This is a genomic window from Collinsella tanakaei YIT 12063 (assembly GCF_000225705.1).
Classification (GTDB): domain Bacteria; phylum Actinomycetota; class Coriobacteriia; order Coriobacteriales; family Coriobacteriaceae; genus Collinsella; species Collinsella tanakaei.
Window position 1 is genome coordinate 1 of sequence record NZ_JH126471.1, and the last position, 53268, is coordinate 53268.

General features: G+C 63.7%; 51 protein-coding genes and 2 rRNA genes. 39 read left to right on the forward strand and 14 right to left on the reverse strand.

All coding sequences use genetic code 11. The features are described 5' to 3' along the window. The 13 genes from HMPREF9452_RS07845 to HMPREF9452_RS07905 form a co-directional block, all read left to right on the forward strand. Nucleotides 1-123 (forward strand): 23S ribosomal RNA (locus HMPREF9452_RS07845); the annotation flags it as partial. Nucleotides 124-282: 159 nt separating this feature from the next. Further along, nucleotides 283-398 (forward strand): 5S ribosomal RNA (gene rrf, locus HMPREF9452_RS07850). Nucleotides 399-623: 225 nt separating this feature from the next. Beyond that, entirely contained in the window at nt 624-989 is a 366-nt protein-coding gene (locus HMPREF9452_RS07855; RefSeq protein ID WP_009141603.1) for a desulfoferrodoxin family protein, read from the forward strand. A gap of 110 nt (nt 990-1099) precedes the next feature. Continuing rightward, entirely contained in the window at nt 1100-3091 is a 1992-nt protein-coding gene (locus HMPREF9452_RS07860; protein WP_050797650.1) for an NAD(+) synthetase, read from the forward strand. A gap of 59 nt (nt 3092-3150) precedes the next feature. Next, nucleotides 3151-3675: a crossover junction endodeoxyribonuclease RuvC gene (ruvC, locus tag HMPREF9452_RS07865; protein ID WP_009141605.1), complete on the forward strand. Its 525-nt coding sequence runs from the start codon at nt 3151-3153 to the stop codon at nt 3673-3675. After that, nucleotides 3672-4289, forward strand: a complete 618-nt coding sequence (gene ruvA / locus HMPREF9452_RS07870; RefSeq protein ID WP_009141606.1) for a Holliday junction branch migration protein RuvA — start codon at nt 3672-3674, stop codon at nt 4287-4289. The genes ruvC and ruvA overlap by 4 nt, the downstream gene beginning before the upstream one ends. Continuing rightward, nucleotides 4289-5383, forward strand: coding sequence for a Holliday junction branch migration DNA helicase RuvB (gene ruvB, locus HMPREF9452_RS07875; RefSeq protein WP_040362749.1), 1095 nt, complete (start codon nt 4289-4291; stop codon nt 5381-5383). The genes ruvA and ruvB overlap by 1 nt, the downstream gene beginning before the upstream one ends. A 51-nt stretch (nt 5384-5434) precedes the next feature. After that, nucleotides 5435-7102, forward strand: a complete 1668-nt coding sequence (locus tag HMPREF9452_RS07880; RefSeq protein WP_009141608.1) for a formate--tetrahydrofolate ligase — start codon at nt 5435-5437, stop codon at nt 7100-7102. Nucleotides 7103-7261: 159 nt separating this feature from the next. Further along, on the forward strand, nt 7262-8113 hold the full coding sequence (gene folD, locus HMPREF9452_RS07885) for a bifunctional methylenetetrahydrofolate dehydrogenase/methenyltetrahydrofolate cyclohydrolase FolD (RefSeq protein WP_009141609.1): 852 nt from the start codon (nt 7262-7264) through the stop codon (nt 8111-8113). Between the two features lie 236 nt (nt 8114-8349). Further along, complete coding sequence (locus HMPREF9452_RS07890; RefSeq protein ID WP_040362770.1) at nt 8350-8577, forward strand: cold-shock protein; 228 nt, start codon at nt 8350-8352, stop codon at nt 8575-8577. Between the two features lie 150 nt (nt 8578-8727). After that, nucleotides 8728-10377, forward strand: coding sequence for a C69 family dipeptidase (locus HMPREF9452_RS07895; protein WP_009141611.1), 1650 nt, complete (start codon nt 8728-8730; stop codon nt 10375-10377). Nucleotides 10378-10506: 129 nt separating this feature from the next. Then, a complete protein-coding gene (locus tag HMPREF9452_RS07900) occupies nt 10507-10950 on the forward strand; it encodes a hypothetical protein (protein ID WP_009141612.1) in 444 nt (147 codons plus the stop codon). Nucleotides 10951-10956: 6 nt separating this feature from the next. Then, nucleotides 10957-12732 (forward strand): ABC1 kinase family protein, encoded by a 1776-nt coding sequence (locus HMPREF9452_RS07905; RefSeq protein WP_009141613.1) that lies wholly within the window; start codon nt 10957-10959, stop codon nt 12730-12732. Here HMPREF9452_RS07905 and HMPREF9452_RS07910 read toward each other — a convergent pair. The 5 genes from HMPREF9452_RS07910 to HMPREF9452_RS07930 all read right to left on the reverse strand — a co-directional run bounded on the left by HMPREF9452_RS07910 (nt 12722) and on the right by HMPREF9452_RS07930 (nt 18115). Further along, on the reverse strand, nt 12722-13912 hold the full coding sequence (locus tag HMPREF9452_RS07910) for an ABC transporter ATP-binding protein (RefSeq protein ID WP_009141614.1): 1191 nt from the start codon (nt 13910-13912) through the stop codon (nt 12722-12724). The two genes, HMPREF9452_RS07905 and HMPREF9452_RS07910, sit on opposite strands and share 11 nt — an antisense overlap. Before the next feature lies 1 nt (nt 13913). Next, a complete protein-coding gene (locus HMPREF9452_RS07915) occupies nt 13914-14948 on the reverse strand; it encodes a FecCD family ABC transporter permease (protein WP_009141615.1) in 1035 nt (344 codons plus the stop codon). After that, the gene (locus HMPREF9452_RS11420) at nt 14948-16504 is read right to left on the reverse strand and encodes an ABC transporter substrate-binding protein (RefSeq protein WP_009141616.1); all 1557 of its coding nucleotides are present in this window, start codon (nt 16502-16504) and stop codon (nt 14948-14950) included. The genes HMPREF9452_RS07915 and HMPREF9452_RS11420 overlap by 1 nt, the downstream gene beginning before the upstream one ends. Before the next feature lie 94 nt (nt 16505-16598). Then, nucleotides 16599-17141 carry a hypothetical protein gene (locus HMPREF9452_RS07925; RefSeq protein ID WP_009141617.1) on the reverse strand — a complete coding sequence of 181 codons (543 nt, stop codon included), beginning with the start codon at nt 17139-17141 and terminating at the stop codon, nt 16599-16601. Between the two features lie 53 nt (nt 17142-17194). After that, nucleotides 17195-18115, reverse strand: coding sequence for a sirohydrochlorin cobaltochelatase (locus HMPREF9452_RS07930; protein ID WP_009141618.1), 921 nt, complete (start codon nt 18113-18115; stop codon nt 17195-17197). 464 nt (nt 18116-18579) lie between these two features. Between HMPREF9452_RS07930 and cobM the strand changes: the two genes are divergently transcribed. The 17 genes from cobM (at nt 18580) to cobK (ending at nt 34277) form a co-directional block, all read left to right on the forward strand. Next, a complete protein-coding gene (gene cobM / locus HMPREF9452_RS07935; protein ID WP_009141619.1) occupies nt 18580-19344 on the forward strand; it encodes a precorrin-4 C(11)-methyltransferase in 765 nt (254 codons plus the stop codon). A 2-nt stretch (nt 19345-19346) separates the two neighbouring features. After that, nucleotides 19347-20489 (forward strand): cobalt-precorrin-5B (C(1))-methyltransferase CbiD, encoded by a 1143-nt coding sequence (cbiD, locus tag HMPREF9452_RS07940; RefSeq protein WP_009141620.1) that lies wholly within the window; start codon nt 19347-19349, stop codon nt 20487-20489. Then, nucleotides 20482-21183, forward strand: coding sequence for a precorrin-2 C(20)-methyltransferase (gene cobI, locus HMPREF9452_RS07945; protein ID WP_009141621.1), 702 nt, complete (start codon nt 20482-20484; stop codon nt 21181-21183). The genes cbiD and cobI overlap by 8 nt, the downstream gene beginning before the upstream one ends. Further along, nucleotides 21180-22229, forward strand: a complete 1050-nt coding sequence (locus HMPREF9452_RS07950) for a cobalt-precorrin 5A hydrolase (RefSeq protein WP_009141622.1) — start codon at nt 21180-21182, stop codon at nt 22227-22229. Before cobI ends, HMPREF9452_RS07950 begins: the two co-directional genes overlap by 4 nt. A gap of 12 nt (nt 22230-22241) precedes the next feature. Further along, on the forward strand, nt 22242-22976 hold the full coding sequence (cobJ, locus tag HMPREF9452_RS07955; RefSeq protein ID WP_040362752.1) for a precorrin-3B C(17)-methyltransferase: 735 nt from the start codon (nt 22242-22244) through the stop codon (nt 22974-22976). Further along, a complete protein-coding gene (gene cbiT, locus HMPREF9452_RS07960; protein ID WP_009141624.1) occupies nt 22973-24286 on the forward strand; it encodes a precorrin-6Y C5,15-methyltransferase (decarboxylating) subunit CbiT in 1314 nt (437 codons plus the stop codon). The genes cobJ and cbiT overlap by 4 nt, the downstream gene beginning before the upstream one ends. Next, nucleotides 24283-25680: a cobyrinate a,c-diamide synthase gene (locus HMPREF9452_RS07965; protein ID WP_009141625.1), complete on the forward strand. Its 1398-nt coding sequence runs from the start codon at nt 24283-24285 to the stop codon at nt 25678-25680. The genes cbiT and HMPREF9452_RS07965 overlap by 4 nt, the downstream gene beginning before the upstream one ends. Beyond that, on the forward strand, nt 25677-26843 hold the full coding sequence (locus tag HMPREF9452_RS07970; RefSeq protein ID WP_009141626.1) for a nicotinate-nucleotide--dimethylbenzimidazole phosphoribosyltransferase: 1167 nt from the start codon (nt 25677-25679) through the stop codon (nt 26841-26843). Before HMPREF9452_RS07965 ends, HMPREF9452_RS07970 begins: the two co-directional genes overlap by 4 nt. Nucleotides 26844-26846: 3 nt before the next feature. Continuing rightward, nucleotides 26847-27407 carry a bifunctional adenosylcobinamide kinase/adenosylcobinamide-phosphate guanylyltransferase gene (locus tag HMPREF9452_RS07975; RefSeq protein WP_009141627.1) on the forward strand — a complete coding sequence of 187 codons (561 nt, stop codon included), beginning with the start codon at nt 26847-26849 and terminating at the stop codon, nt 27405-27407. Continuing rightward, nucleotides 27404-28189, forward strand: a complete 786-nt coding sequence (locus tag HMPREF9452_RS07980; protein WP_009141628.1) for an adenosylcobinamide-GDP ribazoletransferase — start codon at nt 27404-27406, stop codon at nt 28187-28189. The genes HMPREF9452_RS07975 and HMPREF9452_RS07980 overlap by 4 nt, the downstream gene beginning before the upstream one ends. After that, nucleotides 28186-28539, forward strand: a complete 354-nt coding sequence (locus HMPREF9452_RS07985; protein ID WP_009141629.1) for a bifunctional adenosylcobinamide kinase/adenosylcobinamide-phosphate guanylyltransferase — start codon at nt 28186-28188, stop codon at nt 28537-28539. The genes HMPREF9452_RS07980 and HMPREF9452_RS07985 overlap by 4 nt, the downstream gene beginning before the upstream one ends. After that, nucleotides 28536-29141: a histidine phosphatase family protein gene (locus tag HMPREF9452_RS07990; RefSeq protein WP_009141630.1), complete on the forward strand. Its 606-nt coding sequence runs from the start codon at nt 28536-28538 to the stop codon at nt 29139-29141. The genes HMPREF9452_RS07985 and HMPREF9452_RS07990 overlap by 4 nt, the downstream gene beginning before the upstream one ends. Then, the gene (cbiB, locus tag HMPREF9452_RS07995) at nt 29126-30094 is read left to right on the forward strand and encodes an adenosylcobinamide-phosphate synthase CbiB (RefSeq protein WP_009141631.1); all 969 of its coding nucleotides are present in this window, start codon (nt 29126-29128) and stop codon (nt 30092-30094) included. Before HMPREF9452_RS07990 ends, cbiB begins: the two co-directional genes overlap by 16 nt. A 44-nt stretch (nt 30095-30138) precedes the next feature. Continuing rightward, on the forward strand, nt 30139-31257 hold the full coding sequence (locus HMPREF9452_RS08000; RefSeq protein WP_009141632.1) for a pyridoxal phosphate-dependent aminotransferase: 1119 nt from the start codon (nt 30139-30141) through the stop codon (nt 31255-31257). After that, the gene (locus HMPREF9452_RS08005) at nt 31247-32725 is read left to right on the forward strand and encodes a cobyric acid synthase (protein ID WP_009141633.1); all 1479 of its coding nucleotides are present in this window, start codon (nt 31247-31249) and stop codon (nt 32723-32725) included. Before HMPREF9452_RS08000 ends, HMPREF9452_RS08005 begins: the two co-directional genes overlap by 11 nt. A gap of 97 nt (nt 32726-32822) precedes the next feature. After that, nucleotides 32823-33464, forward strand: coding sequence for a precorrin-8X methylmutase (locus HMPREF9452_RS08010; RefSeq protein ID WP_232205042.1), 642 nt, complete (start codon nt 32823-32825; stop codon nt 33462-33464). A 15-nt stretch (nt 33465-33479) separates the two neighbouring features. Further along, nucleotides 33480-34277, forward strand: coding sequence for a precorrin-6A reductase (gene cobK, locus HMPREF9452_RS08015; RefSeq protein ID WP_009141635.1), 798 nt, complete (start codon nt 33480-33482; stop codon nt 34275-34277). Here cobK and HMPREF9452_RS08020 read toward each other — a convergent pair. From HMPREF9452_RS08020 to HMPREF9452_RS08035, 4 genes are read right to left on the reverse strand one after another with little or no spacing between them, the layout of a single operon-like run. Continuing rightward, the gene (locus tag HMPREF9452_RS08020; protein ID WP_009141636.1) at nt 34246-34854 is read right to left on the reverse strand and encodes a histidine phosphatase family protein; all 609 of its coding nucleotides are present in this window, start codon (nt 34852-34854) and stop codon (nt 34246-34248) included. The two genes, cobK and HMPREF9452_RS08020, sit on opposite strands and share 32 nt — an antisense overlap. A 9-nt stretch (nt 34855-34863) precedes the next feature. Continuing rightward, entirely contained in the window at nt 34864-35706 is an 843-nt protein-coding gene (locus tag HMPREF9452_RS08025; RefSeq protein WP_009141637.1) for a methyltransferase domain-containing protein, read from the reverse strand. Between the two features lie 2 nt (nt 35707-35708). Beyond that, on the reverse strand, nt 35709-36248 hold the full coding sequence (locus HMPREF9452_RS08030) for a GNAT family N-acetyltransferase (protein ID WP_009141638.1): 540 nt from the start codon (nt 36246-36248) through the stop codon (nt 35709-35711). A gap of 58 nt (nt 36249-36306) precedes the next feature. After that, nucleotides 36307-38463 (reverse strand): methionine--tRNA ligase, encoded by a 2157-nt coding sequence (locus tag HMPREF9452_RS08035; RefSeq protein ID WP_040362754.1) that lies wholly within the window; start codon nt 38461-38463, stop codon nt 36307-36309. A 119-nt stretch (nt 38464-38582) separates the two neighbouring features. On the opposite strand from HMPREF9452_RS08035, the gene HMPREF9452_RS08040 reads away from it, so the two are divergent. From HMPREF9452_RS08040 to queA, 3 genes are all read left to right on the forward strand, one after another. Beyond that, nucleotides 38583-39260 (forward strand): DUF3267 domain-containing protein, encoded by a 678-nt coding sequence (locus HMPREF9452_RS08040; protein ID WP_009141640.1) that lies wholly within the window; start codon nt 38583-38585, stop codon nt 39258-39260. 2 nt (nt 39261-39262) lie between these two features. Then, nucleotides 39263-39850 carry an epoxyqueuosine reductase QueH gene (locus tag HMPREF9452_RS08045; RefSeq protein WP_009141641.1) on the forward strand — a complete coding sequence of 196 codons (588 nt, stop codon included), beginning with the start codon at nt 39263-39265 and terminating at the stop codon, nt 39848-39850. 160 nt (nt 39851-40010) lie between these two features. Further along, nucleotides 40011-41189: a tRNA preQ1(34) S-adenosylmethionine ribosyltransferase-isomerase QueA gene (queA, locus tag HMPREF9452_RS08050; RefSeq protein ID WP_009141642.1), complete on the forward strand. Its 1179-nt coding sequence runs from the start codon at nt 40011-40013 to the stop codon at nt 41187-41189. 152 nt (nt 41190-41341) lie between these two features. Here queA and HMPREF9452_RS08055 read toward each other — a convergent pair whose 3' ends face one another. Beyond that, nucleotides 41342-42667, reverse strand: a complete 1326-nt coding sequence (locus HMPREF9452_RS08055) for a coproporphyrinogen III oxidase family protein (protein ID WP_009141643.1) — start codon at nt 42665-42667, stop codon at nt 41342-41344. A 114-nt stretch (nt 42668-42781) separates the two neighbouring features. Continuing rightward, nucleotides 42782-44545: a coiled-coil domain-containing protein gene (locus HMPREF9452_RS08060; RefSeq protein WP_009141644.1), complete on the reverse strand. Its 1764-nt coding sequence runs from the start codon at nt 44543-44545 to the stop codon at nt 42782-42784. Nucleotides 44546-44743: 198 nt separating this feature from the next. On the opposite strand from HMPREF9452_RS08060, the gene tgt reads away from it, so the two are divergent. Further along, a complete protein-coding gene (gene tgt, locus HMPREF9452_RS08065) occupies nt 44744-45883 on the forward strand; it encodes a tRNA guanosine(34) transglycosylase Tgt (protein WP_009141645.1) in 1140 nt (379 codons plus the stop codon). Nucleotides 45884-46000: 117 nt separating this feature from the next. Here tgt and HMPREF9452_RS08070 read toward each other — a convergent pair whose 3' ends face one another. Further along, on the reverse strand, nt 46001-46993 hold the full coding sequence (locus tag HMPREF9452_RS08070) for a calcium/sodium antiporter (protein WP_009141646.1): 993 nt from the start codon (nt 46991-46993) through the stop codon (nt 46001-46003). A 265-nt stretch (nt 46994-47258) separates the two neighbouring features. Continuing rightward, on the reverse strand, nt 47259-48083 hold the full coding sequence (locus HMPREF9452_RS11425; RefSeq protein WP_009141647.1) for a tetratricopeptide repeat protein: 825 nt from the start codon (nt 48081-48083) through the stop codon (nt 47259-47261). Between the two features lie 170 nt (nt 48084-48253). Here HMPREF9452_RS11425 and HMPREF9452_RS08080 point away from each other — a divergent pair, with 170 nt between their 5' ends. The 3 genes from HMPREF9452_RS08080 to HMPREF9452_RS08090 all read left to right on the forward strand — a co-directional run bounded on the left by HMPREF9452_RS08080 (nt 48254) and on the right by HMPREF9452_RS08090 (nt 51130). Then, a complete protein-coding gene (locus HMPREF9452_RS08080; protein ID WP_009141649.1) occupies nt 48254-49294 on the forward strand; it encodes a macro domain-containing protein in 1041 nt (346 codons plus the stop codon). A 120-nt stretch (nt 49295-49414) separates the two neighbouring features. Next, complete coding sequence (locus HMPREF9452_RS08085) at nt 49415-50206, forward strand: ADP-ribosylglycohydrolase family protein (RefSeq protein WP_009141650.1); 792 nt, start codon at nt 49415-49417, stop codon at nt 50204-50206. Nucleotides 50207-50323: 117 nt separating this feature from the next. After that, nucleotides 50324-51130, forward strand: coding sequence for an AIM24 family protein (locus tag HMPREF9452_RS08090; protein ID WP_009141651.1), 807 nt, complete (start codon nt 50324-50326; stop codon nt 51128-51130). Nucleotides 51131-51175: 45 nt separating this feature from the next. On the opposite strand, the gene HMPREF9452_RS08095 is transcribed toward HMPREF9452_RS08090, so the two are convergent. Continuing rightward, nucleotides 51176-51586: a peptide deformylase gene (locus HMPREF9452_RS08095; RefSeq protein ID WP_009141652.1), complete on the reverse strand. Its 411-nt coding sequence runs from the start codon at nt 51584-51586 to the stop codon at nt 51176-51178. Between the two features lie 190 nt (nt 51587-51776). Here HMPREF9452_RS08095 and HMPREF9452_RS08100 point away from each other — a divergent pair, with 190 nt between their 5' ends. After that, complete coding sequence (locus HMPREF9452_RS08100; RefSeq protein ID WP_147568261.1) at nt 51777-52562, forward strand: LOG family protein; 786 nt, start codon at nt 51777-51779, stop codon at nt 52560-52562. 325 nt (nt 52563-52887) lie between these two features. After that, nucleotides 52888-53220, forward strand: a complete 333-nt coding sequence (locus HMPREF9452_RS08105; protein ID WP_232205044.1) for a hypothetical protein — start codon at nt 52888-52890, stop codon at nt 53218-53220. The last annotated feature ends 48 nt before the right edge of the window (nt 53221-53268 follow it).

Below are 53268 nucleotides of genomic sequence, written 5' to 3' on the forward strand. Positions count from 1 at the left end.
CGTTCCCGAGATCAGTTCTCCTTCTGGTAAGGGCCCAGGTAGAACACCTGGTCGATAGGCCGCAGGTGCAAGGTCGGCGACGGCCTCAGCCGAGCGGCACTAATCGCCCGAGCTCTTACCCGCATCATCTCGACGTGGGCGCCCATGGGTGCCGCGCGATGCTTCCGGTCGGTTCGGATGCCGGGTCCCAAGGTCCATCTCCTCGCTGTGCGGCCCCCAGGGCACGAGGGTCCCCCCCGGGACGAGTACACCACCTCGCGGTGGGCGGAGCGCCGCCCACCGGTCAGCGGCCATGGCGGGCGGGGCACGCCCGGACCCATTCCGAACCCGGAAGCTAAGCCGCCGAGCGCCGATGGTACTGCGGGGGAAGCCCGTGGGAGAGCAGGGCGCCGCTGACCGGTGGACGGCACTTCAATATAGGTGCAGAGCGGGGCCCTCCGGGGCCCCGCTTCTTTTTGCCTTCCCAGGTGTGACTATCTTCTTCTTTTACTGTTTCAAAAGTCTTGATGCAGCGGCTCATTAGCGACCATTGTGTTGGGATGCGGTGATTGATGATTGGCTACTTCTTAACTGGGCATAATGATTTCGTTGGTTATTAGCCCTAATTAGTTAAGGAGATTCCAATGGCTAAATTTTTTAAGGCTGACGATACTTCTAATTTCGTGATTGCACTTACTGATAACGCTGCTGTTCCTACTGGTTATTCTCTTGTAGAGGCAAATTCGATTGATGCTGCGGTTGAGAAGCATGTTCCTTCTATCGACCTGCAGCGCGATGGTCATATTATTCATGTGACTGTTGGCGAAGTTGAGCACCCGATGACTGATGAGCACTATATTGAATGGGTTGCGCTTGAGGCTGATGATCGTCTGGAGGTTCACTATCTTAAGCCGGGTCAGACGCCCACTACCTTCTTTGCCGGTGGTGTTAAGTCGGGCACGGTTTATGCTTACTGCAATCTTCACGGTTTGTGGAAAGCGGCGTTTTAATCGCTTGTGCTTAATAGCCGCCCGAAAGGGCGGCTATTTTTGTATCGAGCGCTTTCACGTTTTAAAATGGTGCTCAATTTCCACTGTGTACCTATCTTGAGGTGACAACTTTGAAAATCGCAATTGCTCAATTTGATGCTCGGCTAGGCGATATTGAGTCTATCTGCTCCAGAATCAAGGAGCAATCGCGTCTCGCTATCACTCATGATGTTAAGCTTCTCTGCGTTCCCGCTCCGTTGTTTTGCGGCGTTGCTCCTGGTTTGCTTATTGATAATCGCAATTTTGAGCACGATGTTATGCGGAGCTTGTTGGAACTCGCCTCTTGCTTTTCAGGGGATGAATTAACCATTCTCGTCCCTTTGGTTGTATCTATTGACGGGGCACCTCTTTTCGACGTGATAATGTTGAAAGAGGGCCGCGTAATTCCCAGCAGGCTCTTTTCTATGCATCAGCGTGAAGGTTCTGCTCTCGACATCTGGGCTCCTCCGATTTTTGAAGTTGGCGGATTACGGGTTGCTGTTTCCTTCGACGCTCAAAGAGATCTTCCTTTACTGCCTCAGGGCTGCGATGTCCTTGTCTATTTCCAGGCTAGTTCGTTTAACCAAGACGATTGCTCTACTGCGGGAGTTTCGGGGCTTATTGAGGGTTCGCTCTGCAAGGCGGTGCGGGATCGTGGCATATGGCTTGCAGCGGTGTGCCCCGTTGGTTCTTTTGATGAATCCGTTTATACCGGCGGCTCCTATTTCTTAGATGAATCCGCTCGGCTCATTAGCGCGGCTCCTTCATTTGAAGAGTCACTTCTTATCCAAGACGTTGTGCGAGGTACTCTGCTACCCGAGGTCGCCATTTCTGATGATTTTAGATTTAATAAGGAAGAGTGGCTTTGGAATGCTTTGCAAATCTATTTGCGCGACTCGCTTTCTCCTTACGGTTCTCGTCGAGTTGTAGTCGAGTTGGATGGGAGCCTCGCTTCCAGCCTGCTCGCTGTGCTTGCAGTCGATTCAATTGGATCTCGTAACGTGATTGGCCTTCTTGTCGAAAGAGATGATGCGATTGCTCCCGAGCAGGTTGAGAAGGAATCTTTGCGACGTCGCCTGGTTAGAGATTTGTCGGCTAGTCTTCATATTCGGTTGGTAACGCGTTCGGCGGGCTTTCTTACCGAGAGCTTTGATAGGGATCGGTCTTGTCCAAATGCCGCTCGTAGCGAGAGCCTTGCGGTCTCGGTTATTCTTGAGGATCTGGCGGATGAGTATGGTGCGGTTATTTTGAGTCCTTTGACCAAGACCGACTATTCGCTGCCGGGCAAGCGCGTTGATAGATATCGATTTGCTTCGTTAGCGCCTTTTGGTGACGTGTTTCTTACGGATCTTGAATTTGTTGCTCGATATAGAAATAGGGTGTCCGAAGTCTTGCCTTCTTCGCTCGTTTCACTCTCTGAAGTTGAAGCTGCCATGTCTCGGGTTCTATACGACGCGATACGCGGGCGAGTTGAGGATAGGGATAGGGCTGCGCATGCTGCGGAGATTTTCTACAAGCTTGATGCTTCTCAAGTCGATGACGTTTTAAGGGCTGCTGTCGACCAAGGCAGGGTGTTTGAAGAAATTGGTCTTGCTCGTTCGGACGAGGACGCCGTTGCCTTGTTGCTGCTGATGATGAGAGCGGGGGAGGGCGATAGAAGGCGGATGGCTCCCTATCCGATAGTGTCGTCCAGGTCATTTAGCGAGCGAGCATGGCCTTCGCAGCTTGCTTGGTCCGATATGGGGCGCGATGGTCAGGAATCTCTATCGGCCGATGGCTTTGCCCTCGATGAAATTCATAGGTTCGAGAAGAAGGGCGAGCAATTCGGGCGTAGGATGCGCGAGGAGATCGCTGGGCTTATCGGAGGGATGCTTGGCATCAGCCCGGAGCAACTTCGTTCGATGATGGAAGGCGGCCAAGAAAGGCAGCGAGCAAACGCGGATGACCTTGATACAGCGGTTCAAGGCATGCCGGGGTCAATTGGGAGCCACGCATCGAAAGGTTCCGAACAAGCGCATCTGGAGGGGATTCCGACTCCCCGGGGGATGAACCCGTCTGATTTCCCGTTCTTCTCGATAAATTAGGACGATTGTTTGCGAACCCATGATATAGTAGAACAAACGTTCGAATTGGAAGGTAGCGAATGATTGTTCTAGGAATAGATCCGGGGCTCGCTAATACGGGGTGGGGGATTATCGAGGAGCGATCAGGCCAAGTGAGGTGCCGGGCCTACGGGTGCATCAAGACGTCCGCGGGTAGCGACTTGGCCGTTCGCTTGCGTCATATCGCCGATGACGTGAATGCCGTCGTCGAGCGCTACCATCCTGAAGAAGCTGCCATCGAGGGCGTATACTTTGGCGCAAATGTGCGGTCGGCTATACCGACTGCGCATGCGCGCGGGGCTGCCTTGGTCGCCTGCTCATTATGCGGAGTCGAAGTTGGAGAATACACTCCTATGCAGATTAAGCAGGCAGTGGTTGGTACGGGCGCTGCGGATAAGGCGCAAGTTGCCTATATGGTTCGAACGCTGCTCCACTTGGACCATGATCCAAGGCCGGACCATGCGGCGGATGCCCTGGCGTGCGCGATCTGCCACACACATCTTCGACGCACCGCTCAGTTGAGCAAAGGCTCCTACATGATTGAGAGAGGGAACGGTTACTCATGATTTCGCAACTACGAGGAACATTGCTTGAGGCAACCGCGGCCGCCGTTGTGCTCGATGTGTCTGGAGTGGGATTTGAGCTGGGGGTGTCGGGCGCTACGGCGGCGATGCTGCCTCAAATTGGTAAAGAGTGCAGACTGTATACCAGAATGCAAGTGCGAGAGGATGCGATGACGCTCTTTGGGTTTGCCACCAAAGAGGAAAGGACCATGTTTGATCGCCTGGTTTCCATTACAGGCGTTGGGCCTCGTCTTGCTTTAGCGGTTTTGAGTAAATACAGCGTGTCGCAACTGTACTCAATTGTTATGGCGGAGGACGAGAAGGGCATGTCGAGCGTGTCCGGGGTGGGAAAAAAGACGGCACAGCGCCTCATTCTCGAACTTAAAAGCGTCTTTGCGAAGGACAAGGGATTCGTACCCTCCGACACGCCCGCGTCCCTTCCGCTTGGCGCTGTTGCAGCGCCTTCGGACACCTCGCTCGATGACGCGCGCGCCGCCCTTCTGTCCATGGGCTTCAGTCCGCAAGAAGCCGAGCTCGCGCTTGAGGGTTTTGATGGCTCTATGAGAGTAGAAGATTTGCTTGCGGGCGCCCTTAAGCGATTGGGGATGGATGCATGATGTGGGAAGCTGATGAGTCCCAGGATCTTTGGGCGGATACGCAAGCGGTTCACAACGCTTCGGGGCGACCGAGCGGCGGGTCGATGCGAGAGGCCGGTAGATTTGTTACGGGCGACCTGACGTCCGACGACCTTGATGTCGAGCGAACTCTTCGTCCGCAGATGCTTGATGACTATTGCGGTCAAGACCATATCAAAGAAAGCTTGAGAATACTGATAGCCGCGGCTCAAAGTCGTGGCGAGAGCCTCGATCATGTTATCTTTTCGGGTCCTCCTGGTCTGGGCAAAACCACCCTTGCCGCCGTGGTCGCCAATGAGTTGGGTGCGCAGATCAAAACAACCTCGGGTCCGGCTATTGAAAGGACTGGAGATTTGGCGGCGATTCTGACAAATCTCCAGCCCGGTGACGTCTTGTTTATAGATGAGATCCACCGACTCAACCGTTCGGTCGAAGAAGTGTTGTATCCGGCAATGGAGGACTTCGCTCTCGATATTGTCATTGGCAAGGGTCCCGCAGCGCGCTCTATTCGACTTGATATCCCGCGTTTCACACTGGTCGGCGCGACCACGCGCTCAGGCATGTTGACCGGTCCTTTGCGTGATAGGTTCGGCATCTCTTTTCGCTTGGACTACTACTCCATCGACGATTTGGCTCAGATTGTTTCTCGATCGGCTTCGATCCTCGGGGTTCTCATCGATTTGCCCTCGGCTAAGGAGATTGCTTCCAGATCGCGCGGTACTCCTCGACTCGCCAATCGCCTGCTTAAGCGCGTAAGAGATTACGCCCAGGTTAGGGGAACGGGCGCAATCACACTTGATATTACACGCGAAGCGCTTGAATTCTTTGAGATTGACGAGCTTGGGCTGGATTGGATGGATATTCGTATCCTTGAGACCCTGTGTAAGACCTTTAGGGGCAGGGCGGTTGGTTTGACAACGCTTGCGAGCGCGATAGGAGAGGACCCGTCAACGTTGGAAGATGTGTACGAGCCCTATCTTTTGCAGCGCGGCCTTATCGTAAGGACGCCTCAAGGTCGCGTGGCCACCCTGGCCGCGTTTGAGCACCTACATGTGGAACCACCCTCCCATATCTAGCAATTCGGGGTATCCTGTAAGAATCCGTTTTCATTAGCAGAAGGGAACGACATGTTGACCGACATCGAGATCGCACATTCCGTCAAGCCCCTCCCCATCAGCGAGGTGGCAGCTTCCGCTGGGGTGGACCAATCTCATTTGATCCCCTACGGCTTCGATAAGGCGAAGGTCGATTATTCCCTTCTAAACGAGGAGAGCGACCATAAGGCAAAGCTCGTTCTGGTCACTGCGATCAATCCCACTCCCGCGGGCGAGGGCAAGACCACCACGACTATCGGTCTGGCAGATGCGCTCCGTCGTCGTGGCGTGAAGAGCGCCGTGGCCCTTCGCGAGCCCTCGCTTGGCCCCGTGTTTGGCGTTAAGGGCGGCGCCGCTGGCGGCGGCTGGGCCCAGGTTGTCCCAATGGAGGACATCAACCTGCACTTCACCGGTGATTTCCATGCAATCGGCGCGGCCAATAATTTGCTTGCGGCAATGTTGGACAACCACATCCAGCAGGGCAACGAGCTAGGTATCGATGTTAAGCGCATCACATGGAAGCGTGCGGTCGATATGAACGATCGCCAGCTGCGTCACGTGATCGATGGCATCGGCGGTAAGGCTCAGGGCGTTCCGCGCGAGGACGGATTCGATATCACGGTCGCCTCAGAGGTCATGGCGATCCTTTGCCTCTCAACGTCCATCTCTGATCTTAAAGCTCGTTTGGGCGAGATCGTGGTTGGCTATACGTATGCGGGCGAGCCCGTTCGCGCTTCGCAGCTTAAGGCCGCGGGCGCGATGGCCGCTCTGCTTAAGGACGCCTTGAAGCCCAATCTCGTCCAAACACTGGAGCATACCCCGGCGTTTGTGCATGGCGGCCCGTTCGCCAACATCGCACATGGATGCAACTCTGTCATGGCGACGCGTATGGCCATGCGCTTTGGCGACATCGCGATTACCGAGGCGGGTTTTGGCGCGGACCTTGGAGCCGAGAAATTCCTGGATATCAAGTGCCGTATGACGGGTATTCAGCCTGATGCCGTAGTGGTCGTTGCGACCGCGCGCGCCCTCAAGTACAACGGCGGAGTCGCTAAGGCGGATCTAAACAATGAGAACCTTGAAGCGCTCAAGGCGGGCCTGCCCAACCTGCTGCGCCACGTCGACAACATCCAGTCGGTGTTCGGCCTGCCCTGCGTGGTCGCTATCAACCGCTTCCCTTCCGATACGGAGGCGGAGCTTGACCTGATCGCGTCTGAGTGCGAGAAGCTCGGCGTTAACGTAAAGCTCTCCGAGGTGTGGGCAAAGGGCGGCGAGGGCGCACTTGAGTTGGCGGACGAGGTGATGCGCTTGGTTGAAGAGCCGAGCGAACTTCGTTTTGCCTATGAAGATGATGCGGATATCGCCGACGCCCTCGAGTCGATTGCAACTAAGGTGTATCGTGCGGACGGTGTCGATTTCACGCCGGCGGCAAAGCGTCAGCTTGCAGAGCTTCGAGCCAACGGGTTCGGCAATCTTCCCGTCTGCGTTGCCAAGACGCAGTATTCGTTCTCCGACAATGCCTCGATGCTCGGCGCGCCCGAGAACTTCCGTATCACCGTGCGCGAGCTGAAGGTTTCTGCTGGCGCGCACTTTGTTGTCGCGCTTACCGGCAGCGTCCTTACCATGCCCGGCCTTCCCAAGGTTCCGGCGGCGGAGGGCATTGATGTTGACGACGACGGCGTGATCACGGGCTTGTTCTAAGACGCCGTTGCCGGTCAACCTTCGTGCTGAGCACGGAGTTGAAGAGCGACTATAGCGGAGCGTTCGGGTAACCCGGACGGCCTCCAAAGCGAGACGGGCGTGAGGCGACTCCGCCCGTCTTTATACGTATACGATACGCTGCTGTAAGGAGCATAAATCATGGCCACCGTTATTGATGGAAAGGGGCTTGCCGCCAAGATGCGTGCGGAGGCCGCCAAGGATGTTGCGGCGCTTAAGCGCGCAGGGGTGAATCCCGGCCTTGCCGTGGTTCTCGTCGGCGACGATCAAGCCTCTGCGACCTATGTGCGCTCGAAGCTTCGCGATTGCGAGGAGTGCGGTATCGCATCCTTTGACTACAAACTCCCTGCGGACGCATCGCAAGATGAGATTTTGCAGCTTGTTCGAAACCTCAATGACGACCCTAAGATCACGGGCATCTTGGTTCAGATGCCCCTGCCGTCGCACTTGGATGCGGAGGAGATTATCGAGGCCATATCGCCCTTGAAAGATGTTGACGGATTTCATCCAACGAGTTTGGGCAGGCTGGTAAGGGGGCTGCCCGGCCTTCGTCCCTGCACGCCCGCCGGTATCATGGTTATGCTGGACGAGTACAACATAGAGTTGGCGGGCAAGAACGCGGTGATTGTTGGGCGTTCTTCAATTGTTGGAAAACCCATGGCGCATATGCTGCTCGAGCGCGACGCGACGATTTCCGTTGCACATTCGCGTACGCGGAACCTGGACGAAATCTGCCGTTCTGCCGATATCCTGGTAGTGGCTTGCGGCATCGCCAGGCTTGTCAAGGGCGACTGGGTGCGTCCCGGCGCAACCGTTATCGACGTGGGCATGGATAGGGATGAGGACGGTAGGTTGTGCGGCGACGTTGACTACGACGACGTCTTTAACGTGGCGGGCGCCATCACCCCTGTCCCGGGAGGCGTGGGGCCCATGACCAGGGCCATGCTTATGAGCAACGTGGTGACCGCCGCGCGCATGCAGGCCGAGGCATAGCCACGTTGTTTCGACCCTGTTTCCATTACTCGTTTTTGATGAGGAGCCAGCGACTTTTCTGCAGGTCGAACGCGTAAGTCAATTATCAGACTATGATTGTCGACAATGTGGCAGAACGCTTTGTCGCAATGGAGTATGATATGAGCCAGCACACGGCGATTAGTCGTGTGCTTGTTTTTTCAAGCGCCTTTGCGCGCCGTCGGCTCGTCGAGGGGCAGATAGAAAGGGTTAGCAGCATGGCAACCGGTACACTTAAGAAATCGTTCTTCCGCGAGAAGGGCTACGGCTTCATCACTCCCGATGACGCTCCGGCGGATTCCAAGTCCGATATCTTCGTTCACTTTAGCGCCATCCAGATGGACGGCTTCAAGTCCCTTGATGAGGGCGATCGAGTCGAGTTCGAGGTCGGCCCCGGCAAGAAGCCCGGCGAGACCCAGGCAATCAACGTTCGCAAGATTAGCTAGTCTTAGCGTCGAGCAACGTATATAGCGCGGATGTGACAGGGGTGCCCAATCAACGTCGGGCGCCCCTGTTTCTGTTTCCTCATGTCCCCCTAAGGCGCTACACTTGGCTCGGGGCCATGCTGGCCCCATTCGATAGATTTAGGAGGAATCATGGCGTGCACCACAATCCTTGTAGGAAAAGATGCGAGCTATGACGGTTCTACAATCGTCGCTCGCAATGAGGACTCTCCGGGTGGGCAGTTTGAGCCCAAGCGCATGCAGGTGGTCCTGCCCAAAGACCAACCTTGCGTCTATACCAGCGTGGAATCGCACCTCACCATCGAGCTTCCCGAGGAACCCATGCGCTACACATCGGTTCCAGATGCCATAGAGGGCCACGGCGTTTGGGCGGCGGCGGGATTCAACGAGCTCAACGTTGGCATGAGCGCCACCGAGACCATCACCAGCAACGAGCGCGTTCTGGGCGCCGACCCTTTGGTCGTGTATACCCCCGCCAGCGGTGTCGAGGGTGAAGAGGGCTACGTCCCCGCCTGTCCGGGCGGTTTGGGTGAGGAGGACTTTGTTACCCTGGTCCTGCCATACATCAGGTCGGCTCGCGAGGGGGTCGAGCGTCTGGGCGCCCTGCTCGAGAAATACGGCACCTATGAGATGAACGGCATCGCGTTTTCCGACGTTGATGAGATTTGGTGGCTCGAGACCGTTGGAGGCCACCACTGGATCGCAAAGCGCGTGCCCGACGACATGTACGTCACCATGCCCAACCAGCTGGGTATCGACTGGTTCGACCTTGGCGACGCGGAGGGCGAGCAGCTTGAGCATATGGCGAGCCCTGATCTGCGCGCATGGATGGCCGATAACCACCTCGACCTCACGCTCCGCGGCGAGTACGCGTTCTTCTCTGAGGACGAGTACGAGTTGATCGAGGACGGGGACGATGACTACATCGAGGATTTGGACGAGGACCTGGATGATGATGGGTCTGACGGGGACGATCTGGAGGATGTTTTTGTTCTGGACGCCGGCCGCTTCGAGGATATCTTCAACCCTCGTGAGGCGTTTGGATCCCGTTCCGATAGCGACCATGTCTACAATACGCCGCGCGCATGGTACATGCAGCGCTTCTTGAACCCACATGACGTGTGGGAGGGCCCCTTTGCGGACTACACGCCCGAGTCCGATGACATCCCGTGGGCGCGCGTTCCCGAGCGCAAGGTGACCATCGAGGACGTGAAGTACGTCCTTTCCGCCCATTACCAAGGGACCCCTTACGATCCGTATGGAAAGCACGGCACTCCCGAGACGCGCTCGCTGTACCGGCCCATTGGCATCAACAGAAACGGCCAGCTTGCGGTTCTACAGGTGCGCCCGTATGTGGACGAGGATCATCGCGCTATCCAGTGGATGGCGTTTGGCTCGAATCCGTTCAACGCCCTCGTTCCTTTCTATGCGAACGTCGACACCCTGCCGGAGTATCTGTGCAATACCGCGTCGACGGTCACAACGGATAGTTTCTACTGGTCGAATCGCCTGATTGCGGCGCTTGCGGACGCGAGGTTCCGCGATAACGCGGCCCATATCGAGCGCTATCAGGAAAAGGTGGGCGCTCGCGGACATCAGATGCTTCGCGAGACGGACCGCGCGGTTGCGGACGCATCGGGAGAGGAGCTTGTGCGCGCGCTGGAGCAGGCGAACGATCGGATGGCGCGCTTTCTGCGCGAGCAGACGGACGCGCTGCTGGGTAAAGTGCTTCACACGACGAGCCTGTCGATGAGAAACGGCTTTGCCATGTCTGACAATTAACGCAAACGGCACGCGGTTCCCATGGGGCGCCGCGTGCATTTTTGTTTGCATCGAAGCGGCGAGGGGTACAAGACTCAGCATGGTACGCCCCGGTCGCACCGCGGCTGGGCGAGGGTCAAGGAGGATATCATGGCAACTGCATTCGAAGAGCTTGTCAACGGTATGGTCAACATCGGTTTCGGCGTTGCCGCAACCGCCGCAGAGAAGGGCCGCGAGGTCCTCGAGGATTTAAACGCCAAGGGCGAGGAGGTTCGTCATGACCCCTCGACTCCGGATTTCGCCCGTTCCATGTCTGACGTTTTCGAGAGCGCGGGCGGTATGTTCACCGATGCAACGGAGCGTTTGGGCGCCAAGGGCGAGACGGCGGCGGAGCGCGTTTTGGATGAGCTGATCCTCGCCCGCGTCCGCTGCCTTAACGAGTTCGAGCGCTCGGCGTTCGTGGCACACGTGCAAGATCTGGTTCGTGCGGTCGAGAGCGAAACCGTTCATATTCCGGTTGAGTCCGTAGATAAGGATGCCGAAGGTGATGCCGGCGCTGAAACCGAGACCGTCGAGCAGGGGGAAGGCGAGTAGGAACCGTTGACCGAGAGAGAGACTACATACGAGGCGCCGCAGGGCGAAGGCCGCGACCGGCAGCCTGCCGGCCAGGCATCTCCTGCGGAGCGGTCCGTCGGCGACTCGGTCTTTCATCGTCATGAGCGTGCGGTGGACGAGGTTCCCGACCAGCCGGCCGTCATCGCTCCGGGCGAGAAGTACCAGTTGTCGTCCGCCGGCAGGCGCTGGCGAATCGGCGAGATATTCAAGCTTCTACGCAAATATGAGGTGTGGAACGACATTACGCCGGTCCGCTTGCGCTGTCTGCTTGAAGAGCTGGGCCCCATATTTGTCAAGATGGGGCAGATTCTGGCGAATCGCTCCGAGATATTGCCCCAGCGCTTTTGCGATGAGTTGCGCAAGCTTCGCACCGATGTGGACCCGGTGCCCTATACAATCGTTCGCGATTGCCTGCATGCCGAATATCGCCGGCCCCTGTCCGAGGTTTTCTCTTGGATTGACGAGGAGCCTTTGGGAAGCGCTTCTCTGGCGCAGGTGCACCGCGCGCGGCTGGTGACGGGTGAAGACGTCGCCGTCAAGGTCCAGCGCCCCGGCGCGCAGCAGGTTATGGCGCAAGACATCGACATCATGCGCTCCATTGTGCGGCTCGCATCTCATTTTGTTCAAACGGACCAATTCGTCGACTTGCATGATGTGGTCGAGGAACTTTGGGAGTCGTTCCGCGAAGAGACCAATTTCATCATGGAGGCCCGCAACCTCGATGACTTTTACGAGTTTCACTTGGGAACCAAGGGCATCTCCTGTCCTCGTCCCTATATGAAGCTATGCACCGAGCACGTTGTGGTCATGGATTACGTGGATGGCGTCTCCATTAGCGACCCGGACGCTTTGATCGATGCCGGCTATAGCCTTAAACAGCTGGGCTCTCGTATTGTGGAGGACTATTCGACGCAGGTTTTGGACGACGGCTTCTTCCATGCCGACCCCCACGCCGGCAATATTATCGTGAAGGACGGCGTGGTGTACTTCATCGACCTCGGCATGGTCGGTCGCATGTCCAATCACGATCGTCTGATTGTGAAGGACATTATCTACTCGGTCGCCGAGGGCGATGTTCCCAAGCTCAAGGACTCGCTGCTGCGTTTTGCGGTGTCCCGCGGGGATTCGGGGGCGCTTGATCACGCCGCGTTTCTGAGCGATCTCGATTACATCGTCGCCGATTTCGCCGGTCTTGATTTGAAGGATCTGGATATCGGTGAGTTCCTAACATCCCTGGTTAATCTAGCGCGCAAGAACGACGTCGAGCTGCCCAGCGTGGTGACCATGTTCGCCAGGGGCATGGTGACGCTAGAGGGGCTTCTTAGCGAGTACATGCCGCATGTGAACATGATCCAGATCATTCGCAGCCACATTGCGAACGAGAAGAGCACCTATAAACGGCTCGAAGATGGCGCCCGCGAGCTTTCCGTAGAGAGCCTGCGCGCCGCAAGGGGAACGCTTGAGGCGGCTGAGCACATAGGCCTGGCGACGCGCATGCTGACTCGCGGCCAGCTTAAGGTCAACACCCAGATTATGGGTTCCGAAGAGGTGCTTCGCCATGTTGGCGGCATTGTTGACCGCATGTCTATGTCCATTGTCATCGCCGGATTGTTTATCGGCTCCTCGGTGGTGTACTACGCCAAAATCGAGCCGGTTATCTTTGGCATTCCGGTTATCGGCTTTCTGGGATATGCGAGCGCTTTGATCCTTGCGCTGGGGCTGGGGCGAGAGATCTGGCGCAACGGCCACGCTAGAAAGTAGGGGCGTGCCCATAGAGCTCCGGGCCGTTGAAAAGCTCCGTCGCGGATGCGTATACGGGCAGGTTGCAAGCTTTCGCGTGCTCTAGCAGATCTCGGTTGCGCCTGTTGACGGCCCCCGTATCTTCGAGGCTCCATATAAGCGCGCGGCAGCCCTCGAGCGCCGCCTTCGCATCCATGATGGCGCGCTCTTCAATGGGCTCGAATGCCGGCGTGTCGATAACTTGCACTGCAAGGGCCCTTGCGAGCGACCAATCTATATCTCCGCGATGCAGGACCCCTGCGGCAAACGGTACGTCGCGGCGCTGGAGCTCTCGCATGTCCTCGACTCCGGAGCCCCCGCCCGCGACGATGAACACCCGAGCGCTGCCGCGGGGGCGCTCCATTTCAAAGCTGCCAAATGCCGGATTGAACGATGAAGGGTCGATGCCGTAGAGGTTCGCCATATGCTCTTGGGTGAAGGCTTCGCGCGCGGAGCCTTGAAAGGCGATGCCTTCACGGGCGACGGCGATGACGTGGTCCGCGGCTTTTTGGGCGAGAGCGAGCTCGTGCAGCGATGCGATGACGCAGATGCCGCGCGCGCGTGCGAGCCTGCGCAGCATCTGCAGCATTTCCAGCTGCGACGAGACGTCGAGATAAGATGTCGGCTCGTCCAAAATGAGAACGCGGGGCTCTTGGCAGATGGCGCGCGCGATCAACGCGCGCTGCCGCTGCCCGTCGCTAAGGGTTGCGAAATCCCGTTCGGAAATATCTTCAATATGGCAGAGCGCAAGCGCCTCTTGGACCGCATCGCGGTCGGCGTGCGTGAGGGAGCCAAAGCGCCCGGTGTGGGGGAAGCGCCCCGCCTCCACCACATCACGGCATGTGAGCAATTCCGGAGAGGGACGAGAGGTGTCATGGACGGCGAGCGTGCGGGCGAGGTCGCGTTCGCGTAGGGAGGCGAGCTCTGCCCCCTCGACGATGACGGTGCCCGCAAGGGGGCGCAGGCGCCCGCAGAGAGATTTGAGTATGGTTGATTTGCCGGATCCGTTGGGGCCTATAAGTGCGGTGAGGGTGCCTGCGGCAAGGTCGATCTCGACGCCCCGCACGATGGGGGCGGCGTAGCCTGCGGACAGGTTGCGGGCGGCAAGGGGGGTCGCCGGTTCTTGACGGCGACGGGTGGAGCCGTTGATTTGCGCATTCATGCTACAGCCCCCGTTTCTTAATCATGAGCCAGATGACGAGCGGGGCGCCCAGTACGGCGGTGACGGCGCTCACGCTGAGCTCGACTGGGGAGAAGAGCATGCGCGCGATAAGGTCGCAAGCGCTGCAGAGCAGGGCGCCCATAAGGAAGGAGGCGGGGACCACGGCGATGGGCTTCGAGGTGCCGAGCGCCTGCTTGGCGAGATGGGGGGCGGCGATGCCCACAAAGGAAATGGGGCCCGCGAAGGCGACTGTGCAGGCGGACATGATGCTGGAAAGCATGACGATTGCGCTGCGAAACGCGCGAATGTTCACGCCGACGCTATGCGCGTAATCCTCGCCCAGCTGATAGGCTCCAAGAGGTTTGGAGAGGACGAAGGTGGCGACGGCGGTGATCGCGACCGTGGGGGCGATCGCGACGATATCCGTCCACGACGTGCCCGAAAAGCTGCCGAGCGACCAGTTGTGCAGGTTGACGATGCTTTGATCGTCCGCGAACGCGATGAGGAAATTGGTCGCTGCCGAGCAGATGTAGCCGATCATGACGCCGGCAACGATGAGCGTGCCCCGCGAGCGGACGCGCCTGGAGACCGCGAGCACCAGCGCCATGGCGAGAAGCGATCCCGTCACGGCCGCCGCCACGGACATCCAGGTTGTCATGACGGAGCCGGCGCCCATGACCACGATCATGAGCAGCGCGACGCAGAGCTTTGCGCCCGATGAGATGCCCAGCACGAACGGATCGGCGATGGGGTTGTCGAAGAACACCTGGAGAAGCAGTCCGGAAAGCGCGAGGGAACCGCCCAGCAGGGTGGAGGCGATCGCGCGGGGCAGGCGAATCTCCCATATGATCTGGCTTGCGGCGTCCGGGGACGGGCCGGCGGCGAGGATGTGGATGATTTGGATGGGCGGGTAGTCGGTCGAGCCGATGGCGACGCTCGTGGCGATCGCGGCGGTAAGGGCGACGCCGAGCACGGCGAGAACGATTGCCGTTCGCCGTCCGGAATGCCTGTGCATGGACGGCTGGGTGAGATTCATCAAGAGAGTTTCTCCAGGTAGGTAAGGGAGCTGTCAGCGCCTTCCAGCATCGCACGCAGGTCCGAGACGATCTGGGGCGTCTTGGTCATCTGCTGATACATATTACTCGTGCAACGCCATACATTGCCCTCTCGAGCTGCTTTGGTGTTGGCGAGCAGTTGGTTTTTAGCTAGGAAGTCGGACATGGTGGAGACGGAGTTATCGACGGTGGCGTTGTAGATGATGAAGTCCGCATCGCGCACCTGGGCGTAGAAGGACTCCATCTCCATGGTGACGGAGGACGAGTCTTCTGAATCGCCCAGGTCGCTAAAGGCGGTCTGTCCGCCCGCCATGGAGATCATCTGCGACACGTAATCGCCCGAGCGGCGAACCACGGCGGCCCCGTCCTCGTTGATATAGAAGAAGGCGACGGTCTTGTCGGTTCCCTTGCCCTGGGAAGCCCGCTCCACGCTCTCGCAGGCGCTCGAGAAAAACTCGTCCGCCTGGGCTTCTCGTCCAAAAAGCATGCCGTAGAGGCGTATCCATTCCAGGCGCCCCAACGCAGTGGGCTCGTTGCTGGAGAGGTCGGTAAGCACGATGAGGCCCAGGTCCTGGAGCTTCTTACGGGTGTCCGGCCTATGGTCGATCATGGTGTTCTCCAGGGCGACCGTGCATCCAAGCTGCGCGAGGCGCTCGTAGTCCGGGGAGCTGTATGAGCCCACATAGGCGCACGACCCGGATTCGACGGCGCCGACCAGGCTCTCTATGGAGCAGGTTTGGGGGTCGACGGAGGTCGCCGCGATCGCATCGATGACCCCGAGCTGGTCGATGAGGCAGACGCTGTTCGACGCCGCGTGGTAGGCGCGCTCGAGCGGGGCGGTGATGACGGCGATATCCTCATCCAGGCCCTGGGGCGCGCCGGCGCCTTGCGGGACTATGAGGAAGCGGTCCTTGTTGGCAAGGCAGATAAGCCGGTAGCCTCCCTCGAACTCGTCCACGGTGAATCGCGTCGCATATGCGAGCTCGACGGCGCCCGTGTGGACAAGGTCGCATCCCAGGTCGATATCGCGGTACGGGGAAGAGTCCTCGCTCGCGTCGGCGGAATCGGCCGCATCGTTATCGGCGCTTGGCGCGTCTTGGCCGGGGGAGCCCTGCTCGAGGCTGGAGCCATCGAGCGCGATGGTGTAGTCGATGAGGTGCGGAGTGCTCATGCGCGTGGTGCGCGCCTGGACCTCGACCGTGGCGTCCACGGAGTCGACGGGGATGTCGAACACGGAGCCGCCCTTGGTTGATGCGGGCGAGTACTCCTGCCCATCCACCACCATGAGGTCGTAGGAATCGCTGGACCAGACAACCTCCAACGTCAACTGCCCGTTTGCGGCGACCAGCTTGGCGGGCGATGCGATTGAGACGCGCCCCGTACCGCCCTCCAGCTGCACGTCTATGCGATAGGTGCCGTCCAGCCCGCTTGAGCCCCGTGAGCAGCCGGCGAGCGAGAGGCCTGCCGCCAAGAAGGCGAGCAGAATCGCGAGTGCGGCGGAAAAGCGGCTGATAGATGTGCGGATAGAGCGGCTCATGGGCATCCGTTCTCATCGATGGCGGTTATAGAGGCGAAAGGATAAAAAGGGACGCGCCGGGTGCGAGGCGGTGCACACGGCGCGTCGGGTCAGGCTATGCCTTATAGGCGGAGGAGGGAAGGTCCGCGGATTCGAAGACCAGGGCTCGGTCGTACCAGGATTCCTTGCGGATGCTCCAAGCGGCGCAGTCGGTCTCTTCGTCGAGCGCCTGCACCGGGACCGTGTACTCGTAGGCGCCTTCTGCGTTTTCCACGAAGGGGATGAACTGGTCCTCGGCGGCGCTTGCGGCCTCATCGCCGGTGCCCATGAAGAGCTTGCCGTAGCCGGTGCCGCCCAGCGTCATAGTGCAGGTCATGGATCCGTCGGCGACGTGCAGAACCGCCTTCTTGACGTTGAACATCCTGGAGCTGGAGGTCACCGTGATGTCGTAGTCGCCATCATGAAGGTCCGCGGCGGTCAGCGGCGTTGAGGCCGCATCGTCCTTGGCGCCGTCCTTGGTCGATGCGGACGAGGAACCCTGCTCGACGGGGGCTGCGCTGCCGGCGGTATCGGAGGCGGCGCCAGCGCAGCCGGCAAGGCCGGAGGCGCCCGCGACGGCGCAGGCGGTGAGAACGATGAGGAGATTGGAGCGAATCAAGTGCGGGGTCCTTTCTTTAAGGGTGGGGCTTTAAACGTGAGGGCCGGTGCCGATTAGAGGGACTCGATCGCCGCGGCGACGTGGTCGACGTAGATGTCATCGATGCCGCTGTACTGGCCCAGGCCCTCGAGCAGGCATGTGGTCTCGATGCCGGCTGCGGTAAACTTGGATGCCCAGGAATCGGGGTCGGAGGTGTCTGCCATGTCGTTGGTGGCATGGTCGCCCGCGACCACCATGAACGGCGAGAGGACGGCCTTGGCATAGCCCGCCGCCTGCACGCCTGCGATAACGTCCTCGCAGGTGGGCTCTGCCTCGACGGTGCCAACGAAGAATTGCTTTTTGCCCAGGGCGTCAAAGGTCCGCTGCATGGTAGCGTAGTCGGCGTTGGAGTCGGCGGTGGTGCCGTGGCCCATCAGGACAAAGGCGCAGGCGCCATCGTCCAGGTTCGCGCGCTGCTCCGCAATCGCTTCCGCGACCGCCTGGTAGTCGGCATCGCTTGCCAACAGGGGCTCGCCCAGGGCAACCTGCTTGAAATCGTCCGAACGCTTGTCCAGCTCGTCTTTGATATCCATGTACTCCAGGCCCGCCATGAGATGGGTGGGCTGGACGATGACGGTCTCGACGCCGTCCGCCTTGGCGCGGTCCAGCGCTTCCTCCACGTTGTCGATCTCGATGCCGTCGCGCTCCTTGAGCTTATCGATGATGATCTGCGAGGTGAATGCGCGCCTGACATCGTAGTCGCGGCCGTATTTTTCGCGGATGGCGTCCTCGATGGCGCCGATGGTGACGTGGCGCGTGGAGTTATAGCTGGTGCCGAAGCTGGTTACAAGGATGACGGGCTTGGCGGCGGGGGCCGTGCTCGCGCCGGATGATCCCGCTCCGTCGTTGTTTTGCGAGCAGCCCGTAAGGGCGCCGAGGGCGAGGGCGGCGGCGCCGCCGGAGAGCAGGGACCTGCGGGAGATGGTGGGGGTCATGTGCGTTCCCTTCGTTCACGATGCGCCGAGGCAGAAGCACTTGCGGCGATTGTGTGACCGGGCGGAACGCGATAACAAGATGAGACGGCGGGCCAAGCATGGCCGTCTGTCCGTGCGCTCCTCCGGGGTTCACAGAGGCTGCGACGCCGCGGAGCGAGTCCGCGAGGAGAAGGCAGAGCGCCCTGGCTCGAAAGCGCGCCGGCGCTTCCACACAGTAATGGCCCTTGCTCAGGATTCGCACCTGATTCCCTCTGATTGAACCGGCGCCGCGACACGCCGACCCTCTCCTAATGTGGCTGCTGCCGCAAACGCGGCTTTACGTTGCCCATCCATCATAGCAGGTTTCGTTTATGCCCTAACTGAGATATGCTCAAGCCTTATGTTGAGGCTTTGCCCGGGCGCGTGCGCGCCCTGTGGTGGAACTACAATGCGATTGGCTTGTATTGGGACGATGGGAGGCCGGCATGGTGCACTTTGTAGGGGCGGGGAGCGGCGCGCCCGATTTGATTACGCTGCGCGGAGACGCGCTTTTGCGTCGGGCAGACGTGGTCATATGGGCCGGCAGCCTGGTGAATCCGCGGCTGCTCGAGGTGTGCCGCGACGATTGCGAGATCTTTGACAGCGCCACCATGACGCTGGAGGAGGTGCTTGACCGGATGCGGGCTGCCGAGGAGCGGGGCCTCGAGGTGGTACGCCTGCACACGGGCGACCCCTGCATGTACGGCGCGATTCAAGAGCAGATGGACGCGCTGGATAAGATGGGCATCGCCTACGACGTGGTGCCGGGCGTCTCGAGTTTCTGCGGCGCCGCGGCGGCGCTGCGTACCGAGCTTACGGCCCCCGGCATCAGCCAGACGGTCACGCTGACGCGCCTCGCCGGCCGCACGCCCATGCCCGAGGGCGAGGACATGGCCGCGCTCGCCTCTCGCGGGGGAACCATGGTCATCTTCTTGAGCGCCGGTCATCTTGACCGCTTGCAGGAGGAGTTGCTTGCCGCCGGACGCGATGCGGACGAGCCCGCGGCGATTGTCTATAAGGCGACGTGGCCGGACGAGAAGGTCATGCGCTGCACCGTGGGCACGCTCGCTCAAACCGGCGCGGATAACGCGGTCCGCTCGACCGCCCTGGTTGTCGTTGGCCGCGTGCTCGCCGGCGACGTTCCGCGCAGCTGCCTGTACGACCCTTCGTTCGAGACGGCTTTTCGTCCCGCTCACCAGGGCAGGGGCTGACCGTGGCCTTTGAGCGATACATATGGTCGGGGAACAGGAGGCTGCGCCTGGGATACACCACCGGTACCTGCGCCGCCGCCGCTGCCGGGGCCGCCGCTCGCGCCCTGCTGTTCGGCGAGCCCCCCGCGAGCGTGACGGTGCGGGTGCCTGCCGGCGAGGGCATCGAGGTCGAGGTCGTTGAGACTCGTCGCGATGCGAGCGGCGTGACGTGTGCGGTGCGAAAGGACGGCGGCGACGACATCGATGCCACGGACGGCGCGCTGATCTGCGCACGCGTCGAGCTGACCGGCGCGGAGGGCATCGAGATCGACGGCGGCGCCGGCGTGGGCAGGGTTACCAAGCCGGGCCTCGACCAGCCCGTGGGCGCCGCGGCGATCAACAGCGTGCCTCGCCGGATGATCGCGGAAGCGGTCGAGGACGCGCTGGCAGAGGCGCGCCAGGACCGGGGCGCCAAGGTCACCATCATCGTCCCCATGGGCGAGGAGATCGCCGCCAAGACGTTCAACCCCAACCTGGGCATCGTGGGCGGTATTTCCATTCTGGGGACCACGGGGATCGTCGAGCCCCGTAGCCTGTCGGCGTTGCGCGACAGCATCGAGCTCGAGATTCGCCAGGCCGCCGCCCTGGGCGCGCGCGACCTGGTCGTGGTCCCGGGGAACTACGGGTCGGACTACGTGTCCGGCAATCTGCGGATCGGCGCCGTGCCCGTTGTCGCCTGCTCCAACTTCATGGGCGCCGCCATCGATTGCGCGGCGCGCGAGGGGTTTGAGCGCGTGCTGGTGGTGGGGCATATCGGGAAGATGGTCAAGGTGTGCGGCGGCATCATGGATACCCATTCGCGCGTGGCGGACGCCCGCATGGAGATCTTGGCGGCCCACGCGGCGGCGTCCGGCGCCCCCGCGGAACGGGTTCGGCAGATCATGGATGCCGCTACCGCCGACGCCGGCCTTGAGATCTTGCAGCGCGAGGGCCTGGTCGCGCCGACGTGCGAATCGCTTTCCCGGGCGCTCTCCATTCGACTGGGCCGCCGCGCGGGCAAGGCGATGTCCGTAGCCGCCTTAGTATTCAGCAACGTTTACGGCGAGCTGTTTCGCACTCCCGGCGCGGATGCGATGCTCGCCGCATGGGAGGTCGCTCATGGGTAAAGGGACGCTATACGGCGTGGGCGTGGGCCCGGGGGACCCGGAGCTCGTCACGCTCAAGGCGATTAGGACCATCGAGGCGTGCCGGGTGGTCGTGGCCCCCCGTGCCCGCGCGGGTTCCTCGCTCGCGTTGAGCATCGTGCGCGCGAATGTCGATTTGACCTGCCATGAGGTGGTCGAGGTCCCCTTCGCGATGGCCGGCGAGGACGACGCCAGGGATGCCCGGCGTGCCGATGCGGCGGCGCTGGTGGTCTCGCGCCTGGAGCAGGGCCTCGATGTCGCCATGCCCACGCTGGGCGACCCGGCGATCTACTCGACGTTCCAGCGCATCGCCGCAGCCGTTCGCGGCGAGGGCTTCACCGTGCGCCAGGTGCCCGGCGTCCCAAGCTTCTGCGCGGTCGCGGCAGCGCTCGATGCCGACCTCACGCCCGATCCCGCGCTGCCCGTCCACATCGTCCCGGCCCTCTGCCGCGATTCGCTGCGCGAGGCAGCGGATCTATCCGGCACCGTGGTGTTGATGAAGGCGGGCGGCGAGGCCGAGGCGCTCGCATGCGCCCTGCGCGAGGCGGGCGTGCTGGAGCGCACGCAGCTGGTGAGCAATTGCGGGCGCCCGGATGAGCTGGTGCTGCGAAGGCTGGATGCGCCCGACGTTCCCGACAGGCTGGGGTATTTCTCCACGGCGGTGGTGCTCCCATGAGGGTGCGCCTGATCGCGTTCACCGCCGCGGGCGAGTGCGTCGCGCTGCGCGCCCGCGATATCCTGGAGGGGGAGGACTGCGCGTACGAGCGCGGGTTCGGCGAGGCTCGCCGCGGGCTCGATGCCTTCGCGCGCGAGGGCTTTGATCGGGCGGACGCCCTTGTGTTCGTCGGCGCGACGGGCATCGCCGTCCGCGCGATCGCGCCGTACGTGCGCTCCAAGGCGAGCGATCCGGCGGTGGTTGTTATCGACGAGGCGGGGACGTGGTGCATCCCGATCCTCTCGGGGCACCTTGGCGGGGCCAACGCGCTGGCGATTCGATTGGCGCGCGGTCTGGGCGCGCAACCCGTGGTCACCACCGTGACCGATATCCGCGGGGTGTGGGCGCCGGATTCCTGGGCGGCTTCGCGGGGGTTCTGCGTGCTCGAGCCGGAACGCATCCGCTCGGTCTCGTCCAGCCTTCTGGCGGGGGCGGGGGCGACCCTGTTTACGGATGGAGCGGTCGAGGGGGCCGTCCCCGCCGGGGTGAGCCTGACGGAGGAGCGTGCCCGCGCGCAGGTGGTGGTGAGCCCGCGCGCGCTGCCGCAAGACGGGGAGCTGGCTTGCGAACCCGCCCTCCATATAGTCCCGCGCTGCATCTACGTAGGGATCGGCTGCCGTCGCGGCGCGTCCCGGGCGGCGATCGCCCGCGCGGTCGAGTGCGCTCGCGAACTGGCGGGGGTGCCTTCGCGTGCCCTTGCCGGGGCGGCGTCCATCGATTTGAAAGCGGACGAGGAGGGGCTGCTTTCCTGGGCGCGCTCGGCGGGGCTCGCCATCGAGTTCTTCGCTGCGGAGCGCCTGGCAAGGGCGGAGGGCTCGTTCTCGTCCTCCCCGTTTGTCGAGTCGGTCACCGGCGTCGACTGCGTGTGTGAGCGCGCGGCGGCTTGCGCTTCCGGCTCGGGTCGGCTCATCTGCCGCAAGCAGGTGCTCGACGGGGTGACGGTGGCGCTGGCCGCCAGCGCGTTTACCTGCACGTTCAGCAACGATGCGGCGAACCGCCGCGGATAGGGGCCTGAGGTCATGGGCATGTTGTATATCGTAGGGCTGGGGCCGGGCGCGGGCGAGGGCATGACGCTCGCCGCGCATCGGGCGCTGTCTCGCTGCGGCGCCATCGTGGGCTATTCCGCCTACATCGACCTGCTCGAGGGACTATATCCGGAGGCGCGCCGCGTGAGCACCGGCATGATGCGCGAAGTCGAGCGCTGCCGCGCCGCGCTCGAATTGGCTCGGGACGGGGACGAGGTCGCCCTGGTGTGCAGCGGCGACGCCGGCGTCTACGGCATGGCCTCGCCCGCGCTCGAGCTGGGCGCCGACTTTCCGGATGTGGATATCGAGGTGGTGTGCGGAGTCACCGCGGCGCAGAGCGGCGCGGCCGTGCTAGGCGCCCCGCTTGCCCAGGATTTCGCCGTCATCTCCCTTTCCGACCTGCTGACGCCCTGGGAGGATATCGAGCGCCGCATCGAGGCGGCCGCCTGGGGCGACTTCTGCATCGCCCTGTACAACCCGCGCAGTAAAAAGCGCTCGGGCCACCTGGCTCGCGCCGTGCAGGTTTTACTGCGGCACAAAGGGCCCGATACGGTGTGCGGTTGGGTGCGCATGATCGGTCGCGAGGGGCAGCAGAGCGGCATATGCACGTTGGATGAGCTTGGGTCGCTTGAGGCGGATATGTTCACGACGGTCTTTGTCGGCAACGCCGCCACTCGCGTGGCGGACGGGCGCATGGTGACCCCGCGCGGATACAGGGGGCTTTCATGAGGCGCATCGATATCGTGGGCGCCGGTCCGGGCGCCTTGGACCTCATGCCGGTTGCCAACCGCACCTTGGTTGGGGAATGCGACCTGCTTATAGGCGCCCCGCGACTGCTCGACGCCTGCGCGAGCCTGTCGAGCGCCCCGCGCGCTTCGGCCACGAGGGCCGCGGACGTAGCGCGAGAGCTTGAAGGCGCGACATGGCGGCGGGCATGCGTGGTCATGAGCGGGGACACGGGCATGTTCAGCGGTACCGCGTCGCTGCTCGAGCATATCCGCCGCACGCCGTCGCTCGCGGGCTGCCGCGTGCGGGTGCACCCCGCGCCCGGATCCGCCGCGCTGCTCGCCGCCCGCCTGGGCCGCCCCTGGCAGGACTGGCGCTTCCTATCCGCCCACGGCGTCGAGCTCGATTATCGCGAGCTTTTCTCGTCCACGCGTCCCGCCTACGTGGTGACGGCCGGCGGACAAGGCCCGTCCGGCATCTGCCGCGCCCTGGATGACGCCGGGTGGGGCGATGCGCGCGTTACCGTGGCGCAAAACCTATCGTATGAGGACGAATCGATTGAGACCGGCCTGGCAACGGACCTGCTCGATCGCAGATTCGCCCCGCTCACCTCGATGCTCATAGAGTTTCCCCGCGAGGCCGGCACCCCATGGCCTTTCGACACCCCGGGCATTCCCGACGAGGCGTTCGAGCGCGGTCGCGTTCCCATGACCAAGCGCGAGGTGCGCGCCGTCGCCCTTTCCAAGCTGCGCGTGGCGCGCGGCGACGTGGTGTACGACATCGGCTCGGGCACGGGCTCGGTCACCGTCGAGCTCGCCCGCGTCGCCGGCCCCGCGGGCCGCGTGTTCGCGTTCGAGCGCAACCCCGAGGCCGTCGAGCTCACGCGCCGCAACATCCGCGCTTTCCGCTTGCGCAACGTGCGGGTTGTCGAGGGCGCGGCGCCGCAGGTTCTTGAGGGATGCCCGGCGCCGGACGCCGTCTTTGTCGGCGGCAGCGCGGGGATGCTGGGAGATATCGTCCAGGTCCTGCGCGCATCCGGCGCCCGCCCGCGGCTCTGCGTGCCCTGCGTGTCGCTGGAGACCCTCTCGTCCGCGGTCGCGCTGCTGGGGGGTCCCGGCTTCAGCGGCCTCGAGGTGTGCGAGGTGTCGGTCGCTCGCGCTCAGGTCGCCGGGTCGCATCATCTTATGCGCGCGAACAACCCGGTGTTCCTGATCGCCGCGCAGATGACCGATGAGGACGGCTGCGTGGACGCGGATGGGGGAGCCTTTGGGGACGCTGGCGCGGGCGCGGACGAGCATGGGCGGCGCTCATGACGAACTCCGTATGCTCCCTGCCGCCCCGTTTGATGGTGTCGGCCCCCGCTTCGGGCTCGGGTAAGACCGTCTTTACGTGCGCGCTCATTCGCGCCCTGCAGCGGCGGTCCCTCTCGGTCGCGGCGTTTAAATGCGGGCCGGACTACATCGACCAGCTGTTCCATGCGCGCACGTCGCGTGCGGCGGCGGGTAACCTCGATGGTTTCTACTCGTCCGACGCTCAGATTCGCGCGCTGCTGGCCCGCGGTGCCGAGCGGCGGGACGTTGCCGTGCTGGAGGGGGCCATGGGCTTCTACGATGGCATGGCCCCGGGCAGCGATGCGGCGAGCGCCTACCATGTGGCGCGCGCCACCCAGACCCCCGTCGTTTTGGTTGTTCCGGCCCGCGGGGCGTCTTTAACGCTGGCGGCGACCATCCAGGGCATCTGCCGCTTTCGCGAGGATGCGGGGGTCGCCGCGGTGGTGCTTTCCCGCGTGGGCGAGGGGGCGTATCGCTACGCTAAGGGCGCCATCGAGCGCGAATGCGGCGTGCCCGTGGTCGGCTTTGTGCCGCAGCACGACGCGTTCTCGCTTGAAAGCCGCCATCTTGGTCTGGTGGGCGCCGACGAGGTGGAAGGCCTGCAGGATCGCCTGGACGCCATGGCGGACATCGTGCAGGACGCCGTCGACGTGGGCGCGCTGCTGGACATCGCCCGCTCCGCCCCGCGCCCGGACGTCGCGCCCTTTGTCGTCGAGCGCATGCTGGACGCCCCCCTTCGCATGGCCGTCGCCTTCGATGAGGCCTTTTGCTTCTATTACGAGGAGAACCTCCGCGTGCTGCGCGACCTGGGCATCGAGGTGGTCGAGTTCAGCCCCCTGCGCGACCGGGCGCTGCCGGCGGGCGCATGCGGCCTCATGCTGGGCGGCGGCTACCCAGAGCTCCACGCGGAGCGCCTGTCCGCGAACGCCCCCATGCGCGATGCGGTGGCGCGCGCGGTGCTCTCGGGCATGCCCGTGGTGGCCGAGTGCGGCGGATACCTGTATCTGAACGAGTGGATCGCGGACAAAGGGGGCGCGTGCTGGCCCATGGTGGGCGCCCTGCCCGGAGGGTCGTCCCGGCAGCCGTCTCGCGGCAGGTTCGGCTACATCGAGCTGGAGTGCCCGTCGGGCGGCCTGTACGGCGACAAAGCCTTGACGCTGCGGGGGCACGAGTTTCACCGGTGGCAGGCGAACGCCGAGGCGGGCGATTGCCGCGCGTCCAAACCGGGACGCGACCGCTCCTGGCCCTGCATGAGCTACGGGGCGACCATGGCTGCGGGCTTTCCGCACGTGTATTATCCTTCCAACATCGATGCGGCCCGCTCGCTGGTCCGCGCGATGCGCCGATTTAAAGAGAGCGGGGGCGATGCCGCGTGACCGATGGCTTGCGAGGACACCTTGACCAGTGCCGCTTCGAGGCGGATTACGCGCGTGCCGAGGACGGGCTTCGCGCGCGACTTGCGAGCACGGCTGCTGATGATGCCTGGTTGCAGGGCCTGGTTGCCGGCGTAGCGGCGCCGGACGAGGAGTGCGCCCGCGCCGCCCGCGCCCGCTTCGATGCCGCCGCCATGCCCCTGGGCGGGCTGGGGCTGCTGCAGGAGGACGTGCAGCGTCTCGCCGCGGCCCTGGGGACTCGGGACGTCGATATCTCGGCGCGCTGCCTGGTGGTTTTTTTGGCCGACAACGGCGTGGTGGCGCAAGGGGTCTCCCAGAGCGGCCAAGAGGTGACGGCGATCGTCGCAAACAACCTGCTCGCGCTCTCGACCAGCTCTTGCCGCATGGCCGCCTGCGCTCATGCCCCGGTCATTCCCGTCGACGTGGGGATGGCGACCCGTGTGCGCGACGGGCGCCTGCGCGGGCGCGCCGCGGTAAGGGGCACGCGCGACATCACCCGGGGCCCCGCGCTCACGCGCGCCCAGGTGCTGCTCGCGGTGCGCGAGGGCTATATCGCGGCGTCCTCGTGCGCGGCGGCGGGCGCGCGCCTGCTTGCGGCGGGCGAGATGGGCATCGGCAACACCACCACCACGGCGGCGCTCGCCTGCGTCCTTGCCGGGATCGCGCCCGATGAGGCGGTGGGCCGAGGCGCCGGCCTCGACGCCGCCGGTCTTGAGCGCAAGCGCCTTGCGGTCGCGCGTTCGCTGGAGGTCAACGATCCCTGCGCGCGCGACGTGGTGGGCGCCATCGCCGCGGTGGGAGGTTGCGACATCGCCGCGATGTGCGGGTTCTACCTGGGTGCGGCTTCATGCGGGGTCCCCGTGGTGCTCGATGGCGTCATCAGCTGCGTTGCCGCCCTGTGCGCGCAGCGGCTTTGCCCGCAGGCGGCCGGCTACATGCTGGCGAGCCATGTGTCGCAAGAGCCGGCCGCCCGGGTCTTGCTCGACCAGCTGGGATTGCGCGCCCCCATAGCCGCGGGCATGCATCTGGGCGAGGGCACGGGGGCGATGGCGGTGCTTCCGCTGCTGGATGCCGCCGTCGAGGTCTATCGGGGGTGCATCACGTTCGAGCAGAGCGGGATGGATGCGTACAAGGTGCTGGAGTAGCGAATGTTCATGCTGGTAATAGGTGGCGCGGCTAGCGGTAAGAGCGCGTTTGCGGAGGCGTGCTCCGCTGCATGCGGCGCGCCCGCGCTCTACGTCGCCACCATGGAGCCCTTTGGCGAGGAGGCCGCCGCGCGCATCGAGCGCCATCGTTCGCAGCGCGAGGGCGCCGGGTTCGTTACGCTCGAATGCCCGCGCGACCTTGCCCAAGCCGATGTGGGAACATATGCCGCGGCGCTTATCGACGATATCGGCAACCTAGTCGCCAACGAGTTGTTCGCGCCCTCGAGCCCGGATGCCGGCGCGGAGCGCGTGGGCGCCGTTTGCGACCGCGTCGTCGCGGGGGTTGAGCGCGTGCGCTCTGCCTGCGGGCGCGTGGTGGCCGTTACGTGCGACGTCTCGTCGGACGGCGTTGGCTATGATGGACAGACGCGTGCCTGGCAAAGGGCGCTCGGCTGCATCAACGCCCGTCTTGCCGGCGATGCGGATTGCGTAGTCGAAGTTGTGTGCGGAATACCCGTTTGGGTTAAAGGGGACGAGGTTATCTGGAAAGGGGCGCGCTCGTGAACGCTAAGGACGCCGTAATCGCCGCGTTTGCGACGTTTTCCCGCATTCGCGTACCCGCCCGGCTCCTAGATGCTGTTGACTGGCGCGGCGGCGCGGCGCTTGCGGGGTTTCCCTTGGTGGGCGTGGTGGAGGGCCTCGCCATGCTCGCCTGGACCTTGGCCGCGAGCTGGCTTTGCCTGCCCGCGCCCATAGCCGCCGCCGTCTTCACGTGCCTGCCCGTTTTGGTGAACGGCGGCATCCACCTGGACGGTCTGTGCGATGTGGCCGATGCGGCGTGCTCGCACGCCGATCGCGACCGCAAGCTGCAGATTCTCAAGGATCCGCGCGCCGGCGCGTTTGGCGTCATGGCGTTGGCGTGCTACCTGTTGCTGTTCTACTCGCTTGCGGCCGGCGCGGGCCCGATGCAGCTGGTGCGCACGTCCATAGCCCTGCCCGCGGCCCTTGCGTTTTCGCGCTGTCTCTCGGGTTTAGCGGTGCTGCGTTGGCCCAAGGCGCGCCAGGACGGCATGGCGCGCGCGATGGCGGGGGAGGACGATAATCCTCCTCGTCCGACCTTTCGCGCACTGGCGGGCCAGGCGGTGCTGTCCGGGGTCGCGCTGGTGGCGCTGGCTCCGGCTGCAAGCGGTCCTTTCGCCATCGCCGCGGCGGCCGCGGTGCTGGCCTGGTACCACCGCTTCGCGTTGCGCGAGTTCGGCGGGGTGACCGGGGATACGGCCGGATGGTTTTTGCAATGGTGCGAGCTCGCGATGCTCGCCGTTTTGATTTTGGGGGGAATGCGGTGATCTTGCTGGTGGGAGCGGTTGGCTCCGGAAAGAGGACCTTCGCGCGGGGGCGTCTGGGCGTTTTGGCGGATGCGGTCGACGATGCGGTTTTGGGTCAGGGCTCGGCGGTCGCGCGCGCCCAGGAGCTTGTGCGCGATCCCGCGACCGACCTGACCCGCCTGGCCGATGCCCTCGCCGGGCGCTCCGTGGTCATGGTGGACCAGGTGGGGTGCGGCGTGGTTCCAATCGATCCGGATGAGCGGGCGTGGCGGGAGCGCGCCGGCAGGCTCTCGTGCGAGCTTGCGCTCAGGGCCGATACGGTGGTCCGCTTGGTTTGCGGGTGCCCCCAGGTGATCAAGGGAGAGCTATGATCGTCGAGCTGTGGCGCCACGGCCCCACCGAGGGAACGGCCGCGCATCGCTACGAGGGCGCCGGAACGGATTGCCCGCTCGATATCGCGGCGACTCGCGCCGCGTTGTCCTTGTCCCCGCGGGCCAGCCTTGCTCCTCAACGCGTGTTCGCCAGCGATATGCGCCGCTGCGTCGAGACCGCCCGCCTCATCTATCCCGACGCTCCCTTGGTCCTGCGCCGCAATCTGCGGGAGATGCACTTCGGCGCGTTCGAGGGGCGCGGTTTTGCGGATATGGAGCATGACGGAGCCTATCGCCGTTGGGTTGATTCCGGTTGCGAGGGGGCGTGTCCCGGCGGCGAGGACAAAGCGGGGTTCACGCGCCGCGTGGTTGCTGAGGTGCTCGCAATTCTGGAAGAAGAGGCCGCGCGCGGATCTGCCTGCGCGGCGATCGTCGCCCACGGTGGATGCGCCCGCGCCGTCCTGAGCGAACTTGCGCGCCCCCGGATTCCGTATTTCTCCGTCGAGGCTCCTCCCGCGGGCAGATGGCTGCTCGAGTGGGATGAAGACCGCTTTCGCGTGCTCGCCGCGCCCGGTGAGGAGGTTCCGTGTACCTGGTTGTAGTTACAGCGCTCGCCTTTGCGCTGGACGCCGTCTTTGGCGACCCCCGCTGGCTACCGCATCCCGTGGTCGCTATGGGCAGGGCGATCTCATGGGCGGAACCGCGCCTGCGCACCGCGTTTCCCGATAGTCCCGCCGGGCGCCGCCGTGCGGGCCGCGTGCTCGCAGCCTGCCTGCCCGCGACGTCCTTCTGCCTCGTGTGGGCGGCCCTCGCCTTGCTCGGCGCCATCTCGCCCGTCGCGCGCTTCGCGGCGGAGGTGTACCTGTGCTATCAGCTGCTCGCCGCCTGCGAGTTGCGGCGCCAGTCCTTGGCCGTGGCCCGTGCGCTCGCCACGGGGGGCGTTGGCGCCGCCAGGCGCGCCGTTGGGATGATCGTGGGGCGCGACGCCTCCTCGCTCGATGCCGCCGGGTGCATCCGCGCATCGGTTGAGACCGTGGCGGAAAACGCGAGCGACGGCGTGATCGCGCCGCTGCTCTACATGATGATAGGGGGCGCGCCGCTCGCCGCCGCCTACAAGGCCGTGAATACGCTGGATAGCATGGTGGGGTATAAGAACCCTCGCTATATCGATTTCGGCCGCGCGTCCGCGCGGTTGGACGATGCCGCCAACTGGATTCCTGCGCGCGTCACGGCGTTGTGCATGGTCGCCACCGCTCCGTTGGCGGGCCTTAGCGCCTCCGGCGCCGCCAGAGCGTGGCGCCGCGACCACGCCTCGCACCTAAGCCCTAATGCCGGGCACCCCGAGTCCGCCGTCGCCGGCGCGCTGGGGGTTCGCCTTAACGGTCCGGGCGTCTACGGCGGGGTTCTCGTCCAAAAACCCTACGTGGGTGACGCCACCAGGCAAATTGAGCCAGGGGACGTCGCGCGCACCTGCCGCCTTATGTATGCGGCGTCGATGCTGGCGTTGGCGGCGGCTGCCGTCATCCGCCTCGCGATCTGCTTGGCTGCTCGCTAGGCCATGGGGCTTGGGCGAGGTTTTCGTAAACGATGGGAGGAGACATGTCCGATGCTGCTGGGCTGCCGTATGGTCACGGCGGCGACATCTGGACCCAGCGGGAGCGTTGGGGCGAGGCGGTGCTCGACTTATCCGCGAACACCAATCCGCTGGGCATGTCGCCCGCGGCGGCAAGGGCCGCGCGCGATGCCGTCGAGGCGTCCGATCGCTATCCCGATCCGCGCTGTCGCCGCCTCGTGTTCGCGATCGCCAAGCAAACGGGCGCCGACCCCGGCTGGGTCTTGTGCGGCAACGGCGCCGCGGACCTAATCTGGCGCCTTTGTCTGGCCGAGGCCCCGCGACGCGTCTTGGTCGCCGCTCCCACGTTTTCCGAATATGCCGCCGCCGCCCGCGCCGCCGGCGCTAGCGTGGAGGAGGCTGCCCTGAGCGAGAAGCGCGATTTCGATTTGGACTGCTCGTTTGTGGACGCGGTGGCGCCCGGCATCGACATGGTGTTTGTCTGCAACCCCAATAATCCCACCGGCCGCACGGTGGCCCCGCAGGTCCTCGACAAACTGGTCGACCGCTGCGCTGCGGTGGGCGCGCGCCTGGTGGTGGACGAGTGCTTCCTGGGATTCACCGCGTCTTGCGGCGATACGCTCGACGCGCGGGTCGCCGCGGTCCCGCACGTGGTGGTGCTGCATGCGTTTACCAAGCTGCACGGCATGGCCGGCCTGCGCCTGGGCTACCTGCTTTCATCTGATGAGGACCTGGTGCGCAGGGCGTATCTGGCGGGTCCCCCGTGGCCGGTCTCCACGCCTGCCCAGGCGGCGGGCGTCGCGGCTTTGTCGGACCGTGGGTTTGTCGCGCGCACGCGCGAGCTTATCGATATCGAGCGCCCCCGCATGATGGCCCTGTTGGCGGCCGCTGGTTGCCGCGTGGTCCCGGGCGAGGCGAACTACGTGCTCTTTCGCTTGATGCGCGGCGACGCGCCCATGCCGGATGCGGCCGATGTCCTGGCTCGTGCGGGCGTGATCGTGCGAGACTGCTCCAACTACACCGGGCTCGACTCGTCATGGGTGCGCGCGTGCGTTCGCGGGCGGGCGGAGTCGGACGCCCTTCTTGACGCCGTTTATCGCGCGACCGGCTTGGCTGTGGAAGAAGGGGGCCGCGATGACGGCTAAACCATTGATGATCCAAGGGACCATGTCCAACGTGGGCAAGAGCCTGCTGGTAGCGGGCCTCGCCCGGGTCCTTGTCCAAGACGGATACTCCGTCGCGCCCTTTAAAAGCCAGAACATGGCGCTCAACAGCTTTGTCACGGCGGACGGCCGCGAGATGGGCCGGGCGCAGGCGATGCAGGCGCAGGCGGCGGCGCTCGACCCCGTGAGCGACATGAACCCCATCCTGCTCAAGCCCGAGGGCCCGCGGGGGAGCCAGGTGATCGTGGACGGGCTTTCTCGGGGAACCATGTCCGCCCGCGATTACTTCGCGTACCGCCGCGGGCTCGCCCCGCAGGTCGAGGCGGCCTACCGTCGTCTCGCCCGGACGCACGACATCGTCCTGATCGAAGGGGCGGGCTCTCCGGCAGAGATCAACCTGCAGCGCGACGACATCGTCAACATGGGCATGGCCAGGATGGTCGATTCCCCGGTGCTTTTGGTGGGCGATATCGATCCGGGCGGCGTCTTCGCCCAGCTGGCCGGTACGGTCGCTCTTGTCCCCCAAGAGGATCGCCGGCGCATCCGCGGCCTGATCATCAATAAGTTCCGCGGCGACGTCTCCATTTTGCGGCCCGGCTTGGCCCCGCTTGAAGAGCTGTGCGGCGCGCCCGTGCTGGGCGTCGTTCCCTACGCGCGGCTCGACATCGATGATGAGGACTCCTTGTCCCCGCGGCTCTTGGCGAGAAGCGCCTCGCGCCCCATCGATGTGGCGGTCGTCCGCTTGCCGCACCTGTCGAACTTCACGGACTTCGATCCACTCGCCCGCCATGGGGCCGTGGGCGTTCGCTACGTGGAGCGCGCCCGCGATTTGGGCCGCCCCGATCTGGTGGTGCTGCCCGGAACCAAAAGCACGTTGGCCGACCTTGCCTGGCTGCGGCGAAGCGGTATCGCGGACTGCCTGTTGCAGCTTGCCCGAGCCTCTACGCCCGTTTTGGGTGTATGCGGCGGATTCCAGATGCTGGGCGAGGAGCTGCGCGATCCTGACGGCATCGAGGGAGCCCCCGCCTCCGCGCGGGGTTTGGGGCTGCTGCCGGTCCGCACCGTGTTCGAGCCCGCTAAGACGCTGGAGCGCGCGCATACGGTGATGAGTGTTCCCGACGGCTTCTTTTCTTGCATGGACGGCTTGGCCGTTCACGGATATGAGATCCATGCGGGCACCACGGAGCTTGCGGGCGGCGGTGGCGAGCGCGTGAACGGCGCGTCGCGGGGCGACGTGATGGGCACCTATCTGCACGGGCTGTTCGATTCTCCCGATGCGGTGCGCGCCGTGGCAGACGCCCTGCTGCGCGCCCGCGCGCTCGACCCCTCCGGTTTCGACATCGTTGGCGGCGAGGCCTACCGCGACGCTCAGTTTGACAAGCTGGCGGATGTGGTTCGCGCCGCGTTGGACATGGATGCCGTTATGGGCGTCATCGAACGCGGGGCGTAATGCGAGAACTGGGAACAGCCGGTCCTCGTCTATAGAGGCATAGAAGGTTTGAAGGCTTGGCGCCCGTGCGCGCCGCGCCGAATAGGCAAGGAGACACATGAAGATGGCACAGCTCCACACGCAACCGTATGATATCGAGCGGGCGAGTTTTGAGATCATAGCGCGCGAGCTTGGCGATCGAGAGCTCGATCCTCTCCAGGCGCCCATCATCAAGCGGGTGATCCATACCACGGCGGACTTCTCTTTTGCCGACAGCCTGGTCTTTACCAAGGGCGCTGTCGAGCGCGCGTGGGACGCCCTGCGCCGCGGCGCCACCATTCTTACGGACACCAACATGGCGCGTTCCGGCATTAGCCGCCCCGCGCTGGCGGCTTTGGGATGCACGTGCGCCTGCTATATGGCGGACGAGGATGTAGCGGAGCGGGCGCGCGAGCAGGGGACCACGCGCGCTTTCGCAAGCATGGACAAGGCGTGCGGCATCGCCGGTCCGCTTATCATCGCGGTCGGCAACGCCCCCACGGCCCTGCTGAGGCTTTGCGAGCTTATGGATGAGGGTCGCATCTCGCCCGACTTGGTGATCGGCGTGCCGGTGGGTTTTGTAAACGTGGTCGAGGCGAAGGAGGAGGTCCTTGCTCGCAGCGTGCCGGCGATCGTGGCGCGTGGTCGCAAGGGCGGTTCCACCGTGGCCGCAGCCATTGTGAACGCGCTGCTCTACCAACTTACGCGAGACGAATCGTAGCGACGGGAGGGGAACGTGGACGATATATCGGAAGGCGGCATGTCCTATCCGGGGCGCGTGGCGGTGTTTGCGGGAACCACGGAGGGCCGCCGTCTGGTGGAGCATCTTTCAGCGTGCGGTGTTGGCACCATAGCGTTTGTCGCCACCTCGTACGGTGCCTCGCTTATCTCCGGTCTTCCGCACGTGAGCGTTCGCGAGGGTCGTCTTGATGCCGGCCAGATGACCCATGCCCTTGCGGGCTGCTCGTGCGCGGTGGATGCGACGCATCCGTTTGCCCGGCAGGCGCATGCGTCTGTTCGCGAGGCCGCGGAGAGGGCCGGCGTGGGGTATGTTCGCTTGGCGCGTCCGGCGGCCCCAAAGCATAAGGGGGCGCGCTACGTCGCCGACGTGGCCGCAGCGGCGGACGTTGTGGCGTCCGGTGAGGGGGCCGTGCTGTTGGCGACCGGCAGCAAGGAGCTCGCGGCGTTTGCGGGCCGCGATGGGTTGGTGGAGCGCCTGTACCCGCGCGTTCTGCCCGATGAAGAGGTGATCGCCCAGGTGCGCGCCCTAGGGGTGCCGCGTTCCCACATCATCGCGATGCAGGGCCCGTTTTCGCGTGAATTCAACATAGCCATGCTGCGCCAGATTGGGGCGGCGTGGCTTGTCACCAAAGAATCCGGCGCCGTCGGGGGCCAGGACGATAAGATCGAGGCGGCGCTTGAGGCGGGCGCGGTTCCCGTGGTGATCGAGCGTCCGCTGGAACCCGAGGATGCCCGCGACTTTGAGCAGGTGTGCCTGCAGCTTACCGGCGCGGTGCCGCAACCGATTCAATAAGGGCGAGGCTGCGGTCGGTTTGGCTGTAGGAGAGAACGAGGATGCACCCGTTCTCGATGGCGAGGGGCGCCTCGCCGCCTGGCTCGAGCGCTTCGAGCAGGTGGCTCATGACGGTGCCGTGCGACACGGCGAGCACGTTTCCCGACGCCTTGTCCATAACGCCAAGGAGCCCTCCCAGCGCGCGGAGCTGCACTTCCCGCCCCGTCTCGCCACCAAAGCGGGCAGCGCCGTCTTTTGGCGTCCAGGGGTCGAAGGGAAGCGATGCCAGCGGGACGCCCTGGCATGTTCCATAGTTCATCTCTGCCAGGCAGGGTTCTATGCGCGCGGGCACGCCCTTGAGAGCGGGGAGCGCTTCGCGGATGATTTCCAGCGTGGTTTGGGCGCGACCCTGCGGTGAGGAGAGCATCAGCGCGGGCAGCACGTTGCGTGCGCGCAGGGCCGCCGCGACATCGAGCGCCTGCTGACGCCCGCGCCGCGTGAGCGGCGAGTCGAGCGCGCCCTGCAAAACGCCGCGAGCGTTCGATTGGGTCTCGCCGTGGCGGACCAGGTATAAGAGCCGTTGCTTCGTCGATGCCATGGGTCTTGTCTATGTCCGCGCGATAAGTATCTCGGCGTCGACGGTGATGCTGTCAAGGGCGCTTGCGTCCAGGCTGTCCTCGTCAATATTGAAGGCGACGGGGCTCATCTTGATAAGGTCGGTCGCTTCAAGGGGCGCCACCGGGGTGGTCTGCGTCACGCGGATGCGCTCTGCCAGCCCAAACGATCGCTCCATGTGCTCTGCCACGCCGTGGTCGTCAAACGTTTTGCGGGCAAGGTGTTCTTGGACGAGTTCTCGCAGCTCGCGCATGTGATTGGCGGCGGGAACCACCTTGATCAGCCAGCCGCCCGGTTTGAGCACGCGCGAGAATTCGGCGTAGTTGGCGGGTGTGAAGACGTTGACTATGACGTCTACCGCGTGGTCTGCCAAGGGGATGGAGGCTAGGTCCGCTACAATCCAACGCTCTTCGCCTCCGCCTCGAGCCGCGCATTGTATTCCGTCTTTTGCAAGGTCAAGGCCTATGGTGAGCGAGTGGCAGGCTGCTTGGACGGCTTTGGTGTAGGCGCCTTCGCCGCAGCCTGCGTCAACCACCGTGCCCGCGCCGTCAACGTTGTCGAGCGCGCGGCGGACCTGCAGGCAAACCTGGTCCATAAGATCGCGGTAGTGCCCGGCCTGGAATATGCGTTGCCTGGCTTCAAAGAACGCGCGGTCATATCCCTTAAGGGCGGGTACGCGGTCCAGCAAGGTAAGGTACCCCTTTGCCGCCACGGGGTAGGAGTGCCCCTGGGCGCACGCAACGTCGGTCTGGCGGGCGCGCATGGGCTCGCCGCAATGCGGGCAGCGCAAGAGGCGGGCGATGTCGAGGTGCTTTTGGATGCCGGGCCGCGCCATGGTTAGGACAGCACTTTCTCGTAGGCGATGCGCGTTGGGTCGGCTTCGTGCTCGTAGGGCAGGGTGATGACGCCGCACTCGGTATAGCCCCGTTTGCACGCGAGGCCGCGCATGCGGACGTTTGCGCGGTGCGTGTCGATGCGCACGCTCGCGGCGCCCTGCTCGCGCGCCATGGTCTCGACGGCGTCGAACAGGGCGCTCATAACGCCCCTGCGCGCGGCCGCGGCGGAGACGGCGCAGCGGTGGATGGTGGCGTACGTCGCTGCGCCGCTTGTCGATTGGGTGAGCCAGGCGCCGTCGATAACGTCGTAGGTGGGCTCGCCATCCATGGTGAAGGCGAGGGTGCCCAGCACGGCCCCCTCATCGTCCACCGCCACGTAGCCGCGTCCGTGCTCGATATCGTCCTCGACGTCGATGCGGTTGGGATATTCGCCCTGCCACTGGGGAATGTCCATCTGGGCGAGCGCGCGGCGCCCGTCGTCCAGCACGGCCTCGGCGGCGAGCACGTCGTCGTGCGTGGTTTTGCGGACGATGATCTCCATGCGATTCGATCCTTTCAAGATGGGCTTCCTCGGCTTGCAGGCGTAAGGGTGAAACGTTCTAGTACTGGCTCTCGTGCTTCTGGAAGAAGTCGAAGCGGGGTGGCAGCTCCTTGATGCGGTGGCTACCGGGTTCCTCGTCCAAAAGCGCGAAGAGCTCGTCGCAGGTCATAAAGATGTTGTCCCAGGAGAAGAAGACCTTGGGGTCGATGGCGAAGTGCTCGCAGATAAGGTCGCAGCCCGCCGGCACGATGCCGTGCATAAGGACGGTAACGGCGCGTAGCTGGTGGAAGGCGTCGATGAGCGCCTGGGCCATCGCGTCGTCGTCGCCTTGGTTCTTAGCCGCCTTGCTCGCGTCGCTCCAGCGCTTGTTGGCTGCGCGCAGCAGCTCGTCGCAGACAAGCTGGGCGTGGTGGAACTCGAATGTGTACATGGCCTGCTCAAACGCCAGGATCGCCTGCTCGGTTTCCGCGAGCACCTCTGCGCCGGGGGCGCCGGCCGGAATGCATCCGGTGCGATAGGCGGCCTCGTCGCCATCCTTTTGCGCCACGCCGTAGAAGCAGGAACGGGCCAGGCGGTTGAAAACGCCGGTGAGCAGGGCGCCCTCCTTCAAGGCAGGATCGATCACGCGCTTGTCATCGCGAGCAAGAATGGGGTTGCCATCTTTGTCCTTGCCGGTCTCGCGGGTGTCGAAGGCCTTTGGAGAAAAGCTGACGGGCTTTTCGCCCAGACCAAGGGACAGCCAGTGGGAGCGCAGCTGCTCGGGCGTGTAATGCTCAAGCATCTCGTGTGCCAGCGGCGGGGGAGTCTGGGAGCTGGAGCTCGCTTTTTTGCCCATGTACAGGATGTGGTAGTTGGCGGCCACGCAGGATTGCTGCATGTTCCAATCAAGCGCCTTCCACATGCCGGACTGCGCCACGCAGTAGAAGTAGATGTTGTCCTGGCCGATGAACTGGTAGACGCGGGCGTCCTCGCTGGCCCACCAGTCGCGCCAGTCAAGGGTGGAGTGCGTATAGGCGGGTTCGTCCATAATCATGGGAGGAACCTCGTCCATAAGCTGGGCGTCGGACAGCGCGGACGCGGGCAGCGTGGCGGGGTCGACGCCCGCGGCCTCGAGCTTGGCGGCATCGCGCGCCAGGACGGTGCGGCTAAAGCTGATGGGTGCCCACAGGCTTTCCGGCCATACCCAGCAGGTGAGGTCGGTGCAGCCGCAATCGTTGGGAACGGGCACGCCCCACTCGACGTTGCCGGTGATACGGAAGGGCACCAGCGCCTTGCCGGAGCGGAAGCGCACGCCGCCGCGGTTCAGCACCTCGTGAGCCTCGTCGCGCTCGCGCCAGCTGGGGAACGCCACGGTAAAGGAGCTCTTGTTGCCCTCCGGCTCGATGACGGTGTGCGCGGGGAGCTCGCCTTCGATGGCGTCGAACGCTTCGCGGAACTTGTTTTGGATATAGAGCTGCGCGGGGTTGAGCCACTCCTCCATGGTCTTGGAGACCACGGAGCGCACGGTGGGGTCGGCCTCGATCTGCTTGGTGTAGTCCTTCAGGTAGTCGAGGTACGCCGGCAGATCGAAGTAGAGGTTGTCGACGGGCACCAGCTCGGGCGTCTCGCCGGTAAGCGCGCTCTTGGGGGCGATGAGCTCTTCCGGCTCAAACTGATGGCCCAGGTCGCATTCGTCCGCATATGCCTTCTCGGACTTGCAGCCCTGGATGGGGCAGTGGCCCAGTACCTGGCGGCCGTTGAGGAACTGGCCCGCCTTTGGATCGTAGAACTGCTTGGTGGAGCGCTTCTCAAGGGCGCCCTTTTCATGAAGGCGGCGAATGATCTCGCTGGTCACGCGCTCGTGGATGTGCACGGCGGGTTCAAGGGCGCTGCCGGCGTACAGGTCGCAGGACACGCCAAAGCTCGCCAGGTCGGTTTCCTGGCTATCGTGGTTCTCGCGCACGTAGTCCGAGATATGCTTTTTGTAGCCGTCTGCCTCGCGACGCTTGCGGAAGCCCTCCATGATGGGGGAGCCGTAGCAGTCCGTGCCGGAGACGAAGATGACGTTCTCTCGGCCCAGGCGGTCGCGCAGGAAGCGGGCATAGAAATCCGCGGGGACAAAGACGCCGCCCACGTGGCCAAAGTGAAGGCCCTTGTTGCCGTAGGGCATGCCGGCGGTGACGATGGCGCGGCGCGGCCAGCTGGGTCGCTGGTCGCGGCTAAGTTCATGTGCCATGAACGGCTCCTTTGCAAGAACGCTCATCGCCCGCGTCCCGCCTGCGCGGGGCTGTGGGCGATTGGTTGGTTTGTTGTACGTAACCCAACATTATCTCATATGCGCGGGGGCAAGTTGGTATGCTTGGTCGTATGAAGAAGATTGATGACATATACACCTTTGAAGACGGCGCGTTCCACGAGAAAATGCTTCGTATCTCGTTTAGCGCGCTGGTCGCCGGGGTCTTGGCGGCGCTCGCTTGGCTTGCGTACTCGCTCATCTTCATCCGTCATTCCCCCGCGTTCGAGTTCGAGTGGATGATCCCCGGGTTGGGCGAGGGCGGCTCGCCCGCGCGCTGCGCCGCATGGCTGCTGGCGCTTGTCGCGGGCTGCCTGCTGCCGCTACCGGTGCACGAGCTGGTCCACGGGGTGCTGTTCAAGCTGTTCGCTCCCGCGGGCTCGCATGTGACGTTTGGGGCCAATTGGCGGGCGGGCATGATCTATGCGTGCGCCGAGGGCGTGGTCTATACGCGCCGCCAGTACCTGGTCATCGCGCTGGCGCCGGCGATTGCGGTCACGGCAGCGCTCATCGTTTTGGGCATCGCGCTGCGCTGGCCGCTGTGGACCATCGTTGTGGCGACGGTGCACCTATGCGGCTGCGCGGGCGATATCGCGTACGTCGACATCATTCGGCGCAACCCTCTTATCACCCATTGCGAGGACACCTCCTTTGGTGCGAGCTTCTACGGCGAGGGCCGGGATGACGAGGGCGCGTGCGGCGAGCGCTCGGGCGGCGACGATCTGGATGACAGGGAGTAGACGTGGCGAAGAGTATTCCATTGCTGCTGCACGCTTGCTGCGCCCCGTGCTCGCTCGAGCCGGTGCGCCTGCTTTTGGAGGAGGGCTTCGATCCCCATATCTGCTGGACCAACCCCAACATCCAGCCTATGGACGAGCACGATCGCCGCTTGGGCGAGCTGCGCCGCTGGTGCGCCGCCACGGGTATCGAGCTTATAGAGGCGGACGAGGATTTCGAGCGGTGGGAGCGCGGCGTCGCCCCCATAGGCGCGCGGGATCGCGAGCGCCGCTGCCGAGCCTGCTACGCCATGCGCCTAGCCCGCGCGTGCGACGTCGCCGTCGAGCGGGGTTTTCAGCATGTGGGCACCACGCTGGCGGTCTCGCCCTACCAGCTGTTCGACACGTGCAACAGCGTGCTCGAGCAGCTGTGCCTATCGCACGGCTTGACGCCTGTTATCAGGGATTTTCGTCCTTGGTATCCAGAAGCTACGCGCCGCTCCCGCGAGCTGGGGATGTATAGGCAGAACTACTGCGGCTGCCGGTTCTCCGCCGCTGAGGCGGCGCTGGACCGCGCGCGTTTGCGCGACGAGCGCCGCGCCCGTAAGGGATAGCGTTCCCGCTTGCCTTGCGCCCGCGCGGCCCCGCTCGGACGATGATTGATTGCTGTAAGCGTTTTCGCAGGCCTGTACCCGCGTGTTTGAGGGCGCTATCATAAGACGCCGTCGGCGGTGCCCAAGCGCCGCCAAAGCGATTGAGAGATGGAGGGCGCGCATGCGCACCGATGACTTTGATTACGACCTTCCCGACGAGCTGATCGCCCAGGCTCCGGCAGAACCCCGCGACATGTGTCGCATGCTGGTGCTCCATCGTGAGGACGGCTCTGTGGAGCATAAGGTTTTTCGCGACATCATCGATTATCTTGAGCCCGGCGACGTGCTGGTGGCAAACCAGACTCGCGTCATGCCCGCCCGCTTGATAGGGCGCAAGCCCACGGGCGGCGCTGCCGAGACGCTGCTGCTGCGTCGTCGCGAGGACGTCGATCCCATGGGGCATGTGTGGGAATGCCTGGTGAACCCGGGCAAGCGCCTAAAGCCCGGCGCCGTGGTTGAATATCGTGCGGGCGGCGCCCATGCTCCGCAGAATTCACCGGTGGTGCTCCGCGCCACGGTCGAGGATTTTGTGGACGATAGCCGAGGCGGCCGTTTGGTTCGCTTCGAGCCGTGCGGCGAGAATGCCGCTGGCGTCCCGCGCACCCTGGACGAGGCGATTCACGCTGCCGGCCATGTGCCCCTGCCACCCTATATCACCCAATACGAGGGCGATCCCGAGAAGTATCAGACGGTCTACGCCATGAAGGAGGAGCATTCCGCTGCGGCCCCCACCGCAGGCCTGCACTTTACCCCCGAGCTGATCGAGCGCATCGAGGAAAAGGGCGTGAAGTTCGTGACCGTGGAGCTGGAGGTGGGCATCGACACCTTCCGTTTGGTTGAGGAGGACGACCCCACCCAGCATGTCATGCATACCGAGCGATATCATGTGCCGGCAGAGGCGGTTGATGCGGTGCGAGCCGCTAAAGCCGCCGGCCACCGCGTGATCGCCGTGGGCACCACCGCCGTTCGCTCGCTCGAAAGCGCCTGGGAGGCGGATGCCCCCGCGGCGGACCCGGCGGTCGTCGCTCGCCGCTTTGAGGATGCCCCCGATTCCGCCGCCGTGAGCGGTCGCGGGGATATCGTCGCGCGCGAGAACGCCACCACCAACCTCTACCTCATGCCCGGCTCCACCTTCCATGTGGTCGACGCCATGATCACCAACTTCCACGTGCCGCGCTCCACGCTGATGATGCTGGTCTCCGCGTTTGCCACTCGCGACCAGATCATGGCCGCCTACCAGGCCGCCGTCGAGGAGCGGTATCGCTTCTTCAGTTTCGGCGACGCGATGTTCATCGAGTAGCCGCACGGCTCCTCGCGCAAGACGCCGACGTCTTAAGCCGGCGGTCATGCAATTTGACGAGACACGATAAAAGGACGCCTTTCCATGGCCGAGGCCCGTGGAAAGGGTCCTTTTTGCGGTTTCAAATGGGTGTTGTCGCGCCCCCGGCCATCCTACTTCTGGGTGCCGTCGCCAAAGAGCAGGTCGTGCTCGGGACCGGTGAGGGCGGCGCGCGCCTGGTCGCGCAGCTCGTTGAGGCCGCTGAGGAACTGACGCTGCATGACCAAGGTGTAGTAGCGGCCCTTGGTAGTGAGGGTGAGCTCGTCGGCATCGTCGGTGGCAAAGGCGCCGTTTGCGCGCATGAACGCCATCTCGACGGGAAGCCCGCGCTCCACGCTCACGCCAAAGTCTCGCTTGAAGCGGTTCTTATCCAGCCTGAGAGCGTAGAGCTCTTGCATAAAGCGGTAGCGCATAAGGTCGCGCTTGCCCATCTTGGTCTTGCCCATCAAGGACATGCGCCCGCTCTCGATCGCCTCGTTGTATTCGCGGATGCTGAACGTGTTGACGTAAATGGTGCCGTCAAGGTGCGTGACGGATCCCGATCCAATGGCGGGGTATTCCTCGTAGGAGACGCCGAACTCGTCCACCGGAACCTCGCCGCACGCGTGGAGGTCCATGCCCTTGCGGTTGAAGGTCCATACGGTGCGGCGCTCGAAGGCGGGGTCGCTTCCTCCTGCGAGCTCATGGTCAAGCAGCTTGTAGTACTCGTATTCGCGCGTGTAGTTGGGGTCGCCCAGCGTGTCCAGCATCTTGCGCGTGGTCGCGCGCGAGAAGTAGAGGGGCGAGAACGTGGTCTGCTGGCAACCGCACTCCTTGATGAGCTCGATGTCGCGACGCAGGACCTCCTCGGTTTGCGAGGGAAAGTTGAAGATCATGTCGACGTTCAGGATGTCGAAATAGGGGGCGGCGACGCCTATGCGCTCGAATATCTCCGCTCCGCTGCCGTATTTCTCGTAGCGGTCCATCTGGCGCAGCAGGCTGTCGTCAAAGCTTTGGACTCCAACGGACAGGCGCTGCACGCGCCCCTTGAGTTTTTCCAGGTAGGGCAGGGTGAGGTGGTTGGGGTTGGTCTCGCTGCTGACCTCTTTGATCGAGAACAGGTCGCGAGCTAGATCGAGCGTCTCGCACAGCTCGTCGATCATGATGGTGGGCGTGCCGCCTCCGCAGTAGATGCTCTCGAAATCGTAGCCAAGGTCCTTGAGCATAAGCATCTCGCGGCGCAGGTTGGCGAAATACGGCCGTGCGATCTCCTCGCGGAAGGGGTAGCGGTTGAAGCTGCAGTACGGGCAGAGACGCTGGCAGAAGGGGATATGCATGTAAAGCATGTACTTCATGTTGGGCTTGGGCCCGGGCAGGTGGGTCTCTGTGGTGGGTTCCATGGCGAGTTCGTGCTTGGTCATGGTCTTGATGACGCCGGTGAGCATTCTTTCTGAAAGCACGGAGTGACTCCTTATATATCGAGAACAAAAGGGCCCGACGCGCGGATGACGGAAGCCGCAAAGCGCGTCGGGCGATAACTGCATGGTAGCGTAAAGGCGCTAGATGGATGTGGGTTAACCGAATATGAACCAGGCTAGGACGATGAGGGCGAGCACGATGGCAGCGCCGATGCCGATGGCGCCCATGAAGCGGACGCGCGAATCATGGGTGCGCTGGCGCACGTCGCGCTCGGCATCCGCGAGCTCCTGCACCTCGCTTGCCTGTTCCGCGCGCTCGGCACGGTTGCGCTCCAGGTCCGCTTCGAGCGCTTCGGTGATCTCGGGATGGGCGTGGATGTCGTTCGCTTCGTCCATGACCGCCTGCGCATCATCCGCTTCCGCCTGCTCTCCGGCGATTAGGCGGTCCTGCTCCTTGATTGCCTTTTCTTGCGCGGCGATCTGGTCGCGCAGTTCGCGCTGGCGTTCGGCGGCGGCGTTATTGGCGGTGTCGAGGGCGTCGCGCGCCTCGTCCGCTTCGTTGGTGACTTCGCGGTGGGCTCGCTTGGCCGCATCGATGGGCTTTTTAGCCTCCTCCACCATCGCGCGAGCGGTTGCCAGGTTGCGCTCCACTTCCTCGGTGATTACGGGTAGGGCGTGCTGCGCCTGGCGCAGTTCCTCGGCGGCGTCGGAAATCTCAAGTTGCAGCTCGTTGGAGCGGACGGAGTAGGCGGCCGAGTTCGCCGACGGGTTGCGCTGCACCTCGGCAAACTCCTCCCTCAACGTGGCGAGTCGCGCCGCCGCGGTATCGATCGCTCGCTGGGCGGTGTCGATCGCCACCTCTCGTTCGGTCTCGGCCTTCTCAAGTGATTTCTTGGCATCGTCGAGGCGCCGCTGCAGGCGCGTTCCGGATTCGCGGGACGAGGCCTCTTTCCCCTCGGCCGCATCGACGGCGGCCTTGAGGCGCTTTTCGGTCTGGGCGTCTGCCTCGCGGACGGCGGCAAGTTTCTCTTTGAGCGCGTCGACGGCCGCGCGAATGGAATCCTGTGCGGCCTTGGCTTGCGCGATGTTGAGGATTGCCTGGTTCTGGCGAGCGGACTCTTCCTCGATGATCTGGCTGTAGCGCTCTTCGATATCGCGGCGATGGGCGAGCTCGTCTTGCTGCTCCAGAATGGTTTGCTCAAGTTGCTCGAGTTCCTCGCGTGCGCTGGCGTGGGCGCGCTTGGCGGCGCTGACCTGGCGCACGGCGCCAACGCCCTCGGTGATGAAGGCGCCTACCGCCTGCGCCGCGCCGGGGCCGTTGGCCTCGGGCGTCTGAGGGTCCTTCTGCGCCTGCTCCGGCGCACCTTGCGCGTTCGGCGCGTCGGGCGAAAGCGGAGGCTGCGCCCGCGCGGGGGCGCCATAGGGCGCTGTCTGCGGCGCGGGCGCGGCGCCGGGCATGGCGCCGGGTGCGTGCACATGCTGCTGGGGGGCATAGCTGGCGATCTCGATAAGGGGGTCGTCGCTCATGCCGCCGTCGATAACCTCGAATCCCTCGGGAAGGGGGTCGGGGTCATCGCCCACCTGCTCGTATTCCTCGCGGGTGAGGAAAGCGGGCATAAGGGGTGCCTGCGCGCTTTCCGGTTCGGTATCGGCGTCCTGCGGGTCGGCGGCGCCTGCGGGAACGGCGTCGATGTCGCCCGCCGTCTGCTCCTCGTCCGCATCGTAGCCTGCGGCGCAGGTTTCCCGCGCGTTGGTATCGGCGTCTTCGGTTGTCTCTTGGTTGTCGTCCAAGGCGCCCAGGGGCGCGGATTCGAAGTCGGTATCGTTTGTATAGGGCGTCTCGGCAGCCTCGACCGGCGCGGCCTCCACATCAAAAGAGGTCTGCTCGGTCGTTTCGTTACCTTTCTGCGTTTCGTCCATGAGCTTGCTCCCGTCTGGCGTGCGGAGCGGCGATCGCCCGCGCGCGTGTTTTTCATGTCAGTATGTTACCTGTCGAAGGGGACACCGTGTGCCAGCAATGGACAATCCCCGTACAATATTGAATTCGAGACAACTGTCATTCGATGCGGCGCCTGCGTTCGAGCGCGGCGGATTGAGCATCGCGGAAAGGTGGAACAGGTGGACCAGTCCCTCTTTACCTACGATATCGTAGCCGAGGATCCCAAGACCCATGCGCGTGCGGGAATCCTCCACACGCCGCACGGGGATATCGAGACCCCCATTTTCATGCCGGTGGGCACTAAGGCCAACGTCAAGGGCATCCCTACCGAGACCGTGAAGGGTCTGGGCGCGCAGATCGTTTTGGCCAACACGTATCATCTGGCCATGCGTCCCGGCGCCGACCTGATCGATGAGTTGGGCGGTCTTCATAACTTCATGAACTGGCACGGCCCAATTCTGACGGATTCCGGTGGATTCCAGGTATTTAGCCATAACGATGCCGTCAAGTTGACGGACGAGGGCGTGCGCTTTATCGCGACCGATTACGATGGCAGCCACGTTTTCTGGACGCCCGAGGACAACATGGCGATCGCCCAGAAGCTTGGCAGCGATATCTGCATGCAGCTCGACCAGTGCCCCGGGTACCCGGCAACGCGCAAGTACGTAGAGCGGGCGGTAGAGCTCTCAAGCATGTGGGCCGAGCGCTGCTATAAGGCCCATACTCGTCCCGACCAGGCGCTATTCGGCATTGTCCAGGGCGGTATGCACCTGGATCTTCGCCTGCGTTCGCTGAAGCACCTTGAGGAGTGCGGCGACTTCCCCGGTTACGGCATCGGCGGATATTCGGTGGGCGAGGACCACGAGACCATGTTCGAGACGCTCGAGCCGCTGGTCTCCGAGCACATGCCTCGCCAAAAGCCCCGCTACCTCATGGGCGTGGGCAACCCCACCACGCTGGTACGCGCCGTGGGCATGGGCGTCGACATGTTCGACTGCGTGCTGCCTACGCGAACCGGACGCATGGGCACGGCGTTCTCCAGCCAGGGGCGCCTTAACTTCCGCAACGCCAAGTTCGCCCACGATGCCGGCCCCATCGACGAGAAGTGCACCTGCCCGGTCTGCACGGGCGGTTACAGCCGTGCTCTCATTCGCCACATGGTGACGCAAAAGGAGATGCTCGGCGGCATCTTGCTGTCCCAGCATAATATCTATTTCCTGCTCGACCTTATGCGCCGCGCCCGTCAGGCAATCATCGACGGCCGCTATGCGGAGTTCCGCGACGAGTGGATGCAGAGCGCCGGCGCAAGGGACTACTAGTCGGCAAGCCGGGCGACGGACCCTCTATATAACGAGAAAGGCAGGGGTCTTGCGGAAATTCCGCGGGACCCCTGCCTTTCCTAGCTCGACCTAAAGTATGGAGATTCGCTACGGTGGCTACATCATCATGCTGAGGACGATGTAGACCACGTAGAGGAAGACGAAGGCGACGCCCTCGCGGCGCGTCATGGTGTGCTTGGTCCCCACGAACGCGAAGCCTACCAGCACGATGGAGAAGATGGCGAGCAGGGCGAAGTCAAAGTTGTAGCTCGCGTCGTAGGCGATGGGGGAGAACAGCGCTGGAACCCCCATGACCATGAGGACGTTGGTGATATTGGAGCCCACCACGTTGCCCACCGCGATGTCCGTGTTGCCGCGGAACGCCGCGACCACGCTGGTGACAAGCTCGGGCAGGCAGGTGCCCAGGGCGATGACGGTGATGCCGATGATGCGCTCGCTGATACCCAGGCCGGTTGCGAGGTCGACGGAGTTGTTGACCACGTAGTCGGCGCCGATCTTGAGGAAGGCGATGCCCACCAGGATGAGGGCGAGCGAGACCAAGGGGCCCCGCGGTTCGTCCGCATCGGCATCCTCGTCTTCAAGCTCGTGGGGGTCGAGCTGCTGTTCGGGGTCGAGGTCCTCGCGCCCCGAATCGCCTTCGCGAAGGCCGGTGATGACCGCATGGGCGATAAAGGCGACAAAGCAGGCGAGCAGCACCGCGCCCTCGACGGCGTTAAGCGATCCCCCCATATTGGAGAAAAGCATCAGCAGCCCGACCGCGGCGACGCTGAGCGGAATCTCGAAGCGCTGCGTGCGGCGCGATAGGCCAAGCGGCGTGATAATGGCGCTCATACCGAGGATGAGCAGCAGATTTGCCATGCAGCTGCCCGCGACGTTGCCAAACGCCATGTCTGCATGGCCGTCCACGGCGGAGACCACGCTTACCACGAGCTCTGGCATGGCGGTGCCCACGGCGACGACGGTGAGGCCGATGACGCGGTCGGGCAGGCCTATGCGCGCGGCGATCTGGCTGGATCCGGCCACCAGCATATTCGCTCCGCCGATGAGCAGCGCGAAGCCGAATAGGATAAGGATAAGTTGTAGGAGCATGTTGGTCTTTCTTGATCAAGTTCCTATACAGCCGCCGGTTTCAATGCGTGATGCCGATGCGCGTCTCAGCGGTGCTTCCGCGCTAGCGCGCCGGCTGGTCCCAGGGGTGTTTACTCTGCGTCGCAGCGGGTGAAATAATGGACCCTACACCATTGATTAACAGGCAAGATGTAAACAGCTTACCCTGAAAAAGAAAGCCTTGGCAAGAAAAATCGCCTTGCCTGCATGCTGAACCACAACCGAACCACAAGACCTTAGCGTATTTCTAGCGACGCAGGAATTCCGTGCGCATTCGCTCCTCGGCGGCGATGACCTCATCGAGGCGGCGGTCGTAATAGTACGCGCCCGCCCCGATCGCCCGGTAGTAGTCGCGCTCGGCGGACTGGTAGAGCTCGAGTGCCGTGAGCAGCCGCTCCCTGCGTTCCGCTACGGGTTCGTCTTCCGTATCGTCTGCTGCGATATGGTCCGCGACGCGGTGGCAAACGCTCGCCTTGATCTCCGGCGCCTCATCGGGATTGTCCTGGATGAGCAGGAATGCCTTGCGATAGAGGCCGAACGCCAGCTCGCTATCTCGCTCCACGTAGCAGCCGCGCTCATACATGTCACCCAACTTGTAGATGGCCTCGGGCATGTTGGTTGTGAACGCGGCGCGCTGGAAGCACTCGAAGGCGTCCTTTGGCGAGACGGGGACCGATCGGCCGTATTGGTGGCAATAGCCAAGGTTGACCAGGGCCTGCGTGTTTCCCAACGCGGCGCCCGTGCTGTAGAGCTCGAACGCCCGCTCGTAATCGGGTTCGCCGTCCGGCGTAATGGATCCGGAGTAATGCAGGGCCCCTAGCGTGCAGGCCGCGTCGCCAGCATGTTCTCCCTCCAGCGAGATGACTTCCTCCAGGAACGCCTTCGCAAAGACGGCCTCGTCCTCGGAAAGCTGCCCTCCCCGGTCCATGATCGCGCGATAGAGGTTCTCGCACGTGGCGATGTCCTCGGCGATCGCGTCCAAGGCGTCCTTGGTTGCGGGTTCGACCAGGCGGGACAAGGCGGCGAGCGCTTCTGCGGGTAGGTTGAATGTGCGGTTCTCAGCGTTTGCCATGGTAGCCTCCTCAGGTTGAATGTAGTGGAAGCGTACAAGTTCGTGCGGACATAAAATGTACCTTGCAGATCAGGTCATGCGCGCCCCATCGTTCACGAGCGTCCCCGCGCTGTCCCCGCGGAAGAGTAAGATGGGCGGCAACGGTTCCCTGCAGTGAATGGAGATGCGCCATGCCCCTGGTCCTTACACGAGACGACGTCTCGCGAGTCGATGCGGAGGCCGTGGTGAACGCGGCCAACGAGCATCTTTCTGCCGGTGGCGGCGTGTGCGGGGCCATCTTCGAGGCTGCGGGCCTTCGCGAGCTGGAGTCTGCGTGCAAGCAGCTGGGCGGCTGTCCCACCGGTTCCGCCGTGGTGACGCCGGGCTTTGGGTTGAAGGCCCGCTGGATCATACATGCCGTGGGACCCATATGGCGCGGCGGGTCGTGGGGTGAAGATGCCCTGCTTCGCTCCGCATATCGCAGTGCCTTGGAGCGCGCCAGCGAGCTCGGAGTTCGCTCCGTCGCCCTCCCGTTGATCTCTGCCGGTATCTTTGGGTTTCCAATCGACCGCGCGTTGGCGATCGCGACCAGTGAGATCTCAGCGTTTTTGGACCGCGTCCAAGATGTCGAGGTGCGGCTCGTGGTGTTCGACCGCGCCGCCTTCGCCGCGTGCCTTGCAGATTATGGAGAGGTCGCCGCGTGTGTGGACGAGGAATACGTGGACGCCCGCCGCGGGCGCGATAGGATGGGCGACCTGCGGTTGTCCATGCCCGCCTGCGGCGCGGCCGCTGACGTTATCTCAGGCGATGCGGCTCCCGGAGGTTCCTGTTTTGGGTCCGCGCGACCCATCGCGGACGAGCGCGAGCTGAAGGATTTACTGGTCCACCTCGATACGTCGTTTTCGCAGGCGGTCCTCTCCCTGATAGACGAGCGGGGCCTGACCGACGCCGCCGTATATAAGAAGGCGAACCTGTCGCGCCAGGTGTTTTCAAAGCTGCGCAAAGATGACGGCTACAGGCCCGCCAAGCCCACCGCGGTGGCGCTCGCGATAGCGCTCGAGCTGGATATGGACCAAACCCGCGAGCTTTTGCAGCGCGCCGGCTACGCCCTGTCGACGGCGAGCACGTTCGATGCGATCGTGCGCTACTACATCGAGCGGCGCTCCTACGACATCGTGGCGATCAACCAGATGCTCTTCGCATTCGACCAGCCCCTGCTCGGCTCGTCTTAGCGTCTCGCGCCCCGTAGATGTCGCCTGGCGGTTTACCTCTGCCTTGCCCTTGGCGCGTAACGTTTATCGCGAAAGGCGGGCCGGGGTTGCCTGCGAGCACTTTTTTGGCGAGGTGGGATTATGACGACGTTGAGAGATGCGGTATTCGGCCAGGCGGTGGGCGATGCCTTGGGGGTTCCCTACGAGTTCAGGGCGCGTGATAGCTTTGTGTGCACGGACATGACGGGGCGCGGAACCCACGGCATGCCCGCGGGAACGTGGTCGGACGATACCAGCATGGCGCTGGCGCTCTGCGATTCCTACCGCGAGCTGGGGCGCGTGGACGCGGACGATATCCTGGCGCGTTTCAGGGCCTGGCGAGACGAGGGCGCCTATTCCGTCGACGGCCTGTTCGATATAGGGATAACCACGTCGATCGCGCTCGATAGCGGGCGCGGCGGCGCGGGGGAGCGCGATAACGGCAACGGCTCGCTGATGCGCACCGTTCCGCTCGCGTTCACCGATGCGACCGACGACGAGGTACGGGCGGTATCTGCCATCACTCATGCCCACGCGATCGCCTGCGATGCCTGCGTCGACTGCGTGAGGGCGGCGCGCATGCTGGCGTCCGGCGCGAGCGCGGAGCGGGCTGCGCTCGCGGTGGGTATGGGACGGGTCGCCACGGCCCCGCGCGGCGCTATCCGTTCAGGTGGCTACGTGCTCGATACGTGGGCGGCGGCGCTGTGGTGCCTGGTGCGGACGAGTTCCTATGAAGAGTGCGTGCTTGCCGCCGTCAACCTGGGCGAGGACACGGATACCACGGCGGCGGTCGCGGGCACGCTTGCCGGGATAGTCTACGGGGCATCGTCCATTCCTCGTTCGTGGATGAACGCGCTTCGCGGGAAAGGCGTGATCGAGCGGTGCCTCTTCTAGCACCGTCCGCCGATGCCTGCGTCTCCATCCGCCGCGACGGCAAGGCGATCCACGGCGTCTTGGGTACCATGTGCTGGACGGCAACGAGCCCTTGATATCTACACGGAGGTACCGACCATGTCCTTCACCATCTACAATTTCGAGGATAACAACGACGTCAGCGTCTTGGCTCAGGCCGGGCAATTCAAGGTTATCCAGTGGGACCGCGACCTGTCGGTGTCCCCGGATAGCGCGGCGACCGCCTGGTTCTCCGCCCAGATGGATGTGCGTCGCCGCCAGCTTGTGGCGGAGTTGGACGGAAAGACGGGCGTTACGCTGCAGGCGGGCGCCATGCAGTGGACCGTTGGCTCCGTGCACGCGAACACCGGCGTCAAGAGCGCTGGGGACTTCATGGGCAAGATGTTCCGCGGCGCCGTGAGCCAGGATTCCGTCATCAAGCCGGAGTATTCGGGTACCGGCAGGCTGGTTTGCGAGCCCACATGGCGCCATCTCCTGTTGGTCGACCTATCCAAGTGGGGCGGCTCCGTGGTGCTCAACGACGGGCTTTTCCTCGCGTGCGACAGCACCGTCCAGCACTCCCTGCAGCGCCGCTCAAACCTTTCTAGCGCGGTGGCGGGCAACGAGGGCCTGTTCAACCTAAGGTTGGACGGATCGGGTATCTTGGCGCTCGAATCTCCTTGTCCGGAGGCGGAGGTGCTCTACGTCGATTTGCAGAACGACGAGCTGCGCGTCGATGGCAACTACGCGCTGGTCTGGACGTCCGGCCTCGAGTTCTCCGTCGAACGATCCGGCAAGAGCCTTATAGGGTCCGCGGCTTCCGGCGAGGGCCTGGTTAACGTCTACCGCGGCACCGGTCGCATCATGATGGCGCCCATGCAGGCCGCAACGTATTGCAATGTCTACGCCCCCGATGCCACATCGTAGATTTCCGGTCGAGCTTGATCGGGCCGCGTGGCGCGCCCGCGCGCGTTAAATGACGACCCCGTCGCAGTGGTCGATCTCGTGCTGGATGATTTGGGCTGTGTAGCCGGAAAACGAGCGCTTTCTGGGCGAGAAGTTCTCGTCCTCATACAAAACGGTGATATTGCGGTAGCGCGTCGCCGGCCTCAGCCCCTCGAGCGACAGACATCCTTCTTCGGTCTCATAGGGATTGGACGAGGATTCGATGACGGGGTTGTACATCAGCAGCGCCTCCCCTTCGCAATCGACTACGATGATGCGCTTCAAGATGCCGATCATGTTGGCGGCCATCCCTGCGCATCCTCGGCGGTTGGCGGCAAAGGTATCGAGCAGATCTTGCGCGACGCTTGCGTCTTGCGCGGTGGCGGGCGCGCTGGGGCGCGAGAGGATGAGCGTTGATTTCATAATGGGGCGGATCATGGATTCCTCCTAGACGCGTGCTGTACGGGGCAATGGTACCGCAAGCGCGCGCGGCTCCTTACCGTTTTATGCGTCAGCCGTTACGCGCCGCTTGCGCATGGCGGCGTGCCTTGAGGGTATGGTGGTGGGGGACAGGGATGCGCGCCGAGCAGCCATGGGCCGCCGCGGCAAGAGTGGAAGTGGATGGGATATGGATATCGACAATGAAAGCCCGGCGCCTCAGCACGGGGATGCCGTGCAGGCTCAGCCGTTTGACGAGACCTATCGTCGCGGGCCGGTCATTATGCGCGGGCGCATGGTGCCCAAGGACACCACGTATGGAAACCTGCTCGCACCCGAAGACTCGACTGATTGGCTCCACATGGATCCATGGCGCGTTATGCGCATCCAGGCGGAGTTCGTGGACGGTTTTGGCGCCCTTGCGGAGCTCGGTCCCGCTGTGGCGGTTTTTGGATCCGCGAGGACCTCGGTCGATGACAAGATGTATGCTGCCGCGCGCGATGCCGCGACCCAGGTGGTCCGCGCCGGCTGCGCGGTCATCACCGGCGGAGGCCCCGGCATCATGGAGGCTGCGAACCGCGGTGCGGCGGAGGCGGGCGGCGTGTCGGTTGGCTTAGGGATCGAGCTTCCCTTTGAGGAGGGCCTCAACCCGTGGGTCAACTTGGGCATGAGCTTTAGGTACTTCTTTGTCCGCAAGACCATGTTCGTCAAATACTCAAGCGGCGCCATGGTGTTTCCCGGAGGATTTGGAACCCTGGACGAGATGTTCGAGCTTCTCACCTTGGTCCAGACGCACAAGGTGAAAGAGACGCCGGTGGCCTTGGTGGGCGAGGATTATTGGCGCGGCCTGTTCGATTGGATCGAGGGCACGGTCCGTGACGCCGGCATGATCGGCGAGCTCGATCACCGCATGGTCAAGATAACCGACGATGTGGACGAGGCGGTGGCGGTGGCGCTTTCCGGCATGCGGCGGTAGCGCGCGGGGGCGCGCCCGTGGACGGTGTCGCGGCGCACTGTTGGCCTAACTAACATAATGCAAGGTAAAAGGGATTGGCATCGAGGAGGCTCTTCGAGGTGCTAGTCCCTTCGTTTATGTATGTCAAGCGAGAACCGCTGACCGAGAAGGTTGCGTTCTACGCAGAATAACCGTTATTCCTTTATACAATCAACATATTGGACTAGTGCCGTTATGCCTCGCGGATATGGTGCCGACGGGGAAGCGGTGCGCGAGAGAGGACAGTTGTATGGGATTACGCTCTTGGTTGCGTGAGCGAGCACGGCGCTCGAGCGAGCGGCACCAGGTGGCTGAAGCCCGGGAGGTAAAGGCAAAGGAGGCGCCGCGCCCGCGAGAGATCGCTCCGGGTTTTGCGGAAGATGAGTGGCAAGAGCTTCCGGCCTATATTCCCGTCGACCCTGAAGAGCATAGGGTCGCCTGCGTGATCGCCGCCGCCATCGCCGCGGGGGATCGTCCGGAAAGCGAGATGAAGATCCGCCGCGTGAGCATGGCGAACCCCGAGTATCGCCGCGTTGCGTGCATAGCCACCGCGATAGGTGCCGGTGCGCTGGAAGAAAGCTCGTTTAAGGTACGTCGAATCTACAAGAAGAAGGATATGGAGAAAGATCATGCTGCGTAAGTTCAAGATTTCCATCGATGGAACCCAGTATCTGGTCGAGATGGAGGA

Bases quoted from the DNA above. Each gene is read 5' to 3' on its own strand.
- HMPREF9452_RS07855 (WP_009141603.1), top strand. From the start codon at position 624: ATGGCTAAATTTTTTAAGGCTGACGATACTTCTAATTTCGTGATTGCA.
- ruvC (WP_009141605.1), top strand. From the start codon at position 3,151: ATGATTGTTCTAGGAATAGATCCGGGGCTCGCTAATACGGGGTGGGGG.
- ruvA (WP_009141606.1), top strand. From the start codon at position 3,672: ATGATTTCGCAACTACGAGGAACATTGCTTGAGGCAACCGCGGCCGCC.
- ruvB (WP_040362749.1), top strand. From the start codon at position 4,289: ATGTGGGAAGCTGATGAGTCCCAGGATCTTTGGGCGGATACGCAAGCG.
- HMPREF9452_RS07880 (WP_009141608.1), top strand. From the start codon at position 5,435: ATGTTGACCGACATCGAGATCGCACATTCCGTCAAGCCCCTCCCCATC.
- folD (WP_009141609.1), top strand. From the start codon at position 7,262: ATGGCCACCGTTATTGATGGAAAGGGGCTTGCCGCCAAGATGCGTGCG.
- HMPREF9452_RS07890 (WP_040362770.1), top strand. From the start codon at position 8,350: ATGGCAACCGGTACACTTAAGAAATCGTTCTTCCGCGAGAAGGGCTAC.
- HMPREF9452_RS07895 (WP_009141611.1), top strand. From the start codon at position 8,728: ATGGCGTGCACCACAATCCTTGTAGGAAAAGATGCGAGCTATGACGGT.
- HMPREF9452_RS07900 (WP_009141612.1), top strand. From the start codon at position 10,507: ATGGCAACTGCATTCGAAGAGCTTGTCAACGGTATGGTCAACATCGGT.
- HMPREF9452_RS07910 (WP_009141614.1), bottom strand. From the start codon at position 13,912: ATGAATGCGCAAATCAACGGCTCCACCCGTCGCCGTCAAGAACCGGCG.
- HMPREF9452_RS07915 (WP_009141615.1), bottom strand. From the start codon at position 14,948: ATGAATCTCACCCAGCCGTCCATGCACAGGCATTCCGGACGGCGAACG.
- HMPREF9452_RS11420 (WP_009141616.1), bottom strand. From the start codon at position 16,504: ATGAGCCGCTCTATCCGCACATCTATCAGCCGCTTTTCCGCCGCACTC.
- HMPREF9452_RS07930 (WP_009141618.1), bottom strand. From the start codon at position 18,115: ATGACCCCCACCATCTCCCGCAGGTCCCTGCTCTCCGGCGGCGCCGCC.
- cobM (WP_009141619.1), top strand. From the start codon at position 18,580: ATGGTGCACTTTGTAGGGGCGGGGAGCGGCGCGCCCGATTTGATTACG.
- cobI (WP_009141621.1), top strand. From the start codon at position 20,482: ATGGGTAAAGGGACGCTATACGGCGTGGGCGTGGGCCCGGGGGACCCG.
- HMPREF9452_RS07950 (WP_009141622.1), top strand. From the start codon at position 21,180: ATGAGGGTGCGCCTGATCGCGTTCACCGCCGCGGGCGAGTGCGTCGCG.
- cobJ (WP_040362752.1), top strand. From the start codon at position 22,242: ATGGGCATGTTGTATATCGTAGGGCTGGGGCCGGGCGCGGGCGAGGGC.
- cbiT (WP_009141624.1), top strand. From the start codon at position 22,973: ATGAGGCGCATCGATATCGTGGGCGCCGGTCCGGGCGCCTTGGACCTC.
- HMPREF9452_RS07965 (WP_009141625.1), top strand. From the start codon at position 24,283: ATGACGAACTCCGTATGCTCCCTGCCGCCCCGTTTGATGGTGTCGGCC.
- HMPREF9452_RS07975 (WP_009141627.1), top strand. From the start codon at position 26,847: ATGTTCATGCTGGTAATAGGTGGCGCGGCTAGCGGTAAGAGCGCGTTT.
- HMPREF9452_RS07990 (WP_009141630.1), top strand. From the start codon at position 28,536: ATGATCGTCGAGCTGTGGCGCCACGGCCCCACCGAGGGAACGGCCGCG.
- HMPREF9452_RS08000 (WP_009141632.1), top strand. From the start codon at position 30,139: ATGTCCGATGCTGCTGGGCTGCCGTATGGTCACGGCGGCGACATCTGG.
- HMPREF9452_RS08005 (WP_009141633.1), top strand. From the start codon at position 31,247: ATGACGGCTAAACCATTGATGATCCAAGGGACCATGTCCAACGTGGGC.
- HMPREF9452_RS08010 (WP_232205042.1), top strand. From the start codon at position 32,823: ATGAAGATGGCACAGCTCCACACGCAACCGTATGATATCGAGCGGGCG.
- HMPREF9452_RS08020 (WP_009141636.1), bottom strand. From the start codon at position 34,854: ATGGCATCGACGAAGCAACGGCTCTTATACCTGGTCCGCCACGGCGAG.
- HMPREF9452_RS08025 (WP_009141637.1), bottom strand. From the start codon at position 35,706: ATGGCGCGGCCCGGCATCCAAAAGCACCTCGACATCGCCCGCCTCTTG.
- HMPREF9452_RS08030 (WP_009141638.1), bottom strand. From the start codon at position 36,248: ATGGAGATCATCGTCCGCAAAACCACGCACGACGACGTGCTCGCCGCC.
- HMPREF9452_RS08035 (WP_040362754.1), bottom strand. From the start codon at position 38,463: ATGGCACATGAACTTAGCCGCGACCAGCGACCCAGCTGGCCGCGCCGC.
- HMPREF9452_RS08040 (WP_009141640.1), top strand. From the start codon at position 38,583: ATGCTTGGTCGTATGAAGAAGATTGATGACATATACACCTTTGAAGAC.
- queA (WP_009141642.1), top strand. From the start codon at position 40,011: ATGCGCACCGATGACTTTGATTACGACCTTCCCGACGAGCTGATCGCC.
- HMPREF9452_RS08060 (WP_009141644.1), bottom strand. From the start codon at position 44,545: ATGGACGAAACGCAGAAAGGTAACGAAACGACCGAGCAGACCTCTTTT.
- HMPREF9452_RS08070 (WP_009141646.1), bottom strand. From the start codon at position 46,993: ATGCTCCTACAACTTATCCTTATCCTATTCGGCTTCGCGCTGCTCATC.
- HMPREF9452_RS11425 (WP_009141647.1), bottom strand. From the start codon at position 48,083: ATGGCAAACGCTGAGAACCGCACATTCAACCTACCCGCAGAAGCGCTC.
- HMPREF9452_RS08080 (WP_009141649.1), top strand. From the start codon at position 48,254: ATGCCCCTGGTCCTTACACGAGACGACGTCTCGCGAGTCGATGCGGAG.
- HMPREF9452_RS08085 (WP_009141650.1), top strand. From the start codon at position 49,415: ATGACGACGTTGAGAGATGCGGTATTCGGCCAGGCGGTGGGCGATGCC.
- HMPREF9452_RS08090 (WP_009141651.1), top strand. From the start codon at position 50,324: ATGTCCTTCACCATCTACAATTTCGAGGATAACAACGACGTCAGCGTC.
- HMPREF9452_RS08095 (WP_009141652.1), bottom strand. From the start codon at position 51,586: ATGATCCGCCCCATTATGAAATCAACGCTCATCCTCTCGCGCCCCAGC.
- HMPREF9452_RS08100 (WP_147568261.1), top strand. From the start codon at position 51,777: ATGGATATCGACAATGAAAGCCCGGCGCCTCAGCACGGGGATGCCGTG.